Genomic DNA, 57,671 nt, shown 5'->3' on the forward strand with positions numbered 1-57,671 from the left:
GGCGGATCTCGGCCTCGATCTCGGCCAGGCAGTTGGCGCAGATCATTTCGCCGATCACCTGCTTGGACTCGAAGAATTTATAGACATACGCCTTGGAAAAGCCGATGGCCTTGGCCAGGTCGGAAACGGTCGTCTTCTCATAGCCGTATCGGCTGAAGTGTTCTTTGGCAGCAGTGACGATTTGTGCCCGCACGTCGTGGTCGACGGGGCCGCGGGTGGCGATCGGTAGGGCGGAGGAGGTGCTCATGGGGCACAGCTTACCCGCATGGAAAAATCCGCACAATAAGTGACTAATTGAGTATATAGTCACTAAATCAAAGTCCACCGATCTCGCCATGTTTCGCACTCGCCCTGTCCTATTGACCCTTGTCGCCGCGCTGTCCGCCGGGTGTGCGGTCGGCCCCGATTACGTGCGGCCCGTGCCGGCCATGCCTGATGCCTACCAGGGCGACCGCGGGCCCGCCTGGCAAAACCGTGGAGCTGCCCTTGCGGATGCGGACCTCGCCCTATGGTGGCCGGCATTCGGTGATCCGCAACTCACCCGTTTCGTTGCGCTGGCCCTGGAGCAGAACCTGGAGCTTTCCCAGGCGTCGGCCCGTGTGCTCCAGGCCAGGGCCGGGCTGCAGGCTGCGGGTGCCGCTTTGGCACCCACGGTCGGCGTCGCGGCACAGGCATCGAGGGCCTACCAGTCGGTCGAAACCCCGCTGGGGCAGGTGCTGAACTCGGCCCCCGGCTTCGACCGCTACGGCAGCGCGTACGAGGCCAACCTGTCCGCCAGCTGGGAACTGGATTTCTTCGGTGGCCTGGAGCGCGGGCGTCAAGCGGCACGGGCCGAGTTCGAGGGTTCGCAGGCGGGAGCGGCCGCCGTGCGGCTGGCGGTGGCTGCCCAGACCGCCGACGTCTACCTCATGGTGCGTGGCCTGCAGGCGCGCATCGAGGTGGCGCGAAGGCAGGTGCAGACGCAGCAAAGGCTGTTGTCCATGATCGAGCTGCGATTCAACAAGGGCCTGGCGGCGGAACTGCAATTGCGCCAGGCCGAAGGGGCGCTCGTGCGGGCGAAGGCGTCGATTCCCGTGCTGCAGGCAGCCCAGGAAGCCGCCATGAACGCAATGGACGTGATGCTGGGAACCCACCCCGGCACCCACCGCGCCGAGTTGTCCGCTCCCCGGCCCTTGCCCGCTCTGCCGCAGATCGCATCCGGCGGCGCGCCGGGCGACTTGCTGCGCCGCCGTCCCGACCTGATCGCCGCCGAGCGGCAACTGGCCGCCCGCAGCGCACGCATCGGCGTTGCCGTGGCCGAGTACTACCCGAAGGTCTCGCTCGGCGGCCTGCTGGGCAGCGCCACTTCCATTTCCAGCGGTCACCTCTTCACCGGCGGGGCGGCACAGGCCGGCGCCACCGTCGGTCTGCGCTGGCGGCTGTTCGACTTTGGCCGCATCGATGCACAGATCCGTTTTGCCGAGGCACAGGAAGCCGAGGCACTGGCCGGCTATCGCCACGCCGTGCTGCGCGCGACCGAAGAGGTGGAAAACGCACTGTCCTCGTTCCAGCGCCGGCAGGAGCAGGCCGACCTGTTGGCGGCGGCTGCCGACTCGCTAACGCGGGTGAGGGCCGCTTCTGCGGCCGCTTTCGACAAGGGCGTCGTCAGCCTGATCGAAGTGTTGCAGGCTGATGAAGCCTTGCTCGGCGTGCTGGACGGGCAGGCCCAGGCGCAAACGGAGTCAGCGCGTTCGGCTGTTGCCATCTTCAAGGCGTTGGGCGGCGGTTGGGCGCCGGAGAACGCGTCGGCGCCCAACCGCCCGCAAGACCCCGCAGCACCCCCGGCCGCCCTTTCTGGCCTTTCGCTCGTTCCAGCCGATCAATCCCTTCGCCTCGCCGATGCGGCGCAGCCCGCTGCGCCGGCCCGTGTGGGCGCTGAGCGGCGCTGAGCCGCTTGCATTCCCGTGCCTTTGAAGGCTTTGATTTTCTCCTCCCTCACCACAGGACTTGCCATGTCGAACACGAAAGCCAATCCACCCCGTCATCTCGCCCGCCAGATGCTGGCTGCTGTCGCGGTCATTGCCACCCTGGCCGCCTCGCTCGCGCTGCCTGCGCATGCCCAGAACACCCCGGGCGAGACCGCGGAAAAGGAAGGCCCCCTCACGCGCGCAGAGGTGATTGCCGACTTCGCGCTGTGGCGGCGTGCGGGCGTGGACCGCTACGACGTGCTGGCGCACTCCTATGGCCTGGAGAAAGAGGCGTACCACGCCGCATACCAGGAATACCTGCGCTTGCGCAGCAGCGACCAGTTCCAGCTGGAAGTGCAGAAGGCGTTGAACAAGTGATCGGGGCGGCTCGTGGCCGGATCGCCCGGGTCCGTCTCATCGGGATTGATGCAACCAGCCCAGCCCGGCGGTGGTGCCCCCCGGGCCCAGGCCCCGCGCGGGACGGTATTCGCAGCCAATCCAGCCACGGTAGCCCAGTTCGTCCAGCAACTGGAACAGGTAGGGGTAGTGGACTTCGCCCACATCCGGCTCGTGCCGCTCGGGCACGCCCGCGATCTGGATGTGCCCCACCCGGCCCGTGGGCACGTACCGGCGGATCTGGGTGGCCAGGTCGCCTTCCACGATCTGGCAGTGGTACAGGTCCATCTGCACCTGGACGTTCGGCGCGCCGATCTCGGCCAGCAGCGCATGGGCCTCGTCCTGGCGGTTCAAAAAGTAGCCGGGCATGTCCCGCCCATTGATGGGTTCGATGAGGATCTGCAGCCCGTGCGGCGCGGCCAGCTCGGCCGCCAGGCGCAGGTTGGCTACATAGGTGGCGCGCACTTCGCCCCGCGTGCGGCCGGCCGGCAGCAGCCCCGCCATCACGTGGATGCGCGGCGACCGCAGCGCTTGCGCGTAATCGATCGCCTGCACCATGCCGGCGCGAAATTCCGCCTCGCGCCCTGGCACGCAGGCCATGCCGCGCTCGCCTGCGTCCCACTGGCCCGGCGGTGCGTTGAACAGCACCTGTTCGAGGCCGTGGGCCTGCAGGCGCGCTGCCAGTTCGGCAGGCGGGTGGGCGTAGGGAAAGAGAAACTCCACCGCCTGGAAGCCATCGCGTGCCGCCGCGGCGAAGCGGTCGAGGAAATCGAACTCCGGGTAGAGCAGGGACAGGTTGGCGGCAAAGCGGGGCATGTGAAATGAACAGGCTTTCTGGCGCGGGGGAGAGGTGCGAGTGTTTGGGCGCTGAGTCAACCGGTCTGCGATCTTTGTCGAGCGGTTTCGAAGCGCCGTTCTTTGATGGGTGCCCAATGTTTCTTTTTTGTCATATTTTTGAAATGATTTTTGGATTCCACCGCAATAAGGCCAAGGCGTAAAAATAAATACGTCAGTTCATATTTTTGTTACGTTATTTTCGATCAGGGTAATGCCCTTGAAGTGGCCTTGTCTAATCGATGCATTGTCATTATTGGTGGCTATGATCGCGGCCTCTAATCACAGCGATTACGCCGATAGGGCCTGCTCACATGACACGCCGCGTCACGATCCAAACGCCATTGGGAGAACAGCTGCAGTTTCGCCGCCTGCAGGGCAAGGAAGCGCTCTCCGAACTGTTCTCGCTGGATGTGGACCTGCTGAGCGAGAGCAAATCCATCGACCCCAAGGCGTTGCTCGGCAAGCACGCCAGCGTGGAAGTGGAGACCGAAGGCGGCGGCCGGCGCTACCTGGACGGCATCGTCACCCGCTTCGGCCTGCAAGGCGAAGACCACCGGTATTACTCTTACCGCCTGCGCCTGCAGCCCTGGCTGTGGCTGGCCACGCGCAAGAGCGACTTCCGGATCTTCCAGAACAAGACCGTCCCCGACATCATTGAAGAGGTGCTCGGCAAATACGGCCACCCCCTGCAAAAGCGGCTCACGCGGGCGTATCGCAGCTGGGATTACTGCGTGCAGTACGGCGAGACCGACTGCGCCTTCGTCTCGCGCCTCATGGAACATGAAGGCATCTACTACTACCACCAGCACAGCGCCGGCCAGCACATCCTGACCCTGGCCGACGACATCGTCGCCTCGCACAGCCCGCTGCCCGGGGCTGCCGTCATCCCCTTTTACCCGCCCGAGAAGGCCGCCGTCGCCGACAAGGAGAACATCCACGCCTGGGAACTGCACCAGGCCATCCACTCCGGGCGGCACTACAACGACGACTACGACTTCAAGAAACCGCGCGCCGACCTGTCCAACATGCGCCAGACCCCGCCGGGCCACGCGCACGACAGCCACGAAATCTACGAATGGCCGGGCGGCTACACCGAGTTCGGCGACGGCGAAGCCTATGCCCGCGTGCGGCTGCAGGAAAGCCTCACCGGGCACAGCACCGTGCGGGGCCAGTCGCGCCACCGGGCGCTCGCCCCGGGCTATACCTTCACGCTGGAGAACTACCCGCGCGAGGACCAGAACCAGCAATACCTGCTCACCGGCCTCGAATACCACTTCAAGGAAAACCCCCAGGTCAGCGCCGCAGCGCCCGGCCCCAAGGGCACGGCGCAGGAAGAAGGCTCGTTCCAGCGATTCACCCTGGTGGCCCAGCCCACCAGCGTGCCCTACACCCCCGCGCGCACCACCCCCAAACCCAGGACCACCGGCCCGCAGACCGCCGTCGTCGTCGGCCCGCCGGGCGAGGAGATCTGGCCCGACCAGTACGGCCGCGTCAAGGTGCAGTTCCACTGGGACCGCGTGGGCGCCATGAACGAGAACTCCAGTTGCTGGGTGCGGGTATCGAGCAGCTGGGCCGGCTCCGGCTTCGGGGCCATGTTCATCCCGCGCATCAATATGGAAGTCGTGGTCGACTTCCTCAACGGCGACCCCGACTACCCCCTCATCACCGGCTGCGTGTACAACGCCGACAACATGCCGCCGTGGGCGCTGCCGGCCAACGCCACGCAGTCGGGCATCAAGACCAAATCGAGCAAGGGCGGGGCCTTCGGCGACGGGTTGAAGAACGGCGCGGGGGATGCCAACGCCATCCGCTTCGAGGACAAGGCCGGCGCCGAGCAGCTGTGGCTGCATGCGCAGAAGGACCAGCTCACCGAGGTCGAGAACGACGAAGACAAGTGGGTGGGCAATGATCGGCGCAAGACCATCGACCGGGACGAGACCAACGTCATCCACCGCGACCGCACCGAGACCGTGGACCGCGATGAAACCATCACCGTGCACAACAACCGCACCGAGCGGGTGGACCACAACGAGAAGATCAGCATCGGCGACAACCGCAATGAAGACGTCGGCATCGACGAGACGGTGAGCATCGGCAACAACCGCAGCAAGACCATCGGCCGCAACGAGAAGGACAAGATCGGCAACAACTGGTCGATCAAGGTCGGCAGCTTCAAGACCGAGACCGTCGGCCTGGCCTACCTGCAGAACGTGGGGCTGGCCAAGATGATGAACATCGGCGCGGCCTACAACGTGAACGTGGGCGCGGCCATGGTGGTCAACGTGGGGTTGACGCAGAGTACCAACGTGCTGATGAGCCGCTCGGTCACGGTGGGGCAGAGCCAGACCAGCAAGGTGGGCAAGGACCGCACCGACAGCACCTCCGACAACTACACCGAGAGCGTGGGCAAGAACGCCGCCACGACAGTCGGCGAGGTGCGCACGCTGTCGGTCGGCAAGGAAATGTCCGTGACCGTGGGCGATGCCATCGAGATCAAGTGCGGCAAGGCCGTGCTGCGCATGACCAGCGACGGCACCGTGCAGATCAACGGGCAGACCATCAACGTGGCCGGCAGCTCCAGCGTGACCGTCGCGTCGCCGAACACCAACGTCAACCCCACCTGACCGGAGTCCGCATGGCGCTCGCACAACCGTCCTCCGTCGATCCTTCGCTTTCTCCTTCGCCCTCGCAGGGCGATCGCGCAGGCGCGGCCCCACCCGTCACGATGTGCCAGGCCACGGTGCGTGCGCAGGCCGGGCTGGACGCCTACAGCGTGGCATGCGGCGCGGAAACCTTGGAGGCCGGCGTGGGCGTGATGCTGCCTGCGCTCGTGCCGGGCGATGAGGTGCTGCTGGCCCGCACTGATGCGGGCCGAGCCGTCATCACCGCCGTGCTGGTGCCTTGTGCCGCCGTGCCATGGAGCGACCGGTCCATCCGTTTGCAGTCGCATGACTCCATCACGCTCTCGTCCGGCGCCGCGACGCTGCGGCTGACGGCCGAGGGGCTGGCCCGCATCGTTGCCCTCACCATCGAGCACGACGCGCGCGACCTGGTGGACATCGACGCCGCCGAAGTCCGGATCAACTGAGCGGCGGCCGCCGTCCGTTTCAGAGATGGACCTGCACCGCCTCCACATGGCCATGGATTGCCTGCGACAGCGTGTGGCGCCACGTCAGCGCGAAGTGGCCGTGCTCGGGCTCGATGGTCACGGTGTCGAAATGCGGGGACACGGTATGGCTCTTGCCGTCCGCCGTCCAGGAAACGTGGGGACGGATGTCGGGCAGGGTGATTTGCGACGGGCCCTGGGCACTCAAGTGGACCCACTGGATCGATGTGCCGGGCTTCACTTGGGCAGGAGAAAACTGCATCCTCGGATGCGCGCAGTTCCAGGCCGCCGGGTCGAACGATTGCGGCATCCGCCCCACGATGCCCGGCACCTGCCACTCCGCCGGCCCATAGCTGCCCAGCAGTTTTCGCCGCGGCAACCAGGTGCGGCCGAAACACCCGAACCCTGCGGGCGAGGGCGTATCGCTCGCTGCGTGAATCAACTCGTCCGGCCATTCGATCCGGGGCAGCGGCAAACCATCGGGCGGCAGCCCGGCGCTGAAGCCCAGGCCCGTGGGGTTGGCGGGGGCGAAGGCCTGCGCATCGGCAGGGTCCTGCCCGCCGTAGGCCAGGTGATAGGCCACGGGTACGTGCAGCGCGGGTGCCTGCTCCACCGCCACCGGAAACAAGCCCAGTCGCTTGCGCCACACACGCTCGCCAAAAACGCGCACCACCCGCGCCTCGCGGCCCACCGTCACGCCCGCATCGAACGCGGCGACGGGCTTGCCGCCGGGCGCGTAGGCCACCGCGTTGACGATGACATCCACCCGCGGCTTGAAGGGCACCAGGTCGCTTTCGAAGCGCACCACGCCCTCCATGCCCTGTGCATCGAAGAACTGGTCGCCACGCAGGATCGGCAAGCCCGTGCCGTGCGGCGCCACCCGATTGCGAAAGTCCAGCGTGGCCTTGACGACCACGGTCTTTTGCAGCCCGCCATCTGGCCCGTAGCCCGGAAGGATTTCCGCGGCGAAGGGCGTCAAATTTTCCAGCATCGTATGCATCCTTTTTGCTTTCGACCTTGCCATGCGCCGGCCCCGGGGGGGCAGGCGTGAGTGTGACCCGTCTTCCCCTGGCGCGCGCCATCGACATCCCGGTCATGCGCGCATTGCCCCTGCGCATGGCGCGTTCGCTGGTCACGCAGTACTGGCGCCGCACCCACATGCTCACGCTGCCCGCACACCGGCTGGAGGCCCTGGCGGTGTTCGACGACAGCATCGTTCAGTGCCTGGCCTCGCTCAAGCTGCATCTGGCCCATGCGCCCGCGATGGAGTCGGATTTTCACGCGGAAATCGCCGCCGCAGGGCACGAATTGCAGCAGGAAGGCCCCGCCGTCTTTGCCCACGCCTGCATCGAGGTCCTCAAGCTGCAGCTGGGCCGGCCCGCAGATGTGGCCCCCGACCTCTGGAACGGCCATCTGCAAGCTCACCCCGCCGCGGTCTTCCATGCCTTGCGATTCGCTTTTGATGACGCCGTGGCCAGCTATCTCGCGCCGCGCGCAGGCCAGGCGGTTCAGCAGCAGCACCTGTCGCTGGTGCGCCTTCTGATGCGGCTCGCCATCGCGCGGCCCGCGGTGTCCGATGCCTATGCCGATGCCATGGCGGCCCTGGCCGAGCCCCTGCCCGGCGGCTTGGCGAACCTTTGCCGTTGGCGTTGCGTGGCCCGCGCCGACGAGGCCAAGGCGTTGCGGGCCTTGGAGCAAGGGGAAGACGCCGAAGCGGGCCTGGTCTCCCTCGCCCTCATGGGCAGCCCGCACGAAACCCCGGCCGCCAAGGCAATGCTGGCGCGCTGGCCCGACTCCCCGGTGGCGGTGGCCCTTTGCGCGGCGCGCGCCGGGCACGATCTGGCCGTTGCCTTGCGGGAAGGCCGCTTTCCCGCCATGGCCTGGACGCAGCAGCTGTATGCCGCCGCCCTGGTCGGCGATGGCCCCTTGCTGCGCCATCTTGCCGCGCACACGCTGTGGGACGACGAACTCGCATGCCGGGCACTGGCCGACAGCGTGGCATTGCTGGCGGGCGTTCCCTGCGATGGGCTGTTCGACCGCGCCCGCCCGGCCGGCGACCGCGCCCAGTGGGCGGACGCGGCCCTGGCCGCACTGCCCAGCGCCGGCCCGCCCCTGCGAATCGGCAAGCCGCGGCAATCGGTCGTGCTGGAAGAGGCCGCCGCAGGCGTGGGCGCACCGCTGCGCCGCCTGCTGTACATCGAACATGTCTCCCGCATGAGCGGCGCGCTGTGGATCGAGGCCGATGACCTGGCCGGCGTGCAGGCGCTGGCGCTTCAGACGGCCTCCGTGTTCGAGCGGGCCGTCTTTGCCAGGAGCGCGCCATGACGCCGCTCACCATTGCAGCCACCGGCGCCTGCACGCCCATCGGCACGCGGGCCTGGCAGACCGGCAGCGCCGTGGCCAGCCGCTTTGCGGCCTTCACCCGCCACCCCGTCACGGGCCACATCGATCACCAGGCCACGGTGTCGCGCGTGCAGGCCATCGAGGCCGACTGCACCGGCATCGATCGGCTGGTCCGGCTGGCCGCACCGGCCCTGCACGAGGCGCTGCAAGGCCCCACCACCGCACCCGCCGCGGCATGGCCGATGGTCCGGCCCATCCCGGTCTTCATCGCGCTGCCGGAGCCACTGCCTGAGCTGCGGGGCGCCATCGATGCCCAGCGATTCGCGCTGGAGCTGCCGCGCGCGCTCGACGTGGCACCCGAGTTCCTGCCGCTCATGCTCTACACGGGCGGGGCGGTGGCCGGGGCGGATGCGCTGGCTGCGGCATACCGTTTCATGCAGGAACACCCCAGCGTGCCCGAGGTGGTTTGCGGCGGCGTGGACAGCGGGGTGGACCCGGCCACCATCAATGTCTTCCACCAACGGCGCTGGCTCCGGGTGAAAGGCCACACGGAGGGGTTCATCGCCTCCGAAGGGGCCGCGTTCGTGCGGCTGGCGCGCCAGCCCTGTGCGGCGAACTACGTCACCGTGTTCCCGCCCGCGTTTGCGCAGGAGCCGGCCTCCCGGGTGGGTAGTGAGGCCATCCTGGACGGCGCTGCCCTCATCGGTGCGGCGGCCCAGGCCTTGAAGGCCGCGAACCTTCCCGCACAGGCGCTGCAGTCGTACTGGAGCGACATGGACGGAAGCCCGTGGCGAGGCAGCGAGCTCATGAACCTGAGCGCCCATCTGGCTGCGCAGAACGGCCATCCCGCCATGCACGATCCCGCCGCGTTCCTGGGCGAAGTCGGCGCCGCCTGGGTGCCTTTGCTGCTGAGCCTGCTGCACGAGATGCGCCAGGGCTTGCACCACCCGCACAGGCCCGTGGCGCTGAGCGGCCACGCGGGCCTGCAGAGCGTGACCGGACTGGGCACGCGCGTGGCCGCCTGGGTCGCCACTTGGAACCACACCCGCGCACCGATGCCATTCCCATCCACCCGCAACCGCGAAGCTGCCTGACCCATGGCCACTTACGTCAACGACCGCCGGGCGATCCATGAGGGGCGCAGCCCGGCCATGATTCCCGGGCCCATCAACCCCGTCTTCCCCAAGCCCAACGGACCGCCGGTTCCGATCCTCAACATGGCCCACGGGCCGGGCCTCAAAAACGGCACGGCCACCCTCAAGATCGACGGCAAGCCCGTCTCCGTGGCCGGTAGCCGGTTCGAATCCATTCCCGCCACGCCCGACCGGCTGGGCGGCATCGCCGGCGTGCGCTCCACCGTCGTGGGCGGCGCGGCCGAGCCCACCAGCTACAGCAGCGACACCAAGTTCGAAGGCAAGGGCAGCGTCCGCTCGTTCGACACGACCAAATCCAACTCCCTCGTCATCAACCCTGGCTGGGCCATGCGCCTGGCCATGAAGGCGCTGCCCGGCCCCTACGACCAGCTGGCCCAGAAAGTCATCGAAAAGCTCCCCGGCGCCTTCGGTGACCAGTTGAGCGCGCTGGGCGAGTCGCTCGCCGACCCGAGCGTGCTGATCGGCCCCGCGCTCAAGCTGGTGGGCAAGCTCATTCCCGGCGTCAATCTGGTGGTGGGCGGTGCCGCCATGGCCGAATCCGCCATGCAGATCGCAGAGTTGGCCCAGGAGGTGCAGGACCTGCTCACGCCGCCCCTGACCGACGAGAAGATCGACCAGATCGCCGATGTGATCGCCAATGGCGTGGCGGCCATCACCATCGGCTTCGTGCTCGGCAAGATCGTGAAGCGCGCCAAGTCCAAGATCAATGCGGTTGCCAGCCGGCAGGACAGCCAGAACACCCCCAACACGCAGGCCAAGATCGTCGATGACGTGCACGTCGGCGCACCGGGCGGCGCCACCTGCGAACTCGGCACCTGCCACCCGGTCATCTTCGCCACCGGCGTCAAGATCCTGTCGGAAACCGACTTTGCCTTGCCCGGCCTGCTGCCGCTGGAATGGCGGCGCTTTTACCGCTCGGCCGACCGGCGCCCCGGCTGGCTGGGCTGGGGGTGGAGCACGCCCTTGAGTATCGAGCTGGCCCTGGTCCACAGCCATGTGCACTACTACGATGCCCGGGGCCGCAGGGTGCAGTTGCCGCCGCTCTCGCCCGGGCAGAGCCACTTCGACGAGCGAGAAAAGATCACGCTGCAGCGCCACGAAGACGGGCGCTACAGCGTCGAGGCCACCGATGGCCTGCGGCACGAGTTCGCCAAGCCCGTGCCCGGCCAGTGGCGCCTGCCCTTGGCGCGGGTGCGCGACCGCCACGGCAATGCCATCACGCTGCATTACCCCGCCTATGACGAAACCGGCTTGGACGGCATTGCGCCGCGCCCCACCGGCCTCACCGACAGCGCCGGGCGCGAGTTGCACTTCGGCTGGACCGATGCTGGCCTGCTGGCCGAGGTGCGCCTCGCGCCCCGCACCCTCGATGGCGTGCAGCACCAGGGCGGGGTGCTGGTGCGTTATGCCTACGACAGCGCGGGCAACCTGGAGGGCGACAAGGGTGGCAAGGGCAATAGCCAGGCCAACCTCGCCAGCGCCACCGATGCGCAGGGCGGCACCACGGCGTACCGCTACGAGAACCACCTCATGGTGGCCTACACCACCAAGAACGGCTTCACCCACCACCAGCAGTGGAGCCGGCTGGACGCGGGTGCTCGCGTGGTGCGCACCTGGACCGACACCCCCGGCCTGCTGGACACCCGCTTCGAATACGACCTGGGGATGCGCACCACCCATGTCACCGATGCCCTGGGCCGGCGCACCAGCTACCACTACAACGCGCACAACGAAGTCGTTGCCGTCACGGAAGCCGGACCGGACGGCCAATCTGTACGCACAGAAACGCAGATGGACCGCGCCGGCAACCCCGAGGCCAGCACCGACGCCCTGGGCCGCAGCACCCGCTGGCAATGGGACGCCCGTGGCAACCTGACCGCCGTCACCGACGCGGCCGGCGCCACCACGCGGCTGCGCTACAACGCGCAGAATTTGCCGACCGAGATCACCGACGCCCTGGGCCATGTGTGGCGCAACGACTACGACGCGCGCGGCGACCTGCGCGAGCACACCGACGCCCTGGGCCACGCCACCCGCTACCAATACGACCCGCGCGGCCTGCCCGTTGCCATCGAGGACGCCCACGGCAAGACCCGGCATCTGCAATGGGATGCGGCCGGCCAACTGGTGGCCTACACCGACTGCTCGGGCCGCACCACCCGCTACCAGTACGACATCCTGGGCAACCTGGCCGCCAGCATCGATGCCCTGGGCCAGACCACGCGCTACCAGCACGACGCGCTGGGCCAGTTGCGCATCGTCACCGAAGCCGACGGGGCGGAGCACCGCTACGACCACGACGCGCAAGGCAACCTGACCGCCTACACCGACCCCAAAGGCGCCATCACCCGCTACGCGTACAACGGCTTGGACCAGCCCGTGGAGCGCCAGGACCCGCAGGGCCAAAGCCTGCGCTACCGCTACGACGCGGTGGGGCGGCTCGTGGCGCTGCAAAACGAGAACGGCGCCTGGTACCAGTTCCACTACGACGCGGCTGACAACCTGGTGCAGGAGATCGGCTTTGATGGCCGCATCCAGCGCTACCGGTACAACGCGGCGGGCGAGTTGACCGAGCTGCACGAACGCGACGCCGCGCAGCCGCCGGACACGCCGTACGACATGGCGCCCGATGCGCCATTGCCCAAGCGCACGCACTTCCAGCGCGACCGGCTGGGCCGGCTGCTGGCCAAGGTCCACAGCAATGGAGAGGCGGCCAGCTACGCCTACGACCTGCTGGGCCGCATGGTCGGCTGCGCCAACGGGCAGGCCCAAGTTCGATTCGCCTACGACCCACTGTCGCAACTGGTCGAGGAAACGCAGGTCCATCTGGGCGATGCCCCGGCAGACAGTGCGCAGGCGCAGGCGGATCGGCACTTCACCTTCCGCCACGCCTACGACGCCCTGGGCAACCGAATCGCCAGCGTGCTGCCCAGCGGCAAGAACGTGCAATGGCTGTACTACGGCTCCGGGCACCTGCACCAGATCCGGGTGGATGGCCACACGATCAGCGACATGGAGCGCGACGCGCTGCACCAGGAGATATCGCGCACACAAGGGGCGTTGACCAGCCGCTACGGCCTCGATCCCATGGGCCGGCTGGTGGCGCACAAAGTGAGCCGGGAAGCCGCCCTGAAAACGCTGCCCGGCGCGGCCACGGAAGCGTCGCTGCGGGACCGGGACCCACCATCCGCCATGTCCGGCCCACCGGGCCTGTCCGACCTGCTGGCCCGCCTGCCGCACCTGCCATCAGGCCATCGCATCGCGCGGCACTACCAGTACGACCGGGGCGGCAACCTCACGGCCACGCAGGACAGCCTGCGGGGGGCCAGCGAATACCGCTACGACGCGCTGGGCCGCATCCTGTCGGCGCACAAGGGCACGCGAAGCACGGCGCAAGGTACGCAGCAGGGGGAAGACCGCGAGCAATTCACGTTCGACCCGGCCGGCAACCTGCTCAACCCGAACCGGGGCGGCGAGCAAAGCGCCGGCGGCGTGAGCCACGAGCGGGAGAAGGTGCCCACGAACCGCCTCACCGTGTACCAGGACCTGCGGTTCACCTACGACCTGCATGGCAACGTCGTGCAGCGGTTGGTGGGCTGGCACACGGTGCAAAACTACCGCTACAGCGCGGAGCACCAGATCGTGGAGGCCACCGTCACGCGCTACCGGGACCGGCCCGCACTGCAATCGGTGCCGGCTGCCGGCCAGGGCCAAACCGAGCCTGCCGCCACCGTGCAGACCATGCGCTACCGCTACGACGCGCTGGGGCGGCGCATCGACAAGACGGACGCCTTCGGCAAGACCCGGTTCGTCTATGACGGCGATCTGCTTGCAGGGGAGATGCGGGGCAGCAAGGTCAGCGAGTACCTGTACGAGCCGGACAGCTTCGTGCCGCTGGCCAAGCTGGAGTCGGAGGCGAAGCAGGCTACAGCGCAAGAAGTACTAGGGCAGATTGCTATAAAAGATATAGCGATCGAAAGTGCATCAGAAAAAACCGAAGCCAAAGACTTCGCCATCTACTACTACCAGTGCGACCAGATCGGAGCGCCGCAGGAGTTGACGGACGAGGCGGGGCGGATCGTGTGGGCGGCCAGCTACAAGGTGTGGGGGCAGGCGCAGGCGCTGCAGATGCTTCGCACGGGCACCGATGGGGAAGCTGCGGTGTTCGCGGCCAATGAAAGACCGCTGGCGTTGGCGGCCAGCGGAGAGGTCCAGAGCCTCAACTTGGTGGAGCAGCCGCTCCGGTTCCAAGGGCAGTACTTCGATGGGGAAACGGGGCTGCATTACAACCGGGCTCGTTACTATGATCCAGTAACAGGCCGATTCATTCATCAAGATCCTATTGGTTTGTTTGGAGGAGAAAACTTATATGGGTATGGTCTAAACCCATTTGACTGGATTGATCCAGAGGGTCTGAGCACCCATCGCAACCGGATGAATAAGCAGGTGGGCAAAGCTCCTAAACACCAGACCCACCATATGATCCCTCAGGAAATGTTCAAGAAATTTCCAATATTAAAATGCATTGACAAAAATCATTTGGATAATTTGATTAATTTGCCAAAAACAGCGGGGAAGTATGATGGTAAAAAGGGAAAATATTTTGGAAAATCTACCCACAATACAAATCACGTTAGATATTCAAAGGCAATAGAAGCCTCTGTAGCGAGAGTCGCCGCACAAGCTGGCAATTGTCCTAAGAAACTTTCGGCTGCGTTGGGAGATATGCAAAAATTAATACGAGCAGAACTGAAAAATGGTACGCCTATCATGAATTCTGAAGGGGCGAGTTTTTCACAATGGGATAAAATTTTGCGAACTGGAGGTTTTTAAATGATTTCTGATGATATTTTTCCACCTGAGGTAAGAGAAGTCATTGATTTTGTTAAATCAGGACCAATTCTTCAAAGTTCTTATCGAGGTGAAATTTCGATTGATGAGATGTATTTTGACATTAAGGCTGCGCTCAAAAATTATACCAATCAGGATGTTAAGCCTCCTAAGTATTTTTTAACAGATATCACAGAAGATGCGTCAGGAGATATTCCGGCAGTAATGGGTGATGAGAGGCTCATGGATTTAAAATATAAGCTAATTGAGTATGAGGAGCAGGAGGATTTTTATCAAATTCTGTTAGATCGTTGTAATTTTTTAAAAAATGAAATACAAATCAAACCTAAAGACATCGAATTAATTGCTGATGCAATGAGCGGAAATTTATATCTCTGCGCAGAGTCTAGGTTGTTGATTCCAGGAGCTCATCTGTATTTCGAGCGATTGTTTGAAGTTCATAAATTACAAGGATTTCCATGCGGTTGGAAGGGGGGTAAAAAATGGCAAAAAGGAGATTTTTTGATTTATTCTCGCCCGATTATTGGATAATTTATTTTGAGTTGATCGACGAAACGGAGAAACTGCCAAGGCAGCGATGAGAGCGCAGGCGGCGTGAGCCACGAGCGGGAAAAAGTGCCCACCAACCGCCTCACCGTGTACCAGGACCTGCGGTTCACCTACGACCTGCATGGCAACGTCGTGCAACGGCTGGTGGGCTGGCACACGGTGCAAAACTACCGCTACAGCGCGGAGCACCAGATCGTGGAGGCCACCGTCACGCGCTACCGGGAGCGTCCCGCGCTGCAATCGGTGCCTGCTGCCGGCCAGGGCCAAACCGAGCCTGCCGCCACCGTGCAGACCACGCGCTACCGCTACGACGCACTGGGGCGGCGCATCGACAAGACGGACGCCTTCGGCAAGACCCGGTTCGTCTATGACGGCGATCTGCTTGCCGGGGAGATGCGGGGCAGCAAGGTCAGCGAGTACCTGTACGAGCCGGACAGCTTCGTGCCGCTGGCCAAGCTGGAGTCAGAGGCGAAACAGGCTCCAGCGCAAATACCACTAGGGCAGGTTGCTGCAAAAGATATAGCGATCGAAAGTGAATCGGAAAAAGCGGCCCAGGCCAAAGACTTCGCCGTCTATTACTACCAGTGCGACCAGATCGGAGCGCCGCAGGAGTTGACAGACGAGGCGGGGCGGATCGTGTGGGCGGCCAGCTACAAGGTGTGGGGGCAGACGCAGGCGCTGCAGATGCTTCGCACGGGGACGGGCACCGATGGGGAGGCGGCGGTGTTCGCGGCCAATGAAAGACCGCTGGCATTGGCGGCCAGCGGAGAGGTCCAGAGCATCAATCTGGTGGAGCAGCCGCTCCGGTTCCAAGGGCAGTATTTTGATGGGGAAACGGGGCTGCATTACAACCGCTTCCGGTACTACGATCCGGTGACGGGGCGGTTCATTCATCAGGACCCTATTGATCTGGAAGGCGGCCTTAATAGCTTTTTATATGCGAATAATCCTCTGGAATGGATTGATCCTGTAGGGCTGCAAAGAAAGAGAAAGAGAAGCACAACAAAAACCTGTGGTTGTTCTCTCCCTTGCATCACGATTGACAGTAGTAAATATCCGGAAACAGCCCAGCACGTTAAAGACGCGATAGCGGCAGGTCATCCAGATGAGGTGACAATTGATCGCCCAGGCGCAAAGGCGCGACGTAAAGCATCTCTTAAAGGAATAAAAACAAAAGTTAATAAAGATCGTGACGAATACCCTCCGGCAATGTTTAAGGAGGGTGGGGCTGGGGCTGATGTCAAGCATATTGATCCCTGTGATAACAGAGGCGCGGGCTCATGCATGGGCCACCAGTGTAAGAAATATCCGGATGGAACAAAGGTGAAAATAAAGGTGAAATGATGCAATTTAAGAATGTTGAAAAACTCGTTAAAATTAGCACCTCCAGCTCTAGCGCTTTATGTGATTTGGAATTTCTGAGGGATTTTAAAATTCTAGAGCCAATGGTTAAGGAATTGAGTTATTTCTTAAGTAAAATTAATGGAGGATATGCGTTTGAATCAGCTTTGCATATTATGGGCTCCGGATTGAAAAGAACTGACTGGTCAATTGAGGAGTGGAATGACCCTTTGCTCTGGAGAGATGCTTATAAATCTCTAAATCCCAAAGGTTTGGTTTTTGCAGAAGATTTGTTTGGAATCCAATTTTTAGCTTCTGAAGAAGGAGTTTCTTCTTTTGATCCTGAAACCGGGGAATTGGAGTTGATTTCAAAGACGGTTGATGGGTGGGTGAAAGAAGTCCTGGATGACTATGATTTTTATACTGGCCACTCTCTTGCAAATGAGTGGCAAAAAATAAATGGCCCATTGCCTGATAAATTTCGCTTGATACCTAAAATGCCATTTGTTTTTGGAGGTGAGTTTGAAGTTGAAAATTTGTATGCGGCTGAGGCGGTTACGGCGATGCGGTCGCGAGCTTCCATTGCATTACAGATAAAAGACCTGCCGAATGATGAAAAAATTAAATTTCAATTTGAATAGTGATTTTCGCATGTCTGGCATATTCTTTGTAATTTTGTGGGCAGATCAAGAGGCATGAGATTGGCTGGTGCTGCGAAAGTATTATAAGTGGCATTGCATTTCTTAGTGAAAACAAGGTGAAAGATGTAAAGACTGCAGGGTGATTTTCTGCAGTGGGAGGTTTGAAAACCAATGACGGAAATAATAAAAATCCTGGATCATTTGAATCAGTTGCACCCCTTGTCCTCCAAGGAAAAAAGAAGCACCTTTGAATCCCGAATGCTAAAGCTCTCCAACTTCATGATGGGGGTTGCATGCATTTTCTTCATTCTTCTTTTATTATTGGCCACCATGGCTTGGTTACTTCCAGAGATCAAGTCCCGAGTCGCGGTTCAAACAACGGCAGGTATTCTGTACATACTCTGTATGGCGCCGGTGTTTTCGGGTCTGCTGCTCCAAATGCTATCGGGTTTGCCATTAATAATTTCGTTCAAAAAAGAATTCGAGGCAATGCTACTATTGGATGCCAAGAACGATTTGAAGCACGTCGAATCCTTGAAAGCCCATCCCCAGGAAATCCTAGTGCTGGCTCAGCAATGGAAAGGCATTCAAATCGAACGGATCAAAGCCAGACTGTCCCTGTTCTTCGGCTCTCCCGATAAAGCGGTGCTTTTTGCGGTCCTCGGGTTGGCATCCACAGTTTGGAAAGAGTTGACCCTTGCCAATCTTGAAAGCAAGCTCACCGATTTTGATCATTGGATCGCCTTCCCCATAGCCTGCGGCTTGGCCGCACTGGTGGGTATCGTCTTGGGCGGGATGGTGATGCGCAATTACCTGACCACCTTGACTTACCACCACGACCTGCTGGCCATGGCGATCGCTTCCCTAAAAACCCGAGGAAGCACCATCACGGACGCCAACAGATGCTTGCCGGTTATCGTCCCGTGACTCCGCGGCCTGCCCATGTGTGAATGTCAACGACCGTAGGGCGATCCACGCGGCTGCGCTACAACGCGCCTAACCTGCCCACCGACATCACCGACATCACCGACGCTCTGGGCCACGTTTGGAAGAACGCCTACGACGCCCTGGGCAACCGAATCGCCAGCGTGCTGCCCAGCGGCAAGAACGTGCAATGGCTGTACTACGGCTCCGGGCGCCTGCACCAGATCCGGGTGGATGGCCACACGATCAGCGACATGGAGCGCGACGCGCTGCACCAGGAGATATCGCGCACACAAGGGGCGTTGACCAGCCGCTACGGCCTCGATCCCATGGGCCGGCTGGTGGCGCACAAAGTGAGCCGGGAAGCCGCCCTGAAAACGCTGCCCGGCGCGGCCACGGAAGCGTCGCTGCGGGACCGGGACCCACCATCCGCCATGTCCGGCCCACCGGGCCTGTCCGACCTGCTGGCCCGCCTGCCGCACCTTCCTTCCGGCCATCGCATCGCGCGGCACTACCAGTACGACCGGGGCGGCAACCTCACGGCCACGCAGGACAGCCTGCGGGGGGCCAGCGAATACCGTTACGACGCGCTGGGCCGCATCCTGTCGGCGCACAAGGGCACGCGAAGCACGGCGCAGGGCACGCAGCAGGGGGAAGAGCGCGAGCAATTCACGTTCGACCCGGCCGGCAACCTGCTCAACCCGAACCGGGGCGGCGAGCAAAGCGCCGGCGGCGTGAGCCACGAGCGGGAAAAAGTGCCCACCAACCGCCTCACCGTGTACCAGGACCTGCGGTTCACCTACGACCTGCATGGCAACGTCGTGCAGCGGTTGGTGGGCTGGCACACGGTGCAAAACTTCCGCTACAGCGCGGAGCACCAGATCGTGGAGGCCGCCGTCACGCGCTACCGGGAGCGTCCCGCGCTGCAATCGGTGCCTGCTGCCGGCCATGGCCAAACCGAGCCTGCTGCCACCGTGCAGACCACGCGCTACCGATACGACGCGCTGGGCCGGCGCATCGACAAGACAGACGCCTTCGGCAAGACCCGGTTCGTCTATGACGGCGACCTGCTTGCCGGGGAGATGCGGGGCAGCAAAGTCAGCGAATACCTGTACGAGCCGGACAGCTTCGTGCCGCTGGCCAAGCTGGAGTCAGAGGCGAAGCAGGCTACAGCGCAAGAAGTACTATGGCATATTGCTACAAAAGATGTAGCAAATGAGAAAGCCGAAGACAAAGACTTCGCCATCTACTACTACCAGTGCGACCAGATCGGAGCGCCGCAGGAGTTGACGGACGAGGCGGGGCGGATCGTGTGGGCGGCCAGCTACAAGGTGTGGGGGGAGGCGCAGGCGCTGCAGATGCTTCGCACGGGCACCGATGGGGAGGCGGCGGTCTTCACGGCCAATGAAAGACCGCTGGCGCTGGCGACCCAGGGACAAACGCAGGCGCTGAATCTGGTGGAGCAACCGCTCCGGTTCCAGGGGCAGTACTTCGATGGGGAAACGGGGCTGCATTCCAACCGCTTCCGGTATTACGATCCGGTGACGGGGCGGTTTGTGCATCAGGACCCGATTGGGTTGTTCGGGGGGACTAATTTTTTTGCTTACGCTCCAAATGCCAGCGGATGGTTCGACCCTTTCGGACTCGCGAAACGTAGTGGGCCTGGTATCAGAGAAAAGCTCTATCCATCGCGGGTTAGAAAAGGGACTAGAAAAGAGTTGGAGGAAAAGCAAAAAGGCTCAGATGGAAATATTGCTTGTGCAATATGTAGTTGTCAGCTAGGTCCTGGTAATGCTTCTGTTCAGCACTCTCCTCCTTTGGTCGAAACTCATAATGCTTTAGGATTTAATACGGACCAAGCAGGCAGAAATGATTTATGTAACTCGACTGCTGACAGTTTGGCGTGTCTGCCGTTTCAAAAGGCGGTACGAATGAGTCATGCGCAACAATATAGAACGGATACGGGGCCTAAATCCAAGCCACGAAAATCAAGGCGTAAAGATGGATGTTAATTTTGGTATGGAATGGTTTTCTCGAGATGAAAAATTTTCCTTCGACGTAAGGCGAAGCATAATTTTAGGACACTATATGCATGAATGGGGAATGCCCGAGCATAGAGTCATAACTGTAAAGGCATCAAGAAAAATCCATGTGGAAATTTATTATTTTCCGGCGGGGAAGAATTCCAAGGTATCGAGATTCGCAACTGTAGGTTTATCGATGGCACGCCGCCCATCTGGTGCCCTTGTGTCCGCTGAATGGATGCTTGCTCTTACATCAGATCTGGGGGGAGAGTCTTCCGATAGAGTTTTTAGCTATGTGGTTGATTTGATTGCCCATCATATAGAAAATGCAGCAAGCTCAACTCCCCCAATTGTCATGGCAGAAAGTGAAATAGCGCCAGCTAAGTGGAGCTCGAAAGCGTTGCTGATCGATGAGTTGCGCGGTGAAAGTGAGTCGCTGGAAGGCATTGCGGTGGGTTCCGAATCAGTGCCTGTTCTGTGGGTCATTCCGATCAATAGCCGAGAAGTTGATATTATTAATCGCGAAGGCGTTGAGAAATTTGATGAAATTATTGAGAAATCCATTTATTCCATTGTTGATCCTCAGAGAATTTGATCGATTATTAATTGTTGTATTCCATGGAGACCTTTAACACTACTGAGCAGTTGGAGGTTTGCAAAATTATGAAGGGGACGCCCGCAGCAACCTGGCAATATGAACCACGCGGCCTGTCCGTTGCCATCGAGGATGCACACGGCAAAACCCGGCATCTGCAATGGGACGCCGCAGGCCAGTTGGTGACGAATACCGCTACGACGCGCTGGGGCGGCGCATCGACAAGACGGACGCCTTCGGCAAGACGCGGTTCGTGTATGACGGCCATCTGCTGGCGGGGAGATGCGGGGCAGTCAGGTCAGCGAGTATCTGTACGAACCTGAGAAAAGGAGTTTTTAATCTATGGTCGCCGGCGGTGAATCGAATTATTTATTGAGTGAGTGCTGCAATGGAAGGTGCTATCGATAATGAACAAGCTGCGATGTGTGAAAAGTACAATTGCAGCCCGTTGGCATTCAAACCGGCCTTGCATGTCGGGGTCCATCTTGCTTCTTTGAACCAGCAACCGATCTATGGCGTTCGAATTCGGCCAACGATTGATGCATCAGGATGGTATTTCTGGGGAGGCGAATATTCTGATGATGATGACTTCTTTCAGCCCGTGCATGGTTCTCATGTCTTGGATAGACTGCCAGAATTGGGTAAATATCTTGCCTTACCCCCTGGGTATAAATTCATTGTGGACGATGAAGGCTACGAGGATGTCTGGTATGACCCGTCTGTATTTGTGCGCGCTGGCCAGGAGCCGTAAGGTCGGCATGTTGGAAGGCGTTTGAATGGCGGCTGGACACCACTTTCCAGAAATAGAGTCCTTGGCAGCATGGGTGGCGCAAGATCTGAAGCGACAGGAATCTATTTGCGAAGAAATTCTGGAAAGGCTCCCTGATCGTTTTCAGCTGGCCGAGCCTTTTCATTCCATCGAGCCTCGAACGCAATCGAAAGTGGATATTCCGTGTTTCTATGACGAGGAATACGAAACCCCCTTGAGCCTGGTCTTTGGCGGAGTTTTTGACTATGGCATGAGTGATGCACATAAAAAAGCAATTCAGGCTATTTGCTCTCCAGATGAATGGCAGATGCTGAAATCGTTGGTCGAAGGTCGAGCATCACCAGAGGAAAAAGCCATACGTCCATTTTTGATGAGTCGATTCCCGCTCTTTGAATGGGTGGCAGAAGAAAATATCGATTTGTCTGACGATTTGGAACGGCCTGATTTTTCGACGGAAGAGGGACCTTACCCCATCTATTTGTCAACCAGCGAGGCGGAAAAATTCTTGAGCAAAAGCGGCTACCGATTGCCGTGGGATCATGAATGGGAATATGTGGCAAAAGAGCTGCGGTCGAATGTTTTCATTTGTGGAGATCAATTGCCCCGGGGCGATCTTTCAAAAAATGTCTGCCTGACGTCTTTCGGGAGTGCTTCGAAGAATAAGAAAGCCTCCAATTTTTTTGGAATCGCAGGGCTCGGTTTGGCAGCGATGACCAAGGTGGAGGGCCGAAATGGCGTGATGGTGAGGGGCGGTGCTTCCGGTTTCTATCCATTCCAAGGCCCGGCGCAATGGGCGATGCTTTCTACGGAGCTGCAAATCCCCCTGCAAAATATGCCCGATTCTTTGGCGGGCATCAGGCTGTGCGCGGATATTCCGAATTAAGTTGGAAAACTGCAGTTTGCCGGGGCGAGCGGATGCTGGGCCCTTTCGGATTTCGGATAGCGTGCAAATGGTTCGCCTTTGCCCATGTCAAACATGAAGGCTTGGATAGGGTATTCCCTTTGCTTTGAGGAATCGAAATGGGAAACGCATGCTGCACGCCTTCGGCATCTGGCAGTGGCCGGATCAGCCGCCAGAACTCTTCCGCCGAATCGGTCCGGTCTTCGACTGAGGAGCCGCGGCGCAGCAGCACCCATGCCAATGCAGCCCAATTGCCTATCAGTCCCAGGCGCAGCGGTAGCAGCAGCCGTGAGGAAAACGGGCCTTTCAACCGCTTGCCTGGCGATTTGCAGCACCACATCGGCACCTTGCTGCCCAGGACGGGGCGTTCTGCGCTTCGGCAGGCTTCGCAAAGCCTCCATCAGGCGTTGCCTCGTGGCGAACGCGATGTCATGCATTCCATCGAGGGGGTTCATGCCTTGCTGGGTATCAATCCAGGCACGCCAAACGACGAAGTTTCATTGGCCATTGGCCGCGCTATCCACGCCGCACAAAACCATCCGGGATGGACCGACCGGGGCAGGCTGCTGGTGGCTGCGCGGCACGCGGTTCAACCCCTCGAAAACCATCCTGACCGTGCGGAGTTGTTGCTGCAGATCGAGTCTGCGATCCAGAACAGCGGATTGAGCGCAGATCAATGGAGGCGCACCGATGCCGTCTTTGCCCAAATGGTCAACGCCAGGGCCAACGCGTAAGCAGACGGGTTTCACTGGCCTGCGCAGAGCGATGCACATCGCTCCCTACGCTCGGGTCGGTGCTGCGCGGCCGCCTCACTCCCCTTGCGACCCCCGGTGCGCCCAGCCCGTGGTGTGCTTTTCCAGCACGCTGAACAGCTCGTACATCACCATCGCCATGGCGCCCACCACCATCAGGCCGGCGAAGGCCAGGCCCATCTGCATGGAAGAGCCGGCCGAGATCAGCAGGTAGCCGATGCCCTCGTTGGCGGCGGTCATCTCCGAGACGGTGGTGCCCACGAAGGCGAGGGTGATCGCCACCTTGAGCGAGCCGTAGAAGTACGGCATGGAGCGCGGCAGGCCGACCTTGGTGAGCACGTCCCAGCGTTTGGCGCCCAGCACGCGCAGCACGTCTTCCAGCTCGGGCTCCAGCGTGGCCAGGCCCGTGGCGATGTTGACCATGATCGGAAAGAAGCTGATGAGGAAGGCCGTGAGGATGGCCGGTCCCACGCCGATGCCGAACCACACGACGAGGATGGGCACGAAGGCGGCCTTGGGCAGGGCGTTGAAGGCGGTCATCAGCGGATAGACGGCGGCATACGCCAGCCGCGACGATCCGATGACGAAGCCCAGCAGCACCCCGACCACGATGGCGATGCCGAAGCCGGCCATGGTGACCCAGAAGGTGCGCCAGGCGTGGCCCGCGATGATCCACTTGAACTCGACGAACTGCGTCCAGATCGCCCAGGGGCTGGGGAAGATGAACTCCGACACCCCCAGGCCTGAGCAGATCACCTGCCACAGCACCAGCACCGAGAACAGCAAAACCCAGGGCGACCAGCGCTCCACCCGTTTCTTGTGCAGCGCGTTCATTGCGTGATCTCCCCGCCGGTCTTTCGCAGGGCGCCGATGTGGCCGCGCAGCTCCAGCACGATGTCGGTGAATTCCTTGGTGTAGGTCAGTTCCAGCTCGCGCGGGCGCGGCAGTTCGATGTCGCGGCGCACGATGAAGCGGCCCGGGCTCTTGCTCATCACGTACACGGTGTCGGCGAGGAAGACGCTCTCGCGCAGGTCGTGCGTGACGAGGATGACGTTGAACTGCTGCTCGGCCTGCAGGTCGCGCAGGATGCACCACAGCTCCTCGCGCGTGAAGGCGTCGAGCGCGCCGAAGGGCTCGTCCAGCAGCAGCATCTTGGGCTCGTGGATGAGGGCGCGGCAGATGCTGGCACGCTGCTGCATGCCGCCCGACAGCTGCCAGGGGAACTTGTCTTCATAGCCGGCCAGGCCCACCTTCTGCAGCAGGGCGCGCGCGCGGGCCTCGTATTCCTTGCGGCGGGCCTTGAACTGGCTGCGGTGCGGCTCGACGATCTCCAGCGGCAGCAGCACGTTGGCGACGGTGGTGCGCCAGGGCAGCAGCGAGGGCGCCTGGAAGGCCATGCCCGAGATCTTGAGCGGGCCGGTCACGGGCTGGCCGTCGATGCGGATCTTGCCCATCGACGGCATGCGCAGCCCGGTGGCCAGCTTCATGAAGGTGGACTTGCCGCAGCCCGAGGGGCCCACGATGGCGATGAACTCGCCGCGGCGCACCTGCAGGTCGATGGCTTCGACGGCAAAGTGGTTGGCGCGCAGCAACTCTTCGTTGTAGGCGAGCCAGACATCGCGAAAATCCACGAAATAGGAGTCGTCGGCCTGCATGGGATGAAAGAGGGTTTTGAGTGAAAAGGGCCGCCAGCGCAATCAACACTACGGCATATTGCTATTGAATTTGTAGCAATTGCCGGATGGGGCCTGGCGGGCTCTGGACGGCGGACGGACCGGGGGCGGGCTCCCCGCCATGGGCCGGCCGCCCGTGCCGTCACTTCCTGGGCAGGATGTTCAGCTCGGCCGCCGGCGGCAGGAAGCTGCCGTTCCACACCGTCTCGGCGTTCACGCGGGACTTGGTGGCGAAGGCGTCGGACACCTGCGAGGCCATCAGCGCCAGGCGCTGCGGCTTCGCCTGGCCGAAGCCTTCGGCCCGCGCATCGGCGCTGTTGACCACGGTGTCGATGGCCAGTTGCAGGCGGCGGGTTTCCAGGGCCACGTTCACGATGCCGTCGCGCTCCTTCACGGAGGCGATGGCGGCCGCCGGGTTGGCCATGACCTCTTTCGCGCCCCGGGTGAAGGCCTTGAGGAAGGCGCGGACCGCCTCGGGGTTCTCCTTGACCAGCTTGGGGCTGGCGATGATCACGTTGCCGTACAGCTTCACGCCGAAGTCGGCATAGGGCAGCACCACCACGTCGCTGGCCTTGGCGCCGCGCGCCTCCAGGTTCAGCAGCGAGGTGAAGGTGAAGCCGGTGATGGCGTCCACGTCGCCGCGCACCAGCATGGTCTCGCGCAGCGGCGGGTCCATGGCGGTCCACTGCACGTTGCCGATGCCGTTGGCCTTGGCGAAGATGGGGAAGGCGCGGCGGCCGGCGTCGAACACCGGGGCGCCCAGCTTCTTGCCGGCCAGGTCGGCGGGCTTGGCGATGCCGCTCTTCTTGAGCGCCATGACCGAGGCCGGCGTGTTGTTGTAGACCATCATCACGGCCACGGGCTTGTTCTGCGCGTCGGGGTTGTTGGCGTGGAATTCCATCACCGCGGCCAGGTCGGCGAAACCCATGTCGTAGGTGCCCGAGGCCACGCGCTGCACGGCGCCGCCGGAGCCGTTGCCCGCGTCCACCGTCACGTTCAGCCCGGCTTCCTTGAAGTAGCCCTTGGCGGTGGGCAGCAGGAAGAACGCGGCCGGCCCTTCGAAGCGCCAGTCCAGCTGGAACTTGATGGGCGTCGGGGTCTGGGCCTGCGCCACGGTGAATGCGCTGGCGGCGGCAAAGGCGGCAGCGGCTTTCAAAAGGGAACGTTTGTGCATGGAGGCTCCGGTCGTGGGGAGGGAGGCGCAAAGAGCGTGAATGCGTGCGGCTTCACGGGCGGTATGCCAGAGCGTCAGCAAAAACGATGCCTGCTTTGTATACGGTTCTGGCGGGCTCGAAGCCATTGTTCCCCAGCTTGGTGCGCCTGGAAGCGGGGATTTTCCCGGCTCGGTGCGCACGGCATGACGCGCCAATTGCCTAGCCGCTTATGCGTTTTCCGTCTATCGAAATGCGGGTTTTCCTCGGTTGGAGGGTTCGTTTTCCGGACGGGGGCTTCGGATCGCCCCGAAAAGGCCGGCGCGCCCGGGAACACGATGGCTCCCGATGTCATTCTTCTCCAAACTCTCGAACCGCCTCGGTATTGCCCGTTTCAGCGTCGAAACGCCCACGAGCCAGAAGCAAAAGACCCCTTCGATCCCCAGCACCGCGGTGCGGCCGCTGGACGGCCCCAAGCGCCGGCATGCCGGCGCGGGGGCGACCCTGCCGCCGCGTGCCGCTGTGCCATCGGCCCTGGCGGCCTCGGCCGCAGCGGCCAACGTCGGCGCTCCGTCGAGCACCGGGGGCGCCGCAAGCAATCAGCCCAGCCATGTCCTGATCGACCTCATGGGGCAGGCGTCACCCGACTGTGCCGTGCTGACGAAGGAATTGTTCACACGGTCACCGGTCTTGTTTGCGGCGGCGGATCTCGCCATCGAACTGCGCGACCTGGATTTGTCGCGCATGCCCCCGATTCCCGGGCTGCCGGGTGCGCCCACCGTGTTGCTGGCCCAGGCGCTGGCTGCGGCGACCGGTGGCGATGCCCGCCTCGCCAGGGCCGCGCTCGAAGAGCTGCAAGGGCTCGATCCGCAGCAGGACATCGTCACGGCCTGGCGGCAGCGGGCCGGCGGGCCCGAGGACGACGCTTCGGTGGACGGCGAATCGGTCTATCACACGCCCAGGACTTCGGCGTACTACACGCCCGATGGCTCGGTGGAGGGCGACCAGGACCGGTCGCCGCCGGCCTCGCCGCGGCGCTCCATGGAGGGCGGGCCGAGCGACGCTTCGGTGGCGGCACGGCGGGCGGCCTGGCAGGTGGCCGCGGCCCTGGCCGGCACGCCCACCGGCATGGACGTGCTGCAGGCCGTCGTGGCCCGCCCCGTGGATGCGGCGCATCGCGAGGACTTCGCCCTGCTGCTCAAGGCGGCGACCGGCATGCCGGCCAGGCACGCGGAGCGGGGCGACCCGGCTGCGATCCTTGCCAGCTCGGCGGCCCTCGGTACGCTGACTGGCGAGGCCGTCGCCTGCACTGCCGCACGCATGGCAGGCGAGGTGGATGCGGCCCGGTTACACCAGGGCTCCATGACCTCCGCGCGCAATGACCTGTTCGAGAGGGGGCCGGGAACAGAATTCGCGGCTTTGAATGCGCGCCTGATGAAGACCGGGCGCTGGATCGAGCGCGCCACGCCGGAGCGCGGGCGCCTGCTGCGCAACCCGATCTTCGGCAAGTCGCCTTTCCGGGCCTTGCGGCACGGCACGCAGAACGTGGAGCGCGGCCCGGCCATCGCGCGCCACCGGGCGGCACGCGAAGCGGCACTGCGCGAAGCGGCGGTTGCCTTGAAGGAGCAACTGATCGCCATGGCGCCGTTCACCCGTTCGCCCGGGTCCGGGCAGGTCTCGGACGGCCTGCTGCGGGCGGCCGTGCTGGCGCATTGCCTGGAGACGCCCGCGCCTCGTCCGCTGGAGCGGGCCGGCTTCGATGCGGACGCCTGCGCCGACATCGCCGACCGCCTGGCGAACCTGCTGACCCCCGCCCCCGCGCCGGGCCTGCAGCGGCAACTGGCGCAGATGCCGCAGTTGAAGGCCCTGACCGACCTGCGCCTGGATGCGAAGCTCATGGGCGAATGGCTGGCGGCTGCCCGCACGGCGGAGGGCGGGCCTGCATTGCCGGGGGCGCGAGAAGCGGGGAGGGGCAAGGGGTGCAAGGGGCGCAGGAAGTGCCCTGGGTGCAGACCGTCTCCGCCGCGCTGGCCCGGGCCGAGGAAGAGGCCGTCGGCCGCGACACCCGGGTGCCGGTGGTCACGCGCGAGACCGTGCGTTCGGCCCTGAAAGACATCATCGCCAACATCGAGGGCTCGTCGCGGCTGCGGCTGAGCAGCGGCGGGCTCGTTGGGGTGGGGCTGCGGCAGATCACGTCGTCGATCAGCGCGGTGGCGAGCGCCTTCTTCCTGCGCGGGCGGGTGGATGGGCGGGCGCAGCGCGGCCGGCAAGCCATTTTCGAGATCGCCATGCCGCCCTATGACATGGAGCTGGTGCTGGGGTCGCAACGCCAGGTGTCCAAGCAGATCGGGCTGGGCGCCTTCGTCGGGCCGGACATCGGCGTGGCCAAGGCGGGGGTCAATGTCGATACGCTGCTCTACGGCAAGGAGGAGGCCGAGATCCAGGGCATCTCCCTGCGCCTGCCGCGCATCGGCCGGCCGGTGGCGGAACTGCGGGCCGAATTCTCCGCGCTGGTGGACGCTCTGATCGACGGTAGCGAGGGCGGGCCGCAGGCGGATGACCCCACCCCGCTGCTGCAGCGTTTGATGCAGGACTTTCCCGGGCTGACGATCAATCGCATCGGCCATGCCGGCGACGGGCGGCGCCGGCATGGCGCGGGGGTGGACCTGATGGGATCGATCGGTCAGTTGGGGGTCAAGGCCAGCGCCGGTGTCGGCGGCTTCGTCGAAGCCCAGCGCAATGTGACCAAGCACTACGCCGATGCCACCGGGCGCATGCGCGTGGAGCGGTCGATCCATGGCCATGCCGCGCGGGTCGGTGCGGGGGTGAAGGTGTCGGTCGGGCCGTCCACCAGTGTGGCGTCCAGCACCTCGTTTTCCGGCGGGGTCGACATGTCGCTCGCGACGGCGCAGTTCGGCGTGAGCGCGGAACACATTCTGTCCGGCGTGTTCGACCGGCGGGAAGCGGTGTACGAAGACGGCCGCCTGCATCCCCTGTCGTTCGTCGAGACGGAATACCAGACGGTCGATGCCTTCATGCAGGCGGTGCAGCCTCACTTGGGTGAATGGGTGGACGCGGGCGCCAACCCCGAACGTTTGCAGGGCCTGCTGGACGACATTCGCGACCACGCGGCACCCACCCACAGCTACGCGGCGCGCTACATCGTGACGGCCGAGGCCCGGGCCCAGGACGATGCCTACCGCTCAGCGATGCAGCTGTGCGCGCAGCACCCGAGCGGCCTGCCGCAGGTCGTCTCCGCGCTGGCGGGAACGATCGAATCGAAATGGAAGGACCCCGCATCGGTGCAGCCCTATTCGCTGCGCTCGTACGAGCGCAAATCGGTGCAGCAGACCCAGGGCGTCGATGTGGTGGTGCAACTGGCGAGCCTGGAGGCAGCGGAGGCATCGCACATCGACAACCGCCTGGATGTGCCGGCGCAAAGGCCGCGCCGGGCTTGAACCCGCGGAGCGTTGACTCACCCCGCACCACCGCCCACTCTTTCCGACGCTAGAGCCTGCGCGGGGCGGGAGGCGCCAAGCCGGCGCCCCCGGTTTCCGGATCAGCGCGCCTTGGCCGCTGCCGCGTTCGCCGCCGCCAGGGCCGTCATGTTGACCACGCGGCGCACGGTGGACGAGGGGGTCAGCACGTGGGCCGAAGCCGCCGCACCCAGCAGGATCGGGCCGATGGTCGTGCCGTGGCTGCCGGTGGTCTTGAGCACGTTGAACAAGATGTTCGCCGCGTCGAGGTTGGGGCAGATCAGCACGTTGGCCGAGCCCGACAGCGTGCTGTCCAGCAGCGCGTTGTGGCGCACTTTCTCCGACAGGGCGGAGTCGCCATGCAGCTCGCCGTCGCATTCGATGTGGGGCGCGGCCTTCACGAACAGGTCGCGTGCCGCGCGCATCTTGAGGGCCGAGGGGCGCGTGGACGAGCCGTAGTTGGAGTGCGACAGGAACGCCACCTTGGGCGGCAGTCCGAAGCGCTGCACTTCCTCGGCCGCCATCAGTGCGATCGCCGCCAGTTGCTCGGCATCGGGTGCTTCGTTGATGTACGTGTCGGCGATGAACAGCGTGTGCTGGTCCAGCGTGAGCGCGTTCACCGTGGCGAAGCCCGGCGCGCCGTCTTTCAGGCCGATCACCTGGCGCACATGCTCCAGGTGGTGGTCGAAGCGGCCCACCAGGCCGCACAGCAGCGCATCGGCGTCGCCCAGGTGCACCATGAGCGCGCCGATCAGCGTGTTGGAGCGGCGCACCGCGGCCTTGGCGGCCTCGGGCGTGATGCCGTCGCGGCCCATGAGCTGGTGGTAGGCCTCCCAGTACTGGCGAAAGCGCGGATCGTCCTCGGGGTTGCAGATCTCCACGTCCTTGCCCGGCTGCAGGCGCAGGCCGGCCTTGGCGATGCGCGTGGCGATCACGGCGGGGCGGCCGATCAGGATCGGGCGCGCCAGGCCTTCATCGACCGCCACCTGCGCCGCGCGCAGCACGCGGTCGTCCTCGCCCTCGGCATAGGCCACGCGCTGAGGTGCGGCCTTGGCGGCGGTGAAGACCGGGCGCATGAACATGCTGGTCTGATAGACGAAGCGGGTGAGGCTTTCGCGGTAGGCCGCGTAGTCCTGGATGGGCCGCGTGGCCACGCCCGAGGCCTCGGCCGCCTTGGCCACGGCCGGGGCGATGCGCAGGATCAGGCGCACGTCGAACGGCGTGGGAATGAGGTAGTCGGGGCCGAACGACAGCTCCTGTCCCGCATAGGCGGCGGCCACCTCGTCGCTCATCTCGGCCTTGGCGAGGTCGGCGATCTCTCGCACGCAGGCCAGCTTCATCTCCTGCGTGATCTTGGTCGCGCCGCAGTCGAGCGCGCCGCGGAAGATGTACGGAAAGCACAGCACGTTGTTGACCTGGTTCGGGTAGTCCGAACGGCCCGTGGCGATGATGCAATCCGGGCGCACGGCCTTGGCCAGCTCGGGGCGGATCTCGGGCTCGGGGTTGGCCAGCGCCAGGATGATCGGTTGGTCGGCCATGGTCTTGACCATTTCGGCCGTCAACACGCCGGGGGCCGAGCAGCCCAGGAACACGTCGGCGCCGTTGACCACGTCGGCCAGGGTGCGGGCCTCGGTCTTTTGCGCGTAGCGGACCTTGGATTCGTCGAGGTTGGTGCGGCCGTCGTGGATCACGCCCTTGGAATCGACCACGAAGATGTGTTCGCGCTTGACCCCCAGGCCCACCATCACGTCCAGGCAGGCGATGGCCGCGGCGCCTGCGCCCGACACCGCCACCTTGACCGCGCCGATCTCCTTGCCCACCAGCTCCAGGCCGTTGAGCAGCGCGGCGCTGGAGATGATGGCCGTGCCATGCTGGTCATCGTGGAACACCGGAATGTTCAGGCGCTTGGAGAGTTCGCGCTCGATGTAGAAGCACTCGGGCGCCTTGATGTCTTCCAGGTTGATGCCGCCCAGCGTGGGTTCCAGCGACGCGATGATCTCCACCAGCTTGTCGGGATCGCGCTCGGCCAGCTCGATGTCGAACACGTCCACGCCTGCGAACTTCTTGAACAGGCAGCCCTTGCCCTCCATCACCGGCTTGCTGGCCAGCGGGCCGATGTCCCCCAGGCCCAGCACGGCCGTGCCGTTGGTGATCACGCCCACCAGGTTGCCGCGCGCCGTGTAGTCGAACGCCAGCGACGGATCGGCCTCGATGTCCAGGCACGGATAGGCCACGCCCGGCGAATAGGCCAGCGACAGGTCGCGCTGGTTGGACAGCGGCTTGGTCGGCGTGACCGAAATCTTGCCGCGGCTGGGGTTGCGGTGGTATTCGAGCGCGGCTTCGCGCAGGGCCTGCTCGGCAGCGGACAGTGTGTGTTGTGTCATGGATGGAGATCCTAGGGAGAAATGCGCAGGGAGCTTACTCCAAGCGGGGCGCGGAAATCCCACCGGCCAATGCGGATTGCGCATGGCGTGCAACGGGTTCGCAGAGGCCCGCGCGATGACTTTGGCGGGCTGCGGTCACCGAGGGCGCGGGGCCTGGAGGCGGGCCCCATCGGCCAACGGGGCCCGCCTTCATGCTGCGATGGCGCCGCGATCGCACGGGCATCGTGCGGGCATCACGCCGCCATCACGCCGATATTGCACGGCTTCAGAAGCTTTCCCACTCCTCCTGGCTGACTTTCGGGGGGAGTGCGCGTGGCGAGACCCGTGCCGGGGCGGGCCGTGCCGCCGGTTTGGCGTGGGCGATGGAGCGGGCCGGCTGGCTGCGCTGCAAGGGCGCCCCGCGCGGGCGCAGGAGCGGGGCAGTTGCCGTGGCCGCAGCCGGCGGTGCCGACGGCAGGGGCGCGGCGTCGTCGAGCTTGAAGACGCCCACGGCGGTGACCAGCTGCTTGACCTGCTGGTTGAGGCTGTCGGCCGCCGCTGCGGACTCTTCCACCAGGGCCGCGTTCTGTTGCGTGACCTGGTCGAGCTGCATCACGGCCTCGTTGATCTGGGTGATGCCCAAGGTCTGCTCCTGGGTCGCCGACGTGATCTCCTGGATCAGGTGGCTGACGCGCTGGACCTGCCCGACGATGTCCTCCATGGAGGTGCCCGCCGCATTGACGAGCTGGCTTCCGTTGGCTACCTTGTCCACGCTGTCGTTGATGAGCGTCTTGATCTCCTTGGCGGCTTCGGCGCTCTTTTGGGCGAGGCTGCGGACCTCGCTGGCCACCACCGCGAAACCGCGGCCTTGCTCGCCTGCCCGGGCCGCTTCGACGGCGGCATTCAGGGCCAGGATGTTAGTCTGGAACGCGATGCCGTCGATGACGCCGATGATGTCGGCGATCCGCTGCGACGAGGTGTTGATCTCCCCCATCATCGACACGACCTGCCCGACCACTTCGCCGCCCTTCTGTGCGGCCTGGCTGGCGGACTGGGCCAGTTGCGCGGCCTGCTTGGCGGTGTCCGCGCTGCTCATCACCGTGCTGGTCAGCTCCTCCATGGAGGCGGCGGTCTCCTCCAGGTTGCTGGCCTGCTCTTCGGTGCGCTGCGACAGGTCGGCGTTGCCGGTGGCGATCTGGGTCGCGCCCACGGCGATGTTGCCGCTGCTGGAGCGGACCGTGCCGACCACATCCCGCAGCGAGGTTTGCATGGTCTGCATGGCATGCACGACGCTCCCCGGCCTGGCATGGGATGCATCGATCGGGAAGGTCAGGTCTCCCTGTGCGATGGCGCCGGCCACCAAGGCGACATCTGCCGGCTCGCCACCCAGTTGGCGGGTGAGCCCCCGCGTGAGCAGGACGCCGATAAGAATGCCCAGGACCACGCCGCCGACCGTGAGGCTGACGAGGATGAGGCGCACCTGGAGGTAGATTTCCGTCGTCTTGTCATTCAGGGCCTTGGCATTGCTGCGCTTGCGCTCGACGATCTGCCCCAGCAGGTCGTCGGCTTTGTCGGCGAGCAGCCTGACTTCGTTGACTCTGACCACCGAGGCGCGCGTGTTCGACAGCTCTTCCGTCTGCAGCAGCGCGAGGACGGATTGAATGCCATCGTCGTAGGCCTTGGCGACTTTCTGGCTCTCGGCCACCAGGGCCTTGCCCTGCTCCGTCATGGAGAAGTTGTCGGTCTTGTTCAGTGATTCGTGCATCGCCTTCAGGCGGGCCTGCACCGATGCCGTATGGATGCGCCGCTCCTCCTGCGTCGAGGCGAGCAAGGCATTGCGAATCGCCCGGCCTGCAGCGATGAGCTGGATATTGGCGTCCGCCGCATGGGACAGGCCGATCACCTCGCGCTCATACATCAGATCGGCCAGATCATTGATTTCGCTGGAGCGCAGAACGCCCACCGTACCGATCAACGCGCCAATCGCCGCGACTGCCAGAAAGCCAGCGATCAGCTTGGTGCCAACCTTCATTCGTTTAAACCATTCCATTTTCGGGTCCGTTTGGATTGTCAAAAACCAGCGGTGGCGCTGGCGACGCATTGGATTTCCGCAGGAATGGCCCATGCCTCGTGGGCACTGGGTGGAGGCGCTGATTCACGAAACGCGTGCGTTGATGCGTCTCATGGGAGCAAGGTGGAGAGCCGTTTTTGTCTTTTCTAGTTGTTCAAGCCGATGGCAAAGCCTTGCAGGAAACATCGCTTCACCATGCCCATCCCTGTGTAACCAATAGTTTCAAATCCTAGCAGAAATGAAACCGAATGGTGTCATTTATGGCGATGCATGTCAGCATGGAACAACAAAGGGAAGTGGTTGAAACCCTAGGCAGCCGCTCCCAGGGTGCGGGAACGGCGCAGCGGCTTCGGCCGCGGTGGCTGGCGGCGGGCTTTCAGGCGGTGCGGCAGCCTGCCAGGAACACCGACACGGCCCTGTCCATGAAATGCGCCTGTTCCTCGGGCGATCCCGGATGCATCGCCAAAGACGCGAGGTTATGCGCGGGCGACGAGATCAAGGTGCAAAACACCTTGGTCTTGGTGGGCAGGTCATCCACTACCAGGGCTTCGCTGGCGAACAGGGCGGCCAAAAGCCGTCCCAGGAGCGCCAGGTACTGCTCGATCAACCCGTGGACCAGCGGGGCCAGCTCCGGGTGGAGCGCGATGCCGTGGATGGCGAACCGGAGCCAGTTCTGCATGCCCGGGTGCAGCAGCGTGGCATTCATTTCCATGCCGATCCGCACCAGCTTTTCCTGCAGGGAGAGGCCGGGCGAGAACTGGAAATCCAGCTGCAATGCCGGCAGTGCGGCGGTCGCCAGCACTTCGCGCAGCAGGTTTTCCTTCGACTCGAATCGGGTGTAGATGGTGCGTTTCGTCACGCCTGCCGCGGTGGCGATGGCTTCCATGCTGATGCCCGCGTAGCCTTGCTCCAGCAGCAGCGCGGATGCCACATCGACAATGATCTGGCGCAGATCCTGCGCGCGCTGCGCGCTGGGACGTCCGCGGGGAGAGCGGCCACCTGAGTTCGCACGACCTTCAGTTGGGGGCATGGTGGCTGGTCGTGTGTCTGTCGCTGTGGGGCACGAATGCTACCCCCGCGCTGCCCGCGCCACCTGGGGGATTGCCTCTAAACGGAACCGAAGGCGAGACGGGGGCGTAGCCGATGCCTCTGCGCCGTGCGGATCAGCGGCGCGTGCTGTCCCGTGCGGCCAGTGGCGCCAGCGAGTCCCGCAGCCGGTCGTGGGTGCGCGGCGCCAGCGAATCGAGCGCCTGCTCCACATGGCCGATGTGCTCCAGCATGCGCTCGCGCGCCAGCGCCGTGTCGCCGCGCTCGATCGCCTCGACGATGGCGGCGTGCTCGGCGCACGACTGGCTGGCTCCGTGGCGCGATTGGTAGAGCGAGGCGGCCAGCGTGGTGCGTGCAGTGAGATCGCGCAGGATGCCGCTCAGGCTGCGGTGGCCCAGCGCCTCGGCCAGGCACACATGGAAGTCGGCCAGCAGGAACGCCCGCGTGGCGGCGTCCGCACCCTCGATGGCTTTTTGTTCATCGGCGATGTGCGCGCGCAGGCGCTGTACCACTGCCTGCAGCGGCCGGCCGGCTTCGGCCAGGATGCCGGCCTCCACGATGCGGCGTGCCGAGAAGGCATCGCGCGCGTCTTCCACCGAAGGCTCCACCACGTACCAGCCGCGGCGCGGCCGCACCTCGACGAAGCCGCGGGCCTGCAACTGCATGAGCGCCTCGCGCACCAGGGTGCGGCTCACGCCGAACAGGGTGGCCAGGGCCTGCTCGCCCAGGCGCTCGCCGGGCGCTAGCTTTTGCGCCAGGATCGATTCCACCACCTGCTGGGCGATCTGGGTCTGGCTGCTGCAGGCACCGTTCATGGAGGGCCGGGTGGGGCGGTGCCGGCTGCCGTCAGCGCGGCAGTGCGAGCGGGGCCGGGCCGCCGTGGCCCGTGCTGTGCTTGTCCAGCGTGAAGCCAGCCACGGTGCGGGACAGGTTGTGCGCCTGGTCGTTCAGCACGGCCGATGCCGCAGTGGATTCCTCGACCAGCGCGGCGTTCTGCTGCGTGGCGCGGTCCATTTCGGCGACGGCCTGGTTGATCTGGCCGATGCCGGCGCTCTGCTCGGTCATCGAGCCGTTGATCTCGCCGATGATTTGCGTCACGCGGCGGATGCTGTCCACGATCTCGCCCATGGTCTCGCCCGCCGCGCGCACGCGCTGGGTGCCGGTCGTCACGCTCACGCCCGAGGCGTCGATGAGCGTCTTGATCTCCTTGGCCGCCGTGGCGCTGCGGTGCGCCAGGCTGCGCACTTCGCTCGCCACCACGGCGAAGCCCCGGCCGTTCTCGCCGGCGCGGGCGGCTTCCACGGCGGCGTTCAGGGCCAGGATGTTGGTCTGGAATGCGATGGAGTCGATCACGCCGATGATCTCGCCGATCTTGGCCGAGGCCTTGGAGATCTCGTCCATGGTGCTGACCGCGCTGGCCACCACTTCGCCGCCCTTGCTGGCCGATGCGCTGGCCGAGGTGGCCAGGCGCGTGGCCTGCGCCGCCGCTTCGGCGGACTGCTTGACGGTGACGGTGAGCTGCGACAGCGAGGCCGAGGTTTCCTGCAGGTTGCTGGCCGAGGTCTCGGTGCGGTTGGACAGGTCGTGGTTGCCGGCCTTGATTTCGTCGGTGGCCGTCTTCATCGATTCGACGCCGTGGCGCACGTCCTGCAGCACGGTGCTGATCTTGTCCACGAAGGCATTGAACGACGAGGCGATCTGCGCCACTTCGTCGCTGCCGGAGACGGGCAGGCGGTGCGTCAGGTCGCCGCTGCCGGAGCCGATCTCGTCCATGGCGTCGCGCACTTGCGACAGGCGGCGGAACGACTTGGCGGTGAACATGGCGCCCACGGCCGCGGCCAGCAGGGCCAGCAGCACGATGGCCACGGCCAGCGTCTGCAACACGCTGCGCAGGCCGGTGGTGGCCTCGGCCTTGTCCAGCGCCACGATCAGCGACCAGTCGGTGCCCTGCACCGGGCGGGCCTTGAGCAGCTTGGCGCTGCCGTTGAGTTCCACCTCCATCGGCCGCGTCGCGCTCGCGAGCGAGGCCATGGCGGCGGGGGTGAGCAGGGGCGAGAGTTCGGTCACCGGCTTGAGGCTGAGCTTGGCGTCCGCGTGCGCCAGGATCTGGCCGTCGCTGTTCACCACGAAGCCCAGGCTGTTCGGTGTGGGGTGGATGGCAGCGACCACCTCGCGCACGCCCTCCAGCGGCACGGCGCCGTTGACCACGCCCTGCAGCGCGCCGCCGCGCAGCAGCGGCGCGACGAAGGCCACATACGGCACGCCCGTGGTGGAGTCGCCATACGGCTTGGTGACCGCCAGCTTGCCGGCCTGCACCGCCGCCTTGTACCATGGGCGGGCCGTCGGGTCATAGCCGGCGGGGGTCTGCGTGGTGGACTTGAAGGTCTTGTCCTCCCAGCCCACGGTCGTGATCGGAAAGCCGTTGGCCTTGCCCATCAGGGCCACGAAGCCCTGCGGGTCGCCCTGTTCCACGACCGCCGCGGTGGCATTCACCGCAGCCGCCTTGGCGGACACCCACTGGTCGATGGCCATCGTGTTGCCCGCCGTGATGGCGTTCAGGTCCTGCTCGATGGTCTCGAACGTGTTGGTGCGGGTGATGGAGTAGGTGGCGGCACCGGTGACCGCCAGGGCACAGACCACGGTGGCGGTGCTGATGACGAGGATCTTGGAGCGCAGAGACTGGATCATGGCGGCCTCGGAAAAAGAAGTCCTGCATTACACCGTAATTGCGTTACCGGTGCTTACAGCATCCTGGAATGTGCGTGGAAGCCGCACTACACGTCCGTGGGCGCATCCAGCGCCTTGCCATCCAGCACGGCATGTGCTCGGTTGCGGTCGATGTCGCCTTCCCACGAGGCGATGGCCACGGTGGCCACGCAGTTGCCGATCAGGTTGCCCACCGCGCGGGCGATGCCCATGAACCAGTCCACCGACAGCACCAGCACCAGGCCGATCGCGGGAATGGCCGGAATCGCATGCAGCGTGGCCGCCAGCACCACGATGGCCGAGCCCGGCACGCCGTGCGCGCCCTTGGAAGTCACCAGCGAGATCGCCAGGATGGTCAGCAGGTCCGCCATGGAAATCGGCGTGTTCGTGGCCTGGGCGATGAACACCGCCGCCAGGGTGATGTAGATCGAGAACGCGTCCAGGTTGAACGAATAGCCCGTGGGAATCACCAGGCCCACGGTCGAGTCGCGGATGCCCAGGTGCTTGAGCTTGGCCATGACCTGCGGCAGCACGCTGTCCGACGAGGTGGTGGCGAACACCACCGCCAGCTCCTCGCGCAGGTAGCGCAGCAGCTTGAACAGGCTGAAACCCGAGAACCGCATGATCAGCCCCAGCACCACCGTCACGAAGACGAACACCGCCGCATAGAACAGTGCCACCAGCAGGCCCAGTTGCTTGAGCGAGCCGATGCCGTACTTGCCCACCGTGAACGCGATGGCCCCCAGCACGCCCAGGGGCGCGAGCTGGATGATCAGCCCCATCGCCTTGAACAGCACAGCCGAAAAATCGTCGATGAGCGAGACCACCCGCGCACCGCGCTCGCCCACCAGCGACAGCGCGCAGCCGAACACGATGGAAAACAGCAGCACCTGCAGTACGTCGCCGGTGGAAAACGCGCTGATCGCCGTGTTGGGAATCAGCTTGAGCAAGAAGTCGCTGAACCCGCCGCCCGCCAGCTTGTTGGCGTTGTCGGCATAGGCGCCCATGGCCGAGGCGTCCAGCGCCCGCGGGTCCACGTTCATTCCCACTCCCGGCTCGAACACGAAGGCCAGCACCAGCCCCAGCAGTAGCGCGATGCTGGTGACCACCTCGAAATAGATCAGCGACTTGATCCCCACGCGGCCCACCCGCTTCAGATCCCCCGTGCCCGCGATGCCATGCACCACCACGCAGAACACGATGAGCGGGATCAGCATCTTGATGAGCTTGATGAAGCCATCGCCCAGGGGCTTGAGCTGCACCGCCCACTGGGGCCACAGCAGCCCGACGATGACGCCGGCGATCAGGGCCAGGACCACCCGGCCGAACAGGGAGCGGAAGAAGCGTTGCATGGAATCTCCGAAAGTCGTCACGTTGGTTCACCAATCTTGCATACAAGAAATGTAGACATTCAGTGCGGTGGCCGGTTCGGGGGTTATCCCGTGTGTGGCGTGGCGGCACGGCGGTGGTGCGGCGGCTCGATCAGGGGCACCAGATGGTTTGCGATTGGTAACTATTAATCAATGGTTGGGCGGCCATTCACCTTGCAACCGCTTCTATCATCCGCGCCTGTCGAATGAAGACAGGAATAAAAAATGGGAGGGATGACCATGAACGACATCGTGGCGGTGCCACAGGAGGCACTACGGGCTGAACTGGCACGCAAGATCGCGCCCAAGTACGCCACGCGGCTTTTTCAACTGCGTGACATTCCGAATGTGATGCGGTCTCGGCTGGGGTGGCCGGTCGCGTCGAACTTGATGGAGCGGTGGTTTAACGGGGCGGCGTACCAGATGACGGAGGGCGTCAAAGGGAGTTTGGAAGGCAATCGCCTGAATCAATTGCCTGCTTCGCAATTGGACGACAGTACTGTCACCATGGAATGGGCGCTGGGCTTTGCACGGGTACGGGCCGCAATCAGGCAATTGCAAGCCAAATGGGCAAGTCCTGCTGGCATCCAGCAGTTGAAGATCAGAGTAGGCAGGGCGAGCCTGGGACGAAATAACAGTTGTTGGCGCTTCGGGAATTTGGGTCAACCGCCTGCAGTGCTGGATTCGACTTGCCAAATCAACTATCTGGTGTTTGGCAAGATGGGTGATCCACTGGATGATTTATATGGCGCGATGGGTGAAGCGCAAATCAAGGTGGCCGTTTCAGGAATAGTCACTACACAGGGATTCGGGAAAGCCAGTATCCAGGTGGATGAGTTGGCGTTTTATCTGCGTGACTCCTACGATTTCAACGACGGTAAATTCTTTATATCGCAACCCCTGGGCTGCTGGGGATTCAACGGGATGGCGTGCGGTATCGGAACGAGAATCAGCGTGCCCGTCGATCTGCAAACAGTAGACGAGGCACCTTCATCGGTGCAGCACCGCAAATACTTGGTTCAGAACGCTGATTTTCGAGCGTGGCGAGCGAAGAACAACAAAGGTGGGGATTTCATGGTGCTTTCCAACGCGTTGCGCATCAAGCTCCCGTTTTCACAAAAAATCGCATGGTGATTTTTATGAGCGCTGCATGGACGAATTTGAAAAAACCGGTTTTTCTCCTGCTGCTGGCGGGTATTTTGGTAGGCGCATGGTACGCATTCACCCCGAAGTTGTTCCACACATCGATCAGCCCCAGAAAAGTCTATCGGGTGGAGTATTACGAGGCATCGCCGATTCAGAGCTTGATTCACTTCAACTTCAAAATGCCGGCATTTGTTCGGCTGTATCGCAATCAGCCGGAGACCTTGCTTGGCGAAAGTGACGTGGTGGAACTCTGGATGAACGGATCGCTGAACTGGTGGTTCGACGATCCCGTGAATTCGGTGGTCATTGGCAATGACATCGTGTTCGAGAATGTCGCGCCCGAATGCCGAGAGTGTCCAAGCCTGCCGGACACCGTGTTGATGCCATGATCGGCCGCACTGCATGTTCGGCCTGGTAAGGGCTGTGCTTGACCGCAGCGGGCCGCCGCTACCCCTTCAGCCCAGCAGATCGTGCAGCGTCCGCGCCACCACCTTGGTCGCGCGCCGCAGGTCTTCCAGGTCCAGGCGTTCGTCGGCGCGCTTGGCGTGAGACTCCAGTACGGTGCGCGGGCCGGCGCCGTAGATCACGCCGGGAATGCCGGCCTCGCCGTACAGGCGCACATCCGTGTACAGCGGCGTGCCCATCGCAGGGATCGGTTGGCCGAAGAGTTCTTCTCCATGCTTTTGCAGCGCGGCCACCAGGGGCGCGTTGCCCGCCAGCGGCTGCATGGCGTTGGCCAGCAGCAGGCGCTTGATGTCCACGGTGATGCCGGCGCAGCCCGCGGCGGCCTCGGCGATCACGCGGCGGATATCGGCCTCGACCTCGGCCGGGTTTTCCTCGGGGATCATGCGGCGGTCGAGCTTGAACACGACCTTGCCGGGGACCACGTTGGTGTTGGTGCCGCCTTCGATGCGGCCCACGTTCAGGTAGGGGTGTTCGATGCCGTCCACCTTCGAAGTGACCTGCTGGTACTTGGCGTTCTGCGCATACAGCGCGTTCAGGATCGCGACCGCGCCCTGCAGCGCGTCCACGCCGGTATGGGGAATGGCGGCGTGGGCCATCTTGCCGTGCACGGTCACCTCCATCTGCAGGCAGCCGTTGTGCGCCGTGACGACCTCGTAGCTGAAGCCAGCGGCGAGCAGCAGATCGGGCCGGGTCAGGCCCTGGCGCAGCAGCCAGCCCGGGCCCAGTTCGCCGCCGAATTCTTCGTCGTAGGTGAAGTGCAGTTCCACCGCGCCCTTCGTGGGCCGTGCCACGGCCTCCAGGGCGCGCAGGGCGAAGGTGAAGCTGGCGAAATCGCTCTTGCTCACCGCGGTGGCTCGGCCGTAGATCTTGCCGTCCACGATCTCGCCGCCGTAGGGATCGTGCGTCCAGCCTTCGCCGGGCGGCACCACGTCGCCGTGGGCATTGAGCGCCACGGTGCGGCCGCCACCGGCGGTGCCATCGGGGGCGTAGGGCCGGCGCACGATCAGGTTGGTGATGGACTCCATGCCGTAGGCCTGGACCTCGGCCTCGGGCACGGGATGGCGCTCGGCCTCGTAGCCGAAGGCCTGCAGTAGCTCCGCGGTGCGCTCGGCATGCGGGGCATTGTTGCCGGGCGGCGTGTCGGTGGGCACGCGCACCAGCGCCTGCAGAAAGCGCACTTCCTCGTCGAAGTGTTGGTCGATCCAGGCGTCCAGTGGTTGGTAGGTGCTGCTCATGGGGTTTCGGTGGCCAGTTGGTTCAGAAGGTGGGAGAAGGCGTCGACGGCGAGCTGCATGTCGTCGCTGGTCGTGCTTTCCAGGGGGTTGTGGCTGATGCCGCTGTTCAGGCCGCGCACGAACAGCATGGCCTGCGGCATGATTTCGTGCAGCTTCATGGCGTCGTGCCCGGCGCCGCTGGGCATGCGGTGCACCGGCACGCCCAGCGCGTCCACGGCACGCTCCCAGCGCTGCTGCCATGCGGGCGCGCTGGGCGCGGCGGCGGCGCGCATGGTTTCCTCCAGCGTGTAGTGCAGGCCGCGCCGCGCGGCGATGGACTGCAGCACGGCCAGCACATCGGCCACCAGCGCATCGCGCTGGGCATCGGTGGGCGCGCGCAGGTCCAGGCTGAACTGGCATCGGCCCGGCACCACGTTGATGGAGCCGCCGGGCACGTTCAGCAGCCCCACGGTGCCCACCGAGTCGCCGTCGCGCGCGGCACGCGCCTCCACCGCCAGGATGAGTTCGGCCACGGCCGCAGCCGCATCGCGGCGGCGGTCCATGGGCGTGGTGCCGGCGTGGCTGGCCATGCCGTGCATCTCGCCCACGAAGCGCACGCTGCCGTTGATCGAGGTGACCACGCCCAGGGGCAGGTCCAGTTCGTTGAGCACCGGCCCCTGCTCGATGTGCACCTCGACGAAGCCCAGATACCGGGCCGGGTCGCGCTGCAGCTTCGGAATGTCGTCGATGCACAGGCCGGCATGCTGCATGGCCTCGCGCAGGGTCACGCCGTCGGCGTCCTTCTGGTCGAGCCACGCCGGATCGAAGTCGCCGATGAGCGCGCCCGAGCCGAGGAACGTTGCCTTGTAGCGCTGGCCTTCCTCTTCCGAAAAGCCCACCACCTCGATGCCGAAGGGCAGGCGCCGGCCCTGGCGGTGCAGCTCGCGCACGCAGGCCATGGGCACGAAGATGCCCAGCCGGCCGTCGTACTTGCCGCCGTTGCGCACGGTGTCGTAGTGGCTGCCGGTCATGAGCAGGGGCGCATCGGGCGTGGCGCCGTGGTAGCGGCCCACCACGTTGCCGACCGCGTCCACGGCCACTTCGTCGAAGCCGCAGTCGCGCATCCAGTGGCTGAGCGCTTGAGCGCAGGCGCGGTGCGCATCGGTCAGGTAGGTGACGGTGAGCTGGCCCTTCTCGGCAAAGCCCGGGTCGCTGTGCTGCGCCAGGGTTTCCTGCCAGTCCCACACGTCGTTGCCCAGCGTGGGCGCCACGCCGAACAGGTCGTTCAGCCGGATCTCGGCGATGCGGTGGATGTTGCGCAACGCTTCGGCCCGCTCGAAGTCCGGCGGATTGGAAAGCCGGCGCGCGAAGGTGTCGATGATGTCCTGCCGCGGCAGCCCCGTGCCGCGCGGGCCGCGCACCGCGAGGATGAACGGGAAGCCGAAGCGCGCGTTGTAGTCGGCGTTGAGCTGCTGGATGCGCGCGAACTCCTCGGGCGTGCACTGCGTGAGGCCGGCCGTGCCCTGCTCGCGGGCCGATTCCGCCGTGAGCGCATTCGCCACCATGGCCTTGCCCGCCAGTTCCGGGTGGGCGCGCACCAGGGCGAGCTGGGCCTCGCGCGGCGCCCGGGCCAGCACGCGCACCATGGCGTGCTTGAACTGCGCGAGCGAGCGGAAGGGCCGATCCGCGAGCGCCTCTTCGGCGATCCACGGCGAGTGCTCGTACAGGCCGTCCAGCAGGCGCGCGGCCTCTTCGGGCGCGGCGGTATTCAGTTGTTCGAGGGTGAGGGGCATGGCGTTCACTCCGGGCAGGGATGGGTCTCGGCCCAGTGGCGTGCGATGTCGATGCGGCGGCACACCCACACATGGTCGTGCTGCTGCACGTGGTCCAGGAAGCGCTGCAGCGCGGTGATGCGGCCCGGGCGCCCGAGCAGCCGGCAGTGCATGCCGATGCTCATCATCTTGGGGCGGTCGTCGCCGGCGGGATCGCCCTCGGCATACAGCGCATCGAACGTGTCCTTCATGTACTGGAAGAACGGGTCCGCGTGCGAGTAGCCCTGGGGCAGCGCAAAGCGCATGTCGTTGCAGTCGAGCGTGTAGGGCACGATGAGCTGCCGGGCCGTGCTGCCGTCGGTGCGGGCGACCTTCATCCAGAAAGGCAGGTCGTCGCCGTAGTAGTCGCTGTCGTAGGCGAAGCCGCCGTGGTCGGCCACCAGGCGGCGGGTGTTGGGGCTGTCGCGGCCGGTGTACCAGCCCGCGCCGTGCACCGTGCCGGGCGCGCCGTGCCGCTGGCCCGTGAGCGCCTCGAAAATGGCCAGGGCCTCGGCCATGTGGGCGCGCTCCACGGCCTCGGGCACGTTCTGGTAGTGGATCCACTTGAGCCCGTGGCAGGCGATCTCGTGGCCCAGTTCCATGAAGGCGGCCGTGACGTCGGGGTGGCGCTGCAAGGCCGTCGCCACGCCGAACACGGTGAGCGGCAGGCCGCGCTTTTCGAACTCGCGCAGCAGGCGCCACACGCCGGCGCGCGAGCCGTATTCGTAGATCCCCTCCATGCTGATGTGCCGGTCGGGGTAGCTGGCCGGGTTGAACATTTCCGACAGGAACTGCTCGCTGCCGGCATCGCCGTGCAGCACGGCGTTCTCGCCGCCTTCCTCGTAGTTCAGCACGAACTGCACGGCGATGCGGGCGTTGCCCGGCCAGCGCGCGTGCGGCGGATTGCGGCCGTAGCCCACGAGGTCGCGGGGGTAGGGCAGGGTGGCGTCGTAGATCGGGGCGGCGGTCATCGGGTCCTCACGAAAGAGCCATGGAGATGTCGTTGGGGGGCAGCTTGCGGTCGAACATCAGGCTGTCCTGCACATGCAGCAGGTGCGCGTCCATCAGGCGCACGGCGCGCTCCTCGTCGCGCGCGGCCAGGGCCCGCACGATCTCGGCATGCTCGTCGTGCGAGTGCGCGGCCTCATCGGCGCTCTGGTACATGAGCGTGATGAGCGCGCAGCGCGAGATCAGCTCCTGCAGCATCTGTGCCAGCACCTGGTTGCCCATCAGCTCGGCCATGCGCACGTGGAAGTCGCCCAGCAGTTCGGTGCGGTCCTGCACGTCGGCGCCGTCCACCGCGGCTTTCTCGCGGGCCACGTGCTCGCGCAGGGCGCGGATGCGGGCGGGGGTGACCTCGCGCACGAAGGCGCGGGTCATCTCGGCCTCCAGCATGCGGCGCACGGCGAACACCTGCCGCGCCTCGTCGGCGGAGGGCGCGGCCACGAAGGCGCCGCGCGCGGGCGCCAATTGCACCAGCCGCTTTTGCGACAGCTGGAACAGCGCCTGCCGCACCAGCGTGCGCGAGACGCCGAAATGGTCGGCCAGTTTCTGCTCCGCCAGCTTGGCGCCCGGCAGCAGCCGGTGCTCGACGATGGCCCGCGTCAGGTCGCCGACGATGGCACTGGTGGTGGAGGTTTCCATCGGCGGATGATAGCCGTGGCTCCGCAATGTGTATACAGTTTTGGTGGACGAAGCGCCTTGCCCGGTTCGGCCAGAATCCGGGGAATGACCACCCCCAAGACCCCTGCCGCCGCCGGCCTGCCGGCCTTGCCCGTGGCGCCGCCGGCCAGCCAGCCAGCCGCGTTCCTTCGCCATCTGTACGACGTGGCCGTGCACGCCGCGTTGCCGGCCCATGGACTGGCTGCGCACCTGCCGGCGCCGCCGCGCGGGCGCACGCTGGTGCTGGGCGCGGGCAAGGCGGGCGGCTCGATGGTGCATGCGCTGGAGGCGCTGTGGCCGGCCGATGCGCCGCTTTCGGGCCTGGTCGTGACCCGCTACGGCCATGTGCCCGAGCGGCCGCCCGGGCTGCCGCCGCGCGTGGAGATCGTGCAAGCCGCGCACCCCGTGCCCGATGCGGCGGGCCTGGCGGCGGCCGAGCGCATGCTGGCGCTCACGCAGGGGCTCACGGCCGATGACCTGGTGCTGTGCCTGATCTCGGGCGGCGGCTCCGCGCTGCTCACCCTGCCGGCCGAGGGCCTGACGCTGGCGGAAAAACAGCGCATCCACCGCGCGCTGCTGGAAAGCGGCGCCGGCATTGCCGAGATGAACTGCGTGCGCAAGCACCTGTCGCGCATCAAGGGCGGCCGGCTGGCGGCCGCATGCGCGCCGGCCCGCGTGGTCACCCTGGCCATCAGCGACGTGCCGGGCGACGACCCGGCCGTGATCGCCAGCGGCCCCACGGTGCCCGACGGCACGACCTGCGCCGAGGCGATGGACATCCTGGCGCGCTACCGCATCGACCTGCCTGCGCCGGTGCGCGCGGCGCTGCAGGCCGGCGCGCTGGAGACCCCCAAGCCCGGCGACGCGGCCTTCGACGGCCAGGCGGTCCACCTGATCGCCGCGCCGCAGCAATCGCTGGAGGCCGCGGCGGCGGCGGCGCGCGCAGCCGGCGTGGCGGCGTACATCCTGTCCGACGCCATGGAGGGCGAGTCGCGCGAGGTGGGCCGCGTGCATGCGGCGCTGGCGCGCTCGGTTGCGCAGCGCGGCCAGCCGTTCGCGCGCCCCTGCGTCATCCTGTCGGGCGGCGAGACCACGGTGACCGTGCGCCCGCGCGCCGAGGGCGTGCCCCGGGGCCGGGGCGGCCGGGCGGGGGAGTTCTGCCTGGGCCTGGCGCAGGCGCTGCAGGGGCAGCCCGGCGTGTGGGCGCTGGCGGCCGACACCGACGGCATCGACGGCGTGGAGGACAACGCCGGCGCGATCGTCACGCCCGACACCCTGGCACGGGCCCGGGCCGCCGACCTGGCCGTGGCCCGCCACCTGGACCGCAACGACGCCTACGGGTTCTTCTCGGCGCTGGGCGATCTGGTGGTCACCGGGCCCACGCACACCAATGTGAATGATTTCAGGGTGCTATTGATTCAATAGCGTCATGCCCTAGTGGAATATGCGCTGCAGGCCTTTTTGGCTTGAATCCCCCACGGGCGCGCGCTCCCGTGGAAAAAGGCCGCGTCCCTTGCGGAGCGCGGCCTGGCAGGGCGGGGGAGCGCCGCGGGTCAGTAGCCCAGCGTCTCGCCGTCGGGGTTGCGCGGGTCGGAGGCGCCGTACAGCAGCCCGTCGTGGAACTGGATGGTCTGCGTGCGGCCCATCGAAGGCTTTACGGCGATGTTGTGGCCGCGGGCCTGCAACTGCGACAGGGTGTCGGTGCTCAGGCCCTTTTCCACGCGCAGCTCGTCGGGCGTCCACTGATGGTGCACGCGCGGCACCGAGGCGGCCTCGGCCGGGTTCATGCCGAAGTCGACGGTGTTCACGATGGTCTGCAGCACCGTGGTGATGATGCGCGCGCCGCCCGGGCTGCCGGTCACGAGCATGGGCTTGCCGTCCTTGAGCACCAGGGTGGGCGTCATCGACGACAGCGGGCGCTTGGCTGGCGCCACTGCGTTGGCGTCGCCGCCGACCAGGCCGTAGGTGTTGGCCACGCCGGGCTTGGCGGAGAAGTCGTCCATCTCGTTGTTCAGCAGGATGCCGGTGCCCTTGGCCACGATGCCGCTGCCGAAGTTGGTGTTGAGCGTGTAGGTCACCGCCACGGCGTTGCCCGCCTTGTCCACCACCGAGTAGTGGGTGGTCTGGTCGCTTTCATACGGCTGGGGCTGGCCGGGCTTGATGTCCTTGGCCTGGCGCGCCGTGGTGGGGCTGATGCCCTTGGCCAGCGACTGGGCGTAGGCCTTGGAGGTCAGGCCCTTGAGCGGGATCTTCACGAAGTCCGGATCGCCCAGGTATTCCGAGCGGTCGGCGTAGGCGAGCTTCATGCTCTCGGCCATGTAGTGAATGGTCTGCGCGCTGTTCTGCCCCCACTGCGACAGCGGCCACTGCTCCAGCATGTTCAGCATCTGCACCAGGTGCGCGCCGCCGGAGGACGGGGGCGGCATGGTCACGATCTGGTAGCCGCGGTAGGTGCCGCGCACCGGCTCGCGCTCCACCACCTTGTAGTCGCGCAGGTCCTGCAGCGTGAGGGCGCCGGGATGGGGCGCCATCTCGGCGGCGATGCGGCGCGCGATGGGGCCCTGGTAGAACGCCTTGGCGCCCTGCTGGCTGATGAGCCGCAGCGACTGCGCCAGGTCCTTTTGCACCAGCCGGTCGCCCACCTTGAGCGGGCTGTCGCCGCGCCAGAAGATCTGGCGCGTCGCCGGCCACTTGCCCATGCTGGCCTTTTCCTGGTGCAGCGTCTTGGCCAGCGTCAGGCTGACGGGAAAGCCCTTGTCCGCCAGCGCGATGGCCGGGGCGATCACGCGCGACAGCGGCAGCGTGCCCCAGTTCTTGAGCGCATGCTCCATGCCCGCCACCGTGCCCGGCACGCCCACGGCGTAGGGCGTGTACAGCGACTTGCCGTCCACCACGTTGCCGCTGGCATCGAGGTACATGTCGCGGGTGGCCTTTTGCGGCGCCACTTCGCGGAAGTCGAGCGCCACGTCCTTGCCGGTCTTGGCGTCGTGCACCATCATGAAACCGCCGCCGCCCAGGTTGCCCGCGTTGGGCAGCACCACGGCCAGCGCGAAGCCGATGCCCACCGCCGCATCCACCGCGTTGCCGCCGGCCTTGAGGATGTCCAGGCCCACGCGCGAGGCCAACTCCTGTTCGGTGGAGACCATGCCGTTGCGCGCCACCACCGGGTGGAACACATCCATGTCGAAATCGTAGGAGTTGCCGGCGGCGCGGGCGGCGGCGGGCTGCTGGATCGCGAAGGTCGGGGTGGCGGTGGCGCCCTCGGCACCGCCTGGGCCGGCCGTGGGCGCGGTGCTGCAGGCGGCCAGGCTGGCCAATGCCAGCGCCAGGCTGCTGGCCAGCAGCGTGCGTTGGATGGGATTCATGCGTTCTCCTCGTGATGGATGGGGGGCGGCCCAGAGGGCGGCGCCGTGGCGAGTGTAGAGAAGTTGCCTGCATCTTCCCTCGAGAGGTCCCTGTCGGCCCACCTCCCATTTGCATTTGCGAACGTCTGCGTTCAAAAGTTGCACTTTTCGAGGGAACTCTGGCCCTAGCATGGCAGCCGGTTTCCGCCAGGAAGAATCCGGCCATGGGCACGGCTTGCGGCGGGGCCGTTCCTTTCAACCACGGAGGTGCGACATGGCGATGAAATCCTTATTGAAGAAGATCGTGCTGGGCGGATGCCTGCTGGCGGCCAGCAGCCTGTCCTGGAGCTACGCGATCGATGCCGGCAAGGTGGTGGACGACAGCGGCAATGCCGTGCAGCTGCGCGGGGTGAACTGGTTCGGCTTCGAGACCAACACCAATGTGGTCCACGGGCTGTGGGCACGCAACTGGAAGGACATGATCACGCAGATGCAGGGCCAGGGCTTCAATGCCGTGCGCCTGCCGTTCTGCCCGCAAACCCTGCGCGGCACGCCGCCCAACAGCATCGACTACGGCCGCAATGCCGACCTGCAGGGCCTGAGCGCGCTGCAGGTGCTGGACAAGGTGGTGAACGAGCTGAGCAGCCGCGGCATGTACGTGCTGCTGGACCACCACACGCCCGACTGCCAGAGCATCTCCGAGCTCTGGTACACCGGCTCGTACAGCGAGCAGCAGTGGATCGCCGACCTGACCTTCGTCGCGCAGCGCTACGCCAGCGTGCCGGGCGTCATCGGCCTGGACCTCAAGAACGAGCCGCACGGCGCGGCCACCTGGGGCACCGGCAACGCCGCGACCGACTGGAACCGCGCGGCCGAGCGCGCTTCGGCCGCCGTGCTGCAGGTGGCGCCCCGCTGGCTGATCGTGGTGGAAGGCGTGGCGGAAAACCCCAGCTGCTCCAGCAGCGGCGGCCACTGGTGGGGCGGCAGCCTGGAGCCGCTGGAGTGCACGCCGCTGAACATTCCGGCCGACCGCCTGCTGCTCGCGCCGCACGCCTACGGGCCGGACGTGTATGGCCAGCCGTACTTCGGCGCCTCCAATTTCCCCGACAACATGCCCGCCATCTGGGAGCAGCACTTCGGCCGCTTCGTGCAGGCCGGCCACGCCGTGCTGCTGGGCGAGTTCGGCGGCAAATTCGGCCAGGGCGACGCCCGCGACGTGGCCTGGCAGAACAAGCTGGTGGACTACCTCGTCGGCAAGGGCATCCGCAGCGGCTTTTACTGGTCGTGGAACCCCAACAGCGGCGACACGGGCGGCATCCTGAACGACGACTGGACGACCGTGCGCACCGACAAGGTCACGCTGCTCCAGCGCCTGTGGGGCGACGGCACGGCCACGCCTCCGACGACCCCGCCCACGACCCCACCGACCACGCCGCCTACGACACCGCCCACCACTCCCCCGACCACCCCTCCGACCACCCCTCCGACCACGCCGCCTACGACCCCACCCTCGGGCGGCGCCAGCTTCAGCACCCAGGTCATCGTGGACAGCGAATGGAACGCCGGCTACTGCGAGCGCGTGCAGGTCACCAACACGGGCGGCGCGGCGGGCGACTGGGCCCTGGACCTGACCATCACCGGCACGGTGAACAACCTGTGGAACGCCGTGTGGTCGCAATCGGGCACCACGCTCCACGCCTCGGGCGTGGACTGGAACAAGACGCTGGCCCCCGGCGCGAAGGCGGAATTCGGTTTCTGCGCGGCGCGCTGACGCGGCGGGCCTTCAACGGCTTCGATAATCCGCAAAAATGCCACCCTGAATATGGGGTGGCAGCGGTTTGAAAATCACCCTGCACCGCCCCGCCGATCGTTGGGATCGGCGGGGCGGTGTGTTTTTCAGGCCCTGGTTGGATTAATCGGCGTGAAAGCGCAGGCCCTGGTTGATCGCGCAGCGGTAGGCCAGCGGCTCTGAGCGCTGCTGGTAGCCGGGCAGGTCGAAGACGAACATGGTGAAGTCGATGGTGCCGTCCGGGCGCACCTGGTAGCGCAGCAGCTGCTGGATCGGCAGGCCATCGCGGGCGACGGTGAAATGGGCGTCGCTGAAGGACAGCGTGCCGTCCTCGACGATGCGGTAGGCCTCGATGCGCAGGCCGCCGCGCGTGCGGCTCGGGGTGGCGTTGGCGGAGTTGGGGGTGCACAGCGAGAGGTCGATGGCGACCGACACCGCGTCCCCGGCGGCCAGCGCCTGCTGGATGTCGGCTGGATTATCGAGCCGGCTTTTGGCGCTGGCCGGAAGGGCCATCAGGGAAAACGAAGAAGCCAGCAAAACGGCAGCAAGGCGTTGCATTGGAAAAACCTCCATTCATGGTTTTGAATATCGCTGCTTGAAAAATTCAAGCGTGGCGATGATATCCAAGCCATGGCAGGAAAATCGCCGGGATTTGTATGCCGAAAAGCATTTTTGTAAATGTCCGAAAGATATTCGGACAAACTGCCTGGGGTGTGAGCCAAGCGCGCCGTGCGGGCCATGGCGGCCATGCATACTCGGCGGGTCGTCCGCAGGCCGCGTTGCCGGCGGGGCGGTTTCCCAATCCTTCAACCCACCCCGAGGAGATGGCCCATGGGCCTCAGCACCCACGTTCTCGACACCATGCACGGATGCCCCGCGGTCGGCATGGCCGTGGCCCTGTATGCCACCCACGGCGAGGCCGCCACGCTGCTGCAGCGGCTGGTGCTCAACGCCGATGGCCGCACCGATGCGCCGCTGTTCGACAACGCCAGCCTGCGCGCGGGCACCTACCGCCTCACGTTCGACGTGGCGGGCTATTTCCGCAGCCGGGGCGTGCAGCTGCCCGAGCCGAACTTCCTGACCCAGGTGAGCCTGGACTTCGGCGTGGCCCACGCGGACCAGCACTACCACGTGCCGCTGCTGGTCAGCCCGTGGAGCTATTCCACCTACCGCGGCTCCTGAGCGCGGACCGCCGCGCCGGTCGGGCGAAGGCTGGGCTCAGAGCTGGCCCTCGGTCAGCGTGTCGAGCTGGAAGCGCCCGGATTGGTGCCACAGCCAAGTGTCGGTGTAGGTGACCTTGCCCATCCGCGAAGGCACGGGGTAGGGCGCGGCGGCGCGCACGGTGCGCTCGATCTCGGCGATGACCTCGGGCGCATGGCGCGGCGCACGCATCCAGTTCAGCCGGGTCACGCGGCCGGCGCGGTCGATGTCCACCTGCAGCGTGCCGATGGCATACAGCAAGGGCGGCAGCTTGCCCTTGTAGATGCGGTGGGCGTTCAGGCCGTACAGGTGGGTGGCGGCGTCCTGCCGGTAGGCGCGTGGCGTGTCGGCGGCCGAGGGGCGGGCGGAGCCTTTCTCTGCGGGCACCGGGCCCACCACCTCCTTCTCCAGCGGGCTGCTGGTGTCCGACGCCGCCTTGGCGGGCGGAGGCTCCGGTTCCGGCCCCGACGATCGGCAAGCCGCAATGAGGGACGCCAGGGCGGCCATGACGCTGGCCGCCAGCCACCGGCCGCGCGGCCGGCGAGGGAGCCGTTCAGGAGAAGGGGAGGGCATGGGCAGGTCTCTCTGTGGCTATGCTGTGCGGTGCCCGCGCTGCCGTTGCGCGGGGCGTACCGGAGGACTCGGATGGTGATGGCGGCGTTGCATCGTTTGCTGGAGGGCTTGGCGCACGGCCCGGCCTGCGTGGTGGAGGTGGAGTCTACCCAAGGCTCGGTGCCGCGCGAAAGCGGCGCGTGGATGGCCGTGCTGGCTGATGGCCTGGCCGGCACCATCGGCGGCGGGCGGCTGGAGTTCGATGCCATCGCGCAGGCGCGCCGCCGGCTGGCGGGCGAGGGCGGCCCTGCCGTGTTGCGGTTCGCGCTCGGGCCCAGCCTGGGGCAGTGCTGCGGCGGCGTGGTGTTCCTGCGGTTCACCGTGGTGGGACCGGGCGAGCGTGCCGCGCTGGCGCAGCGGCTGGCGCCCCGGCGCACGCCCGTGGCATTGTTCGGCGCGGGCCATGTGGGGCATGCGCTGGTTCGCGTGCTGTCGGCCCTGCCGTTCGCCCTGACCTGGATCGACAGCCGCGACAGCGTGTTTCCCGCATTCCCCATCGCCCCCGCCGAGGCGCCGCCCAGCGTGGCGTGCGAGCATTCCGACCCGGTGCAAGCCGCCGTGCCGTCGCTCGCGCCGGGCTCGCGCGTGCTCGTCATGAGCTTCAGCCACGCCGAGGACCTGGACGTGGTGGCCGCGTGCCTGCTGCGCCAGCGCGAACGGGGCGACCTGCCCTTCATCGGGCTCATCGGCAGCCGCACGAAGTGGGCGACGTTCTCGCACCGGCTGGCCGCGCGCGGCTTCGCGCCCGGCGAATTGGCGCGGGTCACCTGCCCCATCGGGCTGCCCGGCATCGCAGGCAAGGAGCCCGAGGTGATCGCCGTGTCGGTGGCGGCGCAACTGCTGGGCCTGCCGGTGCCGCCGGCCCCCGCGCAGCCCGGGTAAATCCGCACGCCGCCGTGCCGCGCCGGGCGTTCGGCAGGAACGATTCCTGCATACACTCGCGGCACAGGTCACAGCGGTGCCCGGAGCCGATGCGTGTCGTCAGCCCCCAGGTGCGCGGCCTTTTCTTCTGCTCAGAGCGCCCGCAGTGGTGAGCAGGTTGACCGGGTGGTGCGCCGCGCACCGCCCCCATGGCGCCTGCGTGCGCCGCCGAGGCTGAGACACATGGAAAGCTATCTCCTCGACTGGGCCAACCTGCTGCTGCGCTGGGTCCACGTCATCACCGCGATCGCCTGGGTGGGCTCGTCGTTCTACTTCGTCTTCCTGGACAGCAGCCTCACGCCGCCGGTCGATGACGACCTGAAAAAACAGGGCGTGAGCGGCGAACTCTGGGCCGTGCACGGCGGCGGCTTCTACCACCCGGTCAAGTTCGCCGTCTCGCCGCCGAAGCTGCCTGCGCACCTGCACTGGTTCTACTGGGAAAGCTACAGCACCTGGCTGAGCGGCTTCGCGCTGTTCACCGTGTCGTACCTGTGGAGCGCCGGCACCTACCTCATCGACAAATCGCGCATGGACTGGGCGCCGCCCGCGGCCATCGGCGCGGCGCTGGGCTTCCTGGTCGTCTTCTGGCTGCTGTACGACGCCGTGTGCCGCCTGTTCGGGCAACGCAGGAACGGCGACGCCATCGTCGGCGCGCTCGTGTTCGGGCTGGTGTGCGTGGCCTCGTGGCTGGCCTGCCACTGGTTCGCCGGCCGCGCGGCCTTCCTGCTGGTGGGCGCGATGATCGCCACGGCCATGAGTGCCAACGTGTTCTTCTGGATCATTCCGGGGCAGAAGAAGATGGTGGCCGCCATCCAGGCCGGCCAGCCCGTGGACCCGGTCCACGGCCAGCGCGGCAAGCAGCGTAGCGTGCACAACACGTACTTCACGCTGCCGGTGCTGTTCGCCATGCTGTCCAACCACTACAGCTTCACCTGGAGCCACCCGCAGAACTGGCTGGTGCTGATCGTGATGATGTTCGCCGGCGCGGCCATCCGGCAGTTCTTCGTCATGCGCCACGGCCACAAGCTCGGGCGCAACGGCAACCCGTTGCCCTATGCGCTGGCGGGTGTGGCGGCCATCGTTGGCGCCATCGTGTGGATGCGGCCCGTGCCACCGGCCGCCGCACCGGTGGCTGCAGGTAATGCTACTGATTTGATAGCTAAAGGGGCAAGCAATCCGCCGGCATCGGGCACGATCGGCTTTGAAAAGCTGCAGCCCGTGCTGGCGCAGCGCTGCTATCTGTGCCACGGCGAGCAGGTGCAGATGAAGAACCTGCGGCTCGACTCGCCCGATTCGGTCAAGCAGCACGCCCAGGCCATCTACCAGCAGGCCGTGGTGCAAAAGCTCATGCCCATGAACAACGCCACCGGCATGACGGACGAAGAGCGCAACCTGGTGCGGCGCTGGTTCGAAGGCGGCGCCCCGGTGCCCTGACGCTGGAGGTTTTCAGTCCGTCGCGACCCGCGCGGCGGCCTTGCGCGCACCCAGCGATGCGCCCGACCGTGGTGGCGTGGTGGCCCGGTCCATGCTGGGGCTGCTGGCGTTGGCGTGGCCACGGTCATGGCTTTCTGCGTGGCCAGGGGTGCTGCGATCGTCCGCTGCGTCGCGCCAGGCCAGGCCGCTGGCGGCCAGCTTGGCATCGTGCTTGGCCAGGGCCGCGAGGTTGGCCACTTCCTCCGCATGCGCGATGGTGCCGGGCGTGATGCGCACCGCGCCGATCGACAGCGTGGTGCAGGTGAAAAAGCGCTTCACGCCGTGCCGGTCCTCGGCCCAGATGCCGCCGGCCTTGCGCGAGGCATCGTCGAACAGGGCCAGGGCCTCCTGCGCGAATTCCTCGACGATTTGCTGGCAGCGGTGCAGCCAGTCCGTGCTCTGGAACAGCAGCATGAAGTCGTCGCCGCCCACATGCCCCACGAAGTCGCGCTGCGCATCGCAGTGGGTCACGGCCAGGCGCGCCACGAGGCGGATCATCTGGTCGCCGCGCCAGTATCCGTAGTAGTCGTTGAACGGCTTGAAGTGGTTCAGGTCGGCATAGCAGGCGACGAATTCCGTGCCGCTGTCCAGCAGCCGCTGCATATGCAGGCTGATGGGGATGTTGCCCGGCAGGAAGGTCAGCGGGTTGGCATGGCGCGCGGCCTCGATGCGTGCCTCGGTCACGCTGCGCACCAGCTGGTCGCCGGTGCCCAGGCCCGCATAGCGGCCGTTGTCGGTGACGATGAAGCCGTCGTTCAGATAGCGCTGGTCCTGCGAGGTGAGGATGCCCACGAGCTGGTCCACGTCGCAGTCGAGCTCCACCACGCGGGGCGCGTGGTTGGCGAACGCCATGCAGGGCTTTCGCCCGTGCACCTCGCGGAAGTACAGCGTGGCGTAGTGGTTCATGAACTGCTGGCGGTTGATGAGCGCCACGGGCCGCGTCCCGTCCACCACCGCCATCGCGTGCAGGTCGGCATGGGCCTTGAACAGCCCGGCCACCGTGTCGTTGCGGGTCTCCGGCGTGGCCGTGGGCGCCTGCACCACGATCAGGTTGCGCAGGATGCCCGGCCGCACGTTGTGGCCCAGGTGGGGCAGCACCGCCACGCGGCGGTCGCGCAGGGCATCGAGCGCCGGCAGCAGGATGGTGTCGCGCGGCAGCGGGGCGGGGCGGCCGAGCAGGTAGCCCTGGCCGTAGGGAATGTCCAGGTCGCGCAGGGCGCGCAGGTCGTCCTGCGTCTCGATGCCTTCGGCGATGAGCGTGGTGCCGAACACGTCGGCGATGCTCTTGATGGCCTGCAGCATCTGCAGGTTTTCGGGGTGGGCGCCGATGTCGCGCACGAAGTATTTGTCGATCTTCACGAAGTCGGGCTTGGCCTCGGACCACAGCCGCAGGCTGGAGCGGCCGTCGCCGAAGTCGTCCAGCGCCAGCCGGGCGCCGCTGGCATGCACTTCCTTCAGCGCGTGGCGCAGCGAGTCCATGTCGGTCACGCGTTCGTGCTCGGTGATCTCCAGCACCACCATGCGGGCCGACACGCCCAGCGCCTGCACGGCCTCGGCCAGCGAGGCGCCGCCGCGCAGCGCCACGCCGCGCACCAGCGCATCGGCGCTGATGTTCACGAACAAGCGGCCGGGCGCACCCAGCACGCCCCACTGGTGCAGCGCGATGAACACGCACAGCAGCTTGAAGTCCTGCAGCAGGCCCTCCTCGCTCGCGCACTGCAGTAGCGCATCGGGCGTGTGCAGGGGCGTGTCCGCGGGGCCGCGGATCAGCGCTTCGTGCGCATAGATGCCGCCCTCGCGCAGATCCGCCAGGGGCTGGAACACGCAGTAAAGGCCATCGCCGCGCATCAACTGCGCCAGCGGCCCGGTGCCGCTGCGTGCTCCGGACGAAAGCACCGCAAGCAAGGCATCGCGCCGGCCCCGGGGGGATGCATCGATCATGGTTACAACCTCACACAATTCAAGGTGGACCATAGCCCTGCACCGTGACAGCCAAATGACAGGCGTGGGGGATTCGCTACGGGTCGCTGCGCAGGTCGGCGTGATCCACCGCGTATTTGACGAGCGCCGCCTGGCCGTCGATGCGCAGCTTGCGGCGCAGGTGCAGGCGATGCGTCTCGACCGTGCGTACCGAGGTGCCCATGCGCTGGGCGATGTCCTTGTTGGAGCGGCCCTCGGCCAGCAACTCCAGCACCGCGGCCTCGCGCGGGGTGAGCGCGCGGCCCGACGGGGCCGCAGCGGGAGGCGCCTCGTACAGCAAGGCCTGCACGCCTTCGCTGAAGTAGCGCCCGCCGGCATGTACCGCCTCGATCGCCTGGACCAGCTGCAGCGCCGGGGCGTCCTTGAGCACGTAGCCCCGCACGCCCAGCGCGGCCGCGCGGCGCACGTATTCGCCATCGTGGTGCATGGACAGCACCAGCACGCGCACCTGCGGAAATCGGTCGCGGAACACCGTGGCCAGGTGGATGCCGCTCGCATCCGGCATGCGGATGTCGGTCACCACGATGTCGGGCCGCACGGCGGCGGCCAGGTCCACGGCCTCTTGCACGCCGCCCGCCTCGCCCGCGACGCGGATGTGGCCCGTGGCCTCCAGCCGCATGCGCACGCCGTCGCGCACCAGCGGGTGGTCGTCCACCAGCAGCACGCGGATGGGATCGCCCCCGCTCATGCGGGCACCTGCGACGGCTCGAACCCGGGGTACGGCGAGTCGTGGTCGCCCTGCATCGGCAGCACGGCCAGCACGCGCGTGCCGCGGCGGCCGGAGGCCACGCCGAACGTGCCGCCCAGGCCTTCGATGCGCTCGCGCATGTTGCGCAGGCCGATGCCGCCCTGGCCATCGGCCTGCACGCGCTGCACGTCGAAGCCGCGGCCATCGTCGATCACCGACAGGCTCACGCGCCGGGGCCCGAAGCGCAGCAGCAGCTCCACCTGCGTCGCGTGGGCGTGCATCTGGGCGTTGGTCAATGCCTCCTGCGCCACGCGGAACAGCGCGGTGCCGTGGCTGGTGGGCAGCGGGTGCGCCGTGCCGCGCAGCACGAACCGCACGGG

45 protein-coding genes and 2 pseudogenes (2 of these 47 cut by a window edge) are annotated in these 57,671 nt (G+C 65.5%); 25 read left to right on the forward strand and 22 right to left on the reverse strand.

Features of this window, described 5'->3' with window-relative positions; genetic code table 11:
* On the reverse strand, positions 1-247 hold the start of the coding sequence (locus M5C98_RS05305; protein WP_272551423.1) for a TetR/AcrR family transcriptional regulator. It extends 371 nt beyond the left edge of the window; only the first 247 of its 618 coding nucleotides appear in the window; the start codon lies at positions 245-247; its stop codon lies beyond the left edge, outside the window.
* 88 nt (positions 248-335) lie between these two features.
* On the opposite strand from M5C98_RS05305, the gene M5C98_RS05310 reads away from it, so the two are divergent.
* The gene (locus M5C98_RS05310; protein ID WP_272551424.1) at positions 336-1,928 is read left to right on the forward strand and encodes an efflux transporter outer membrane subunit; all 1,593 of its coding nucleotides are present in this window, start codon (positions 336-338) and stop codon (positions 1,926-1,928) included.
* A 63-nt stretch (positions 1,929-1,991) separates the two neighbouring features.
* A complete protein-coding gene (locus tag M5C98_RS05315) occupies positions 1,992-2,324 on the forward strand; it encodes a DUF4148 domain-containing protein (protein WP_272551425.1) in 333 nt (110 codons plus the stop codon).
* Between the two features lie 36 nt (positions 2,325-2,360).
* On the opposite strand, the gene otnI is transcribed toward M5C98_RS05315, so the two are convergent.
* The gene (gene otnI, locus M5C98_RS05320; RefSeq protein WP_272551426.1) at positions 2,361-3,158 is read right to left on the reverse strand and encodes a 2-oxo-tetronate isomerase; all 798 of its coding nucleotides are present in this window, start codon (positions 3,156-3,158) and stop codon (positions 2,361-2,363) included.
* Between the two features lie 332 nt (positions 3,159-3,490).
* On the opposite strand from otnI, the gene M5C98_RS05325 reads away from it, so the two are divergent.
* Complete coding sequence (locus M5C98_RS05325; protein WP_272551427.1) at positions 3,491-5,803, forward strand: type VI secretion system Vgr family protein; 2,313 nt, start codon at positions 3,491-3,493, stop codon at positions 5,801-5,803.
* A gap of 11 nt (positions 5,804-5,814) precedes the next feature.
* The gene (locus M5C98_RS05330) at positions 5,815-6,267 is read left to right on the forward strand and encodes a hypothetical protein (protein ID WP_272551429.1); all 453 of its coding nucleotides are present in this window, start codon (positions 5,815-5,817) and stop codon (positions 6,265-6,267) included.
* 19 nt (positions 6,268-6,286) lie between these two features.
* Here M5C98_RS05330 and M5C98_RS05335 read toward each other — a convergent pair whose 3' ends face one another.
* Complete coding sequence (locus M5C98_RS05335) at positions 6,287-7,276, reverse strand: DUF2169 family type VI secretion system accessory protein (RefSeq protein ID WP_272551430.1); 990 nt, start codon at positions 7,274-7,276, stop codon at positions 6,287-6,289.
* A 62-nt stretch (positions 7,277-7,338) separates the two neighbouring features.
* On the opposite strand from M5C98_RS05335, the gene M5C98_RS05340 reads away from it, so the two are divergent.
* The 12 genes and pseudogenes from M5C98_RS05340 (at position 7,339) to M5C98_RS05395 (ending at position 23,111) form a co-directional block, all read left to right on the forward strand.
* On the forward strand, positions 7,339-8,610 hold the full coding sequence (locus M5C98_RS05340) for a hypothetical protein (RefSeq protein WP_272551431.1): 1,272 nt from the start codon (positions 7,339-7,341) through the stop codon (positions 8,608-8,610).
* A complete protein-coding gene (locus M5C98_RS05345) occupies positions 8,607-9,722 on the forward strand; it encodes a 3-oxoacyl-ACP synthase (protein ID WP_272551433.1) in 1,116 nt (371 codons plus the stop codon). Before M5C98_RS05340 ends, M5C98_RS05345 begins: the two co-directional genes overlap by 4 nt.
* A gap of 3 nt (positions 9,723-9,725) precedes the next feature.
* Positions 9,726-14,615: an RHS repeat-associated core domain-containing protein gene (locus tag M5C98_RS05350; protein WP_272551435.1), complete on the forward strand. Its 4,890-nt coding sequence runs from the start codon at positions 9,726-9,728 to the stop codon at positions 14,613-14,615.
* Positions 14,616-15,164 (forward strand): hypothetical protein, encoded by a 549-nt coding sequence (locus M5C98_RS05355; protein ID WP_272551436.1) that lies wholly within the window; start codon positions 14,616-14,618, stop codon positions 15,162-15,164.
* A gap of 594 nt (positions 15,165-15,758) precedes the next feature.
* Positions 15,759-16,526: pseudogene (locus M5C98_RS24760) on the forward strand (RHS repeat-associated core domain-containing protein); the annotation flags it as partial.
* A complete protein-coding gene (locus M5C98_RS05365; protein ID WP_272551438.1) occupies positions 16,526-17,164 on the forward strand; it encodes an SMI1/KNR4 family protein in 639 nt (212 codons plus the stop codon). The pseudogene M5C98_RS24760 and the gene M5C98_RS05365, both read left to right, overlap by 1 nt.
* A gap of 219 nt (positions 17,165-17,383) precedes the next feature.
* Positions 17,384-18,091 carry a hypothetical protein gene (locus M5C98_RS05370; RefSeq protein WP_272551439.1) on the forward strand — a complete coding sequence of 236 codons (708 nt, stop codon included), beginning with the start codon at positions 17,384-17,386 and terminating at the stop codon, positions 18,089-18,091.
* A gap of 1,247 nt (positions 18,092-19,338) precedes the next feature.
* A pseudogene (locus M5C98_RS24765) lies at positions 19,339-19,740 on the forward strand (RHS repeat-associated core domain-containing protein); the annotation flags it as partial.
* A 349-nt stretch (positions 19,741-20,089) separates the two neighbouring features.
* Entirely contained in the window at positions 20,090-20,707 is a 618-nt protein-coding gene (locus M5C98_RS05380) for a suppressor of fused domain protein (protein WP_272551441.1), read from the forward strand.
* Between the two features lie 388 nt (positions 20,708-21,095).
* Positions 21,096-21,458, forward strand: coding sequence for an immunity protein Imm33 domain-containing protein (locus M5C98_RS05385; RefSeq protein ID WP_272551442.1), 363 nt, complete (start codon positions 21,096-21,098; stop codon positions 21,456-21,458).
* A gap of 25 nt (positions 21,459-21,483) precedes the next feature.
* Complete coding sequence (locus M5C98_RS05390) at positions 21,484-22,359, forward strand: hypothetical protein (protein ID WP_272551443.1); 876 nt, start codon at positions 21,484-21,486, stop codon at positions 22,357-22,359.
* 137 nt (positions 22,360-22,496) lie between these two features.
* Entirely contained in the window at positions 22,497-23,111 is a 615-nt protein-coding gene (locus M5C98_RS05395; RefSeq protein WP_272551444.1) for a hypothetical protein, read from the forward strand.
* Between the two features lie 75 nt (positions 23,112-23,186).
* Here M5C98_RS05395 and M5C98_RS05400 read toward each other — a convergent pair whose 3' ends face one another.
* The 3 genes from M5C98_RS05400 to M5C98_RS05410 all read right to left on the reverse strand — a co-directional run bounded on the left by M5C98_RS05400 (position 23,187) and on the right by M5C98_RS05410 (position 25,976).
* Positions 23,187-23,963 (reverse strand): ABC transporter permease, encoded by a 777-nt coding sequence (locus M5C98_RS05400; RefSeq protein ID WP_175537751.1) that lies wholly within the window; start codon positions 23,961-23,963, stop codon positions 23,187-23,189.
* Positions 23,960-24,784 (reverse strand): ABC transporter ATP-binding protein, encoded by an 825-nt coding sequence (locus M5C98_RS05405; protein WP_272551445.1) that lies wholly within the window; start codon positions 24,782-24,784, stop codon positions 23,960-23,962. Before M5C98_RS05405 ends, M5C98_RS05400 begins: the two co-directional genes overlap by 4 nt.
* A gap of 160 nt (positions 24,785-24,944) precedes the next feature.
* Complete coding sequence (locus M5C98_RS05410) at positions 24,945-25,976, reverse strand: ABC transporter substrate-binding protein (RefSeq protein WP_272551446.1); 1,032 nt, start codon at positions 25,974-25,976, stop codon at positions 24,945-24,947.
* A 325-nt stretch (positions 25,977-26,301) separates the two neighbouring features.
* Between M5C98_RS05410 and M5C98_RS05415 the strand changes: the two genes are divergently transcribed.
* Both M5C98_RS05415 and M5C98_RS05420 read left to right on the forward strand, forming a co-directional pair.
* Positions 26,302-28,062 carry a hypothetical protein gene (locus tag M5C98_RS05415; protein ID WP_272551447.1) on the forward strand — a complete coding sequence of 587 codons (1,761 nt, stop codon included), beginning with the start codon at positions 26,302-26,304 and terminating at the stop codon, positions 28,060-28,062.
* Complete coding sequence (locus M5C98_RS05420) at positions 27,960-29,411, forward strand: hypothetical protein (RefSeq protein WP_272551449.1); 1,452 nt, start codon at positions 27,960-27,962, stop codon at positions 29,409-29,411. Before M5C98_RS05415 ends, M5C98_RS05420 begins: the two co-directional genes overlap by 103 nt.
* A 101-nt stretch (positions 29,412-29,512) precedes the next feature.
* Here the strand turns inward: M5C98_RS05420 and M5C98_RS05425 are convergent, their stop codons facing one another.
* From M5C98_RS05425 to M5C98_RS05450, 6 genes are all read right to left on the reverse strand, one after another.
* Positions 29,513-31,813 (reverse strand): NADP-dependent malic enzyme, encoded by a 2,301-nt coding sequence (locus M5C98_RS05425; protein WP_272551450.1) that lies wholly within the window; start codon positions 31,811-31,813, stop codon positions 29,513-29,515.
* Positions 31,814-32,078: 265 nt separating this feature from the next.
* Positions 32,079-33,824, reverse strand: coding sequence for a methyl-accepting chemotaxis protein (locus tag M5C98_RS05430; RefSeq protein WP_272551451.1), 1,746 nt, complete (start codon positions 33,822-33,824; stop codon positions 32,079-32,081).
* A 415-nt stretch (positions 33,825-34,239) separates the two neighbouring features.
* Positions 34,240-34,893 (reverse strand): TetR/AcrR family transcriptional regulator, encoded by a 654-nt coding sequence (locus M5C98_RS05435; protein ID WP_272551453.1) that lies wholly within the window; start codon positions 34,891-34,893, stop codon positions 34,240-34,242.
* Between the two features lie 133 nt (positions 34,894-35,026).
* Positions 35,027-35,725, reverse strand: a complete 699-nt coding sequence (locus M5C98_RS05440; RefSeq protein WP_272551454.1) for a GntR family transcriptional regulator — start codon at positions 35,723-35,725, stop codon at positions 35,027-35,029.
* 31 nt (positions 35,726-35,756) lie between these two features.
* Complete coding sequence (locus M5C98_RS05445) at positions 35,757-37,598, reverse strand: methyl-accepting chemotaxis protein (protein ID WP_272551455.1); 1,842 nt, start codon at positions 37,596-37,598, stop codon at positions 35,757-35,759.
* 86 nt (positions 37,599-37,684) lie between these two features.
* Positions 37,685-38,968, reverse strand: coding sequence for a C4-dicarboxylate transporter DctA (locus tag M5C98_RS05450; protein ID WP_272551456.1), 1,284 nt, complete (start codon positions 38,966-38,968; stop codon positions 37,685-37,687).
* 258 nt (positions 38,969-39,226) lie between these two features.
* On the opposite strand from M5C98_RS05450, the gene M5C98_RS05455 reads away from it, so the two are divergent.
* Positions 39,227-40,120: a DUF6402 family protein gene (locus M5C98_RS05455; RefSeq protein WP_272551457.1), complete on the forward strand. Its 894-nt coding sequence runs from the start codon at positions 39,227-39,229 to the stop codon at positions 40,118-40,120.
* Entirely contained in the window at positions 40,114-40,521 is a 408-nt protein-coding gene (locus M5C98_RS05460; RefSeq protein ID WP_272551458.1) for a hypothetical protein, read from the forward strand. Before M5C98_RS05455 ends, M5C98_RS05460 begins: the two co-directional genes overlap by 7 nt.
* Before the next feature lie 66 nt (positions 40,522-40,587).
* Here M5C98_RS05460 and M5C98_RS05465 read toward each other — a convergent pair whose 3' ends face one another.
* Genes M5C98_RS05465 through M5C98_RS05480 form a run of 4 tightly spaced genes read right to left on the reverse strand, consistent with a single transcriptional unit; the run spans position 40,588 to position 45,266 of the window.
* A complete protein-coding gene (locus M5C98_RS05465; protein WP_272551459.1) occupies positions 40,588-41,832 on the reverse strand; it encodes a M20 family metallopeptidase in 1,245 nt (414 codons plus the stop codon).
* Positions 41,829-43,604 (reverse strand): 2-oxo-4-hydroxy-4-carboxy-5-ureidoimidazoline decarboxylase, encoded by a 1,776-nt coding sequence (gene uraD, locus M5C98_RS05470; protein ID WP_272551460.1) that lies wholly within the window; start codon positions 43,602-43,604, stop codon positions 41,829-41,831. The genes M5C98_RS05465 and uraD overlap by 4 nt, the downstream gene beginning before the upstream one ends.
* Before the next feature lie 5 nt (positions 43,605-43,609).
* On the reverse strand, positions 43,610-44,593 hold the full coding sequence (gene puuE, locus M5C98_RS05475; protein WP_272551462.1) for an allantoinase PuuE: 984 nt from the start codon (positions 44,591-44,593) through the stop codon (positions 43,610-43,612).
* Positions 44,594-44,600: 7 nt separating this feature from the next.
* Positions 44,601-45,266 (reverse strand): GntR family transcriptional regulator, encoded by a 666-nt coding sequence (locus M5C98_RS05480; RefSeq protein ID WP_272551463.1) that lies wholly within the window; start codon positions 45,264-45,266, stop codon positions 44,601-44,603.
* An 84-nt stretch (positions 45,267-45,350) separates the two neighbouring features.
* Between M5C98_RS05480 and M5C98_RS05485 the strand changes: the two genes are divergently transcribed.
* Positions 45,351-46,709 (forward strand): glycerate kinase type-2 family protein, encoded by a 1,359-nt coding sequence (locus tag M5C98_RS05485; RefSeq protein WP_272551465.1) that lies wholly within the window; start codon positions 45,351-45,353, stop codon positions 46,707-46,709.
* Positions 46,710-46,837: 128 nt separating this feature from the next.
* Here the strand turns inward: M5C98_RS05485 and ggt are convergent, their stop codons facing one another.
* The gene (ggt, locus tag M5C98_RS05490) at positions 46,838-48,649 is read right to left on the reverse strand and encodes a gamma-glutamyltransferase (protein ID WP_272551467.1); all 1,812 of its coding nucleotides are present in this window, start codon (positions 48,647-48,649) and stop codon (positions 46,838-46,840) included.
* A gap of 253 nt (positions 48,650-48,902) precedes the next feature.
* On the opposite strand from ggt, the gene M5C98_RS05495 reads away from it, so the two are divergent.
* Positions 48,903-50,399 carry a cellulase family glycosylhydrolase gene (locus M5C98_RS05495; protein ID WP_272551468.1) on the forward strand — a complete coding sequence of 499 codons (1,497 nt, stop codon included), beginning with the start codon at positions 48,903-48,905 and terminating at the stop codon, positions 50,397-50,399.
* 141 nt (positions 50,400-50,540) lie between these two features.
* Here the strand turns inward: M5C98_RS05495 and M5C98_RS05500 are convergent, their stop codons facing one another.
* Positions 50,541-50,975 (reverse strand): VirK family protein, encoded by a 435-nt coding sequence (locus M5C98_RS05500; protein ID WP_272551470.1) that lies wholly within the window; start codon positions 50,973-50,975, stop codon positions 50,541-50,543.
* Between the two features lie 273 nt (positions 50,976-51,248).
* Between M5C98_RS05500 and uraH the strand changes: the two genes are divergently transcribed.
* The gene (uraH, locus tag M5C98_RS05505) at positions 51,249-51,599 is read left to right on the forward strand and encodes a hydroxyisourate hydrolase (RefSeq protein WP_272551471.1); all 351 of its coding nucleotides are present in this window, start codon (positions 51,249-51,251) and stop codon (positions 51,597-51,599) included.
* Between the two features lie 36 nt (positions 51,600-51,635).
* Here the strand turns inward: uraH and M5C98_RS05510 are convergent, their stop codons facing one another.
* A complete protein-coding gene (locus M5C98_RS05510; RefSeq protein ID WP_272553164.1) occupies positions 51,636-52,124 on the reverse strand; it encodes a hypothetical protein in 489 nt (162 codons plus the stop codon).
* A gap of 144 nt (positions 52,125-52,268) precedes the next feature.
* On the opposite strand from M5C98_RS05510, the gene xdhC reads away from it, so the two are divergent.
* The gene (xdhC, locus tag M5C98_RS05515; protein ID WP_272551472.1) at positions 52,269-53,111 is read left to right on the forward strand and encodes a xanthine dehydrogenase accessory protein XdhC; all 843 of its coding nucleotides are present in this window, start codon (positions 52,269-52,271) and stop codon (positions 53,109-53,111) included.
* 222 nt (positions 53,112-53,333) lie between these two features.
* Positions 53,334-54,584 carry a urate hydroxylase PuuD gene (locus M5C98_RS05520; protein ID WP_272551473.1) on the forward strand — a complete coding sequence of 417 codons (1,251 nt, stop codon included), beginning with the start codon at positions 53,334-53,336 and terminating at the stop codon, positions 54,582-54,584.
* Between the two features lie 12 nt (positions 54,585-54,596).
* On the opposite strand, the gene M5C98_RS05525 is transcribed toward M5C98_RS05520, so the two are convergent.
* The 3 genes from M5C98_RS05525 to M5C98_RS05535 all read right to left on the reverse strand — a co-directional run.
* Positions 54,597-56,564 carry a phosphodiesterase gene (locus tag M5C98_RS05525; RefSeq protein ID WP_272551474.1) on the reverse strand — a complete coding sequence of 656 codons (1,968 nt, stop codon included), beginning with the start codon at positions 56,562-56,564 and terminating at the stop codon, positions 54,597-54,599.
* Between the two features lie 76 nt (positions 56,565-56,640).
* Positions 56,641-57,291 carry a response regulator gene (locus M5C98_RS05530; protein ID WP_272551476.1) on the reverse strand — a complete coding sequence of 217 codons (651 nt, stop codon included), beginning with the start codon at positions 57,289-57,291 and terminating at the stop codon, positions 56,641-56,643.
* A protein-coding gene (locus M5C98_RS05535) for a cache domain-containing protein (protein WP_272551477.1) crosses the window boundary here: on the reverse strand, positions 57,288-57,671 show its final stretch. 1,017 nt of this gene lie beyond the right edge of the window; 384 of the gene's 1,401 nt are visible here — the last part of the coding sequence; its start codon lies off the right edge, out of view; its stop codon occupies positions 57,288-57,290. Before M5C98_RS05535 ends, M5C98_RS05530 begins: the two co-directional genes overlap by 4 nt.

This window comes from Acidovorax sp. NCPPB 3576, assembly GCF_028473605.1.
Taxonomy (GTDB): domain Bacteria; phylum Pseudomonadota; class Gammaproteobacteria; order Burkholderiales; family Burkholderiaceae_C; genus Paracidovorax.

What these genes read in the sequence shown, in the direction of transcription:
- M5C98_RS05435 (WP_272551453.1), bottom strand. Translation starts at nt 34,893, where the DNA reads ATGCCCCCAACTGAAGGTCGTGCGAACTCAGGTGGCCGCTCTCCCCGC.
- M5C98_RS05380 (WP_272551441.1), top strand. Translation starts at nt 20,090, where the DNA reads ATGGATGTTAATTTTGGTATGGAATGGTTTTCTCGAGATGAAAAATTT.
- M5C98_RS05485 (WP_272551465.1), top strand. Translation starts at nt 45,351, where the DNA reads ATGACCACCCCCAAGACCCCTGCCGCCGCCGGCCTGCCGGCCTTGCCC.
- M5C98_RS05390 (WP_272551443.1), top strand. Translation starts at nt 21,484, where the DNA reads ATGGCGGCTGGACACCACTTTCCAGAAATAGAGTCCTTGGCAGCATGG.
- M5C98_RS05525 (WP_272551474.1), bottom strand. Translation starts at nt 56,564, where the DNA reads ATGATCGATGCATCCCCCCGGGGCCGGCGCGATGCCTTGCTTGCGGTG.
- M5C98_RS05365 (WP_272551438.1), top strand. Translation starts at nt 16,526, where the DNA reads ATGCAATTTAAGAATGTTGAAAAACTCGTTAAAATTAGCACCTCCAGC.
- uraD (WP_272551460.1), bottom strand. Translation starts at nt 43,604, where the DNA reads ATGCCCCTCACCCTCGAACAACTGAATACCGCCGCGCCCGAAGAGGCC.
- M5C98_RS05520 (WP_272551473.1), top strand. Translation starts at nt 53,334, where the DNA reads ATGGAAAGCTATCTCCTCGACTGGGCCAACCTGCTGCTGCGCTGGGTC.
- M5C98_RS05500 (WP_272551470.1), bottom strand. Translation starts at nt 50,975, where the DNA reads ATGCAACGCCTTGCTGCCGTTTTGCTGGCTTCTTCGTTTTCCCTGATG.
- M5C98_RS05450 (WP_272551456.1), bottom strand. Translation starts at nt 38,968, where the DNA reads ATGCAACGCTTCTTCCGCTCCCTGTTCGGCCGGGTGGTCCTGGCCCTG.
- M5C98_RS05345 (WP_272551433.1), top strand. Translation starts at nt 8,607, where the DNA reads ATGACGCCGCTCACCATTGCAGCCACCGGCGCCTGCACGCCCATCGGC.
- M5C98_RS05310 (WP_272551424.1), top strand. Translation starts at nt 336, where the DNA reads ATGTTTCGCACTCGCCCTGTCCTATTGACCCTTGTCGCCGCGCTGTCC.
- M5C98_RS05495 (WP_272551468.1), top strand. Translation starts at nt 48,903, where the DNA reads ATGGCGATGAAATCCTTATTGAAGAAGATCGTGCTGGGCGGATGCCTG.
- M5C98_RS05530 (WP_272551476.1), bottom strand. Translation starts at nt 57,291, where the DNA reads ATGAGCGGGGGCGATCCCATCCGCGTGCTGCTGGTGGACGACCACCCG.
- M5C98_RS05460 (WP_272551458.1), top strand. Translation starts at nt 40,114, where the DNA reads ATGGTGATTTTTATGAGCGCTGCATGGACGAATTTGAAAAAACCGGTT.
- uraH (WP_272551471.1), top strand. Translation starts at nt 51,249, where the DNA reads ATGGGCCTCAGCACCCACGTTCTCGACACCATGCACGGATGCCCCGCG.
- M5C98_RS05430 (WP_272551451.1), bottom strand. Translation starts at nt 33,824, where the DNA reads ATGAAGGTTGGCACCAAGCTGATCGCTGGCTTTCTGGCAGTCGCGGCG.
- M5C98_RS05330 (WP_272551429.1), top strand. Translation starts at nt 5,815, where the DNA reads ATGGCGCTCGCACAACCGTCCTCCGTCGATCCTTCGCTTTCTCCTTCG.
- otnI (WP_272551426.1), bottom strand. Translation starts at nt 3,158, where the DNA reads ATGCCCCGCTTTGCCGCCAACCTGTCCCTGCTCTACCCGGAGTTCGAT.
- M5C98_RS05410 (WP_272551446.1), bottom strand. Translation starts at nt 25,976, where the DNA reads ATGCACAAACGTTCCCTTTTGAAAGCCGCTGCCGCCTTTGCCGCCGCC.
- M5C98_RS05415 (WP_272551447.1), top strand. Translation starts at nt 26,302, where the DNA reads ATGTCATTCTTCTCCAAACTCTCGAACCGCCTCGGTATTGCCCGTTTC.
- M5C98_RS05315 (WP_272551425.1), top strand. Translation starts at nt 1,992, where the DNA reads ATGTCGAACACGAAAGCCAATCCACCCCGTCATCTCGCCCGCCAGATG.
- xdhC (WP_272551472.1), top strand. Translation starts at nt 52,269, where the DNA reads ATGGCGGCGTTGCATCGTTTGCTGGAGGGCTTGGCGCACGGCCCGGCC.
- M5C98_RS05425 (WP_272551450.1), bottom strand. Translation starts at nt 31,813, where the DNA reads ATGACACAACACACACTGTCCGCTGCCGAGCAGGCCCTGCGCGAAGCC.
- M5C98_RS05455 (WP_272551457.1), top strand. Translation starts at nt 39,227, where the DNA reads ATGAACGACATCGTGGCGGTGCCACAGGAGGCACTACGGGCTGAACTG.
- puuE (WP_272551462.1), bottom strand. Translation starts at nt 44,593, where the DNA reads ATGACCGCCGCCCCGATCTACGACGCCACCCTGCCCTACCCCCGCGAC.
- M5C98_RS05440 (WP_272551454.1), bottom strand. Translation starts at nt 35,725, where the DNA reads ATGAACGGTGCCTGCAGCAGCCAGACCCAGATCGCCCAGCAGGTGGTG.
- M5C98_RS05335 (WP_272551430.1), bottom strand. Translation starts at nt 7,276, where the DNA reads ATGCTGGAAAATTTGACGCCCTTCGCCGCGGAAATCCTTCCGGGCTAC.
- M5C98_RS05465 (WP_272551459.1), bottom strand. Translation starts at nt 41,832, where the DNA reads ATGAGCAGCACCTACCAACCACTGGACGCCTGGATCGACCAACACTTC.
- M5C98_RS05350 (WP_272551435.1), top strand. Translation starts at nt 9,726, where the DNA reads ATGGCCACTTACGTCAACGACCGCCGGGCGATCCATGAGGGGCGCAGC.
- M5C98_RS05445 (WP_272551455.1), bottom strand. Translation starts at nt 37,598, where the DNA reads ATGATCCAGTCTCTGCGCTCCAAGATCCTCGTCATCAGCACCGCCACC.
- M5C98_RS05400 (WP_175537751.1), bottom strand. Translation starts at nt 23,963, where the DNA reads ATGAACGCGCTGCACAAGAAACGGGTGGAGCGCTGGTCGCCCTGGGTT.
- M5C98_RS05405 (WP_272551445.1), bottom strand. Translation starts at nt 24,784, where the DNA reads ATGCAGGCCGACGACTCCTATTTCGTGGATTTTCGCGATGTCTGGCTC.
- M5C98_RS05325 (WP_272551427.1), top strand. Translation starts at nt 3,491, where the DNA reads ATGACACGCCGCGTCACGATCCAAACGCCATTGGGAGAACAGCTGCAG.
- M5C98_RS05480 (WP_272551463.1), bottom strand. Translation starts at nt 45,266, where the DNA reads ATGGAAACCTCCACCACCAGTGCCATCGTCGGCGACCTGACGCGGGCC.
- M5C98_RS05385 (WP_272551442.1), top strand. Translation starts at nt 21,096, where the DNA reads ATGGAAGGTGCTATCGATAATGAACAAGCTGCGATGTGTGAAAAGTAC.
- M5C98_RS05395 (WP_272551444.1), top strand. Translation starts at nt 22,497, where the DNA reads ATGGGAAACGCATGCTGCACGCCTTCGGCATCTGGCAGTGGCCGGATC.
- M5C98_RS05355 (WP_272551436.1), top strand. Translation starts at nt 14,616, where the DNA reads ATGATTTCTGATGATATTTTTCCACCTGAGGTAAGAGAAGTCATTGAT.
- M5C98_RS05510 (WP_272553164.1), bottom strand. Translation starts at nt 52,124, where the DNA reads ATGGCCGCCCTGGCGTCCCTCATTGCGGCTTGCCGATCGTCGGGGCCG.
- ggt (WP_272551467.1), bottom strand. Translation starts at nt 48,649, where the DNA reads ATGAATCCCATCCAACGCACGCTGCTGGCCAGCAGCCTGGCGCTGGCA.